Annotated in this window: 45 protein-coding genes (2 of these 45 running past the window's edge); 24 read left to right on the forward strand and 21 right to left on the reverse strand. The window is 68.0% G+C overall.

Annotation, left to right across the window (positions count from 1 at the left end):
• The 4 genes in view from DZG09_RS10155 to DZG09_RS10170 are tightly spaced (at most 10 nt apart) and all read right to left on the reverse strand, a layout consistent with a single transcriptional unit that may run on beyond the window.
• Window positions 1–144 carry the 5' portion of a D-apionate lactonase family protein gene (locus DZG09_RS10155; protein ID WP_119697630.1) on the reverse strand. It extends 1,680 nt beyond the left edge of the window, so the window shows 144 of its 1,824 coding nt (coding positions 1–144); its start codon is at window positions 142–144; its stop codon lies beyond the left edge, outside the window.
• 10 nt (window positions 145–154) lie between these two features.
• On the reverse strand, window positions 155–913 hold the full coding sequence (locus tag DZG09_RS10160) for an SDR family NAD(P)-dependent oxidoreductase (protein WP_119697631.1): 759 nt from the start codon (window positions 911–913) through the stop codon (window positions 155–157).
• A gap of 9 nt (window positions 914–922) precedes the next feature.
• A complete protein-coding gene (locus DZG09_RS10165; protein WP_119697632.1) occupies window positions 923–1,816 on the reverse strand; it encodes a phosphogluconate dehydrogenase C-terminal domain-containing protein in 894 nt (297 codons plus the stop codon).
• Window positions 1,774–2,568, reverse strand: coding sequence for a sugar phosphate isomerase/epimerase family protein (locus DZG09_RS10170; RefSeq protein WP_119697633.1), 795 nt, complete (start codon window positions 2,566–2,568; stop codon window positions 1,774–1,776). Before DZG09_RS10170 ends, DZG09_RS10165 begins: the two co-directional genes overlap by 43 nt.
• 234 nt (window positions 2,569–2,802) lie before the next feature.
• On the opposite strand from DZG09_RS10170, the gene DZG09_RS10175 reads away from it, so the two are divergent.
• The 7 genes from DZG09_RS10175 (at window position 2,803) to DZG09_RS10205 (ending at window position 11,378) form a co-directional block, all read left to right on the forward strand.
• On the forward strand, window positions 2,803–4,350 hold the full coding sequence (locus tag DZG09_RS10175) for an ABC transporter substrate-binding protein (protein WP_162893274.1): 1,548 nt from the start codon (window positions 2,803–2,805) through the stop codon (window positions 4,348–4,350).
• Window positions 4,351–4,406: 56 nt separating this feature from the next.
• Window positions 4,407–5,348, forward strand: a complete 942-nt coding sequence (locus DZG09_RS10180; protein WP_119697635.1) for an ABC transporter permease — start codon at window positions 4,407–4,409, stop codon at window positions 5,346–5,348.
• Window positions 5,345–7,093, forward strand: coding sequence for a dipeptide/oligopeptide/nickel ABC transporter permease/ATP-binding protein (locus DZG09_RS10185; RefSeq protein ID WP_119697636.1), 1,749 nt, complete (start codon window positions 5,345–5,347; stop codon window positions 7,091–7,093). Before DZG09_RS10180 ends, DZG09_RS10185 begins: the two co-directional genes overlap by 4 nt.
• Window positions 7,093–7,920: an ATP-binding cassette domain-containing protein gene (locus tag DZG09_RS10190; RefSeq protein ID WP_119697637.1), complete on the forward strand. Its 828-nt coding sequence runs from the start codon at window positions 7,093–7,095 to the stop codon at window positions 7,918–7,920. Before DZG09_RS10185 ends, DZG09_RS10190 begins: the two co-directional genes overlap by 1 nt.
• Window positions 7,921–7,932: 12 nt before the next feature.
• Window positions 7,933–9,066 carry a serine hydrolase domain-containing protein gene (locus DZG09_RS10195; RefSeq protein WP_119697638.1) on the forward strand — a complete coding sequence of 378 codons (1,134 nt, stop codon included), beginning with the start codon at window positions 7,933–7,935 and terminating at the stop codon, window positions 9,064–9,066.
• Window positions 9,063–10,490: a DUF1593 domain-containing protein gene (locus DZG09_RS10200; protein ID WP_240423921.1), complete on the forward strand. Its 1,428-nt coding sequence runs from the start codon at window positions 9,063–9,065 to the stop codon at window positions 10,488–10,490. Before DZG09_RS10195 ends, DZG09_RS10200 begins: the two co-directional genes overlap by 4 nt.
• 147 nt (window positions 10,491–10,637) lie before the next feature.
• Complete coding sequence (locus tag DZG09_RS10205) at window positions 10,638–11,378, forward strand: FadR/GntR family transcriptional regulator (RefSeq protein ID WP_119697639.1); 741 nt, start codon at window positions 10,638–10,640, stop codon at window positions 11,376–11,378.
• A gap of 66 nt (window positions 11,379–11,444) precedes the next feature.
• Here DZG09_RS10205 and DZG09_RS10210 read toward each other — a convergent pair whose 3' ends face one another.
• Window positions 11,445–12,191: a triose-phosphate isomerase family protein gene (locus DZG09_RS10210; protein WP_240423922.1), complete on the reverse strand. Its 747-nt coding sequence runs from the start codon at window positions 12,189–12,191 to the stop codon at window positions 11,445–11,447.
• 20 nt (window positions 12,192–12,211) lie between these two features.
• Entirely contained in the window at window positions 12,212–12,682 is a 471-nt protein-coding gene (locus DZG09_RS10215) for a ribose-5-phosphate isomerase (RefSeq protein ID WP_119697641.1), read from the reverse strand.
• A 223-nt stretch (window positions 12,683–12,905) separates the two neighbouring features.
• Between DZG09_RS10215 and DZG09_RS10220 the strand changes: the two genes are divergently transcribed.
• The 7 genes from DZG09_RS10220 (at window position 12,906) to DZG09_RS10250 (ending at window position 21,070) form a co-directional block, all read left to right on the forward strand.
• Window positions 12,906–13,937 carry a zinc-dependent alcohol dehydrogenase family protein gene (locus DZG09_RS10220; protein WP_119697976.1) on the forward strand — a complete coding sequence of 344 codons (1,032 nt, stop codon included), beginning with the start codon at window positions 12,906–12,908 and terminating at the stop codon, window positions 13,935–13,937.
• On the forward strand, window positions 13,934–14,593 hold the full coding sequence (locus tag DZG09_RS10225) for a DUF2291 domain-containing protein (protein ID WP_119697642.1): 660 nt from the start codon (window positions 13,934–13,936) through the stop codon (window positions 14,591–14,593). Before DZG09_RS10220 ends, DZG09_RS10225 begins: the two co-directional genes overlap by 4 nt.
• The gene (locus DZG09_RS10230; RefSeq protein WP_119697643.1) at window positions 14,593–16,116 is read left to right on the forward strand and encodes a sugar ABC transporter ATP-binding protein; all 1,524 of its coding nucleotides are present in this window, start codon (window positions 14,593–14,595) and stop codon (window positions 16,114–16,116) included. Before DZG09_RS10225 ends, DZG09_RS10230 begins: the two co-directional genes overlap by 1 nt.
• A 22-nt stretch (window positions 16,117–16,138) precedes the next feature.
• Window positions 16,139–17,275: an ABC transporter permease gene (locus DZG09_RS10235; RefSeq protein WP_119697644.1), complete on the forward strand. Its 1,137-nt coding sequence runs from the start codon at window positions 16,139–16,141 to the stop codon at window positions 17,273–17,275.
• 55 nt (window positions 17,276–17,330) lie between these two features.
• Window positions 17,331–18,329 (forward strand): D-ribose ABC transporter substrate-binding protein, encoded by a 999-nt coding sequence (locus tag DZG09_RS10240; RefSeq protein WP_205529142.1) that lies wholly within the window; start codon window positions 17,331–17,333, stop codon window positions 18,327–18,329.
• Between the two features lie 72 nt (window positions 18,330–18,401).
• Window positions 18,402–20,135, forward strand: a complete 1,734-nt coding sequence (locus DZG09_RS10245) for a dihydroxyacetone kinase family protein (RefSeq protein WP_119697645.1) — start codon at window positions 18,402–18,404, stop codon at window positions 20,133–20,135.
• A 101-nt stretch (window positions 20,136–20,236) separates the two neighbouring features.
• The gene (locus DZG09_RS10250) at window positions 20,237–21,070 is read left to right on the forward strand and encodes a DeoR/GlpR family DNA-binding transcription regulator (RefSeq protein ID WP_119697646.1); all 834 of its coding nucleotides are present in this window, start codon (window positions 20,237–20,239) and stop codon (window positions 21,068–21,070) included.
• Window positions 21,071–21,232: 162 nt separating this feature from the next.
• Here DZG09_RS10250 and glnA read toward each other — a convergent pair whose 3' ends face one another.
• The gene (gene glnA, locus DZG09_RS10255) at window positions 21,233–22,657 is read right to left on the reverse strand and encodes a type I glutamate--ammonia ligase (protein WP_119697647.1); all 1,425 of its coding nucleotides are present in this window, start codon (window positions 22,655–22,657) and stop codon (window positions 21,233–21,235) included.
• Between the two features lie 134 nt (window positions 22,658–22,791).
• Here glnA and DZG09_RS10260 point away from each other — a divergent pair, with 134 nt between their 5' ends.
• Window positions 22,792–23,193 carry an RDD family protein gene (locus DZG09_RS10260; protein ID WP_119697648.1) on the forward strand — a complete coding sequence of 134 codons (402 nt, stop codon included), beginning with the start codon at window positions 22,792–22,794 and terminating at the stop codon, window positions 23,191–23,193.
• A 105-nt stretch (window positions 23,194–23,298) separates the two neighbouring features.
• Here the strand turns inward: DZG09_RS10260 and DZG09_RS10265 are convergent, their stop codons facing one another.
• The gene (locus tag DZG09_RS10265; RefSeq protein ID WP_119697649.1) at window positions 23,299–24,006 is read right to left on the reverse strand and encodes a DUF4191 family protein; all 708 of its coding nucleotides are present in this window, start codon (window positions 24,004–24,006) and stop codon (window positions 23,299–23,301) included.
• A 108-nt stretch (window positions 24,007–24,114) separates the two neighbouring features.
• Between DZG09_RS10265 and DZG09_RS10270 the strand changes: the two genes are divergently transcribed.
• Window positions 24,115–25,533, forward strand: coding sequence for a hypothetical protein (locus tag DZG09_RS10270; protein WP_119697650.1), 1,419 nt, complete (start codon window positions 24,115–24,117; stop codon window positions 25,531–25,533).
• Between the two features lie 102 nt (window positions 25,534–25,635).
• On the opposite strand, the gene sucB is transcribed toward DZG09_RS10270, so the two are convergent.
• The 3 genes from sucB to DZG09_RS10285 all read right to left on the reverse strand — a co-directional run bounded on the left by sucB (window position 25,636) and on the right by DZG09_RS10285 (window position 30,345).
• Window positions 25,636–27,351, reverse strand: a complete 1,716-nt coding sequence (gene sucB / locus DZG09_RS10275; protein WP_119697651.1) for a 2-oxoglutarate dehydrogenase, E2 component, dihydrolipoamide succinyltransferase — start codon at window positions 27,349–27,351, stop codon at window positions 25,636–25,638.
• 97 nt (window positions 27,352–27,448) lie between these two features.
• Window positions 27,449–28,819: a dihydrolipoyl dehydrogenase gene (gene lpdA, locus DZG09_RS10280; protein ID WP_119697978.1), complete on the reverse strand. Its 1,371-nt coding sequence runs from the start codon at window positions 28,817–28,819 to the stop codon at window positions 27,449–27,451.
• A gap of 44 nt (window positions 28,820–28,863) precedes the next feature.
• Window positions 28,864–30,345 carry a leucyl aminopeptidase gene (locus DZG09_RS10285; protein WP_119697652.1) on the reverse strand — a complete coding sequence of 494 codons (1,482 nt, stop codon included), beginning with the start codon at window positions 30,343–30,345 and terminating at the stop codon, window positions 28,864–28,866.
• A 269-nt stretch (window positions 30,346–30,614) separates the two neighbouring features.
• Between DZG09_RS10285 and DZG09_RS10290 the strand changes: the two genes are divergently transcribed.
• From DZG09_RS10290 to DZG09_RS10305, 4 genes are all read left to right on the forward strand, one after another.
• Entirely contained in the window at window positions 30,615–31,544 is a 930-nt protein-coding gene (locus tag DZG09_RS10290) for a proteasome assembly chaperone family protein (protein ID WP_119697653.1), read from the forward strand.
• A 301-nt stretch (window positions 31,545–31,845) separates the two neighbouring features.
• Complete coding sequence (locus tag DZG09_RS10295; protein WP_420845904.1) at window positions 31,846–33,066, forward strand: RNA polymerase sigma factor; 1,221 nt, start codon at window positions 31,846–31,848, stop codon at window positions 33,064–33,066.
• The gene (locus DZG09_RS10300) at window positions 33,059–34,381 is read left to right on the forward strand and encodes a MurT ligase domain-containing protein (RefSeq protein WP_162893275.1); all 1,323 of its coding nucleotides are present in this window, start codon (window positions 33,059–33,061) and stop codon (window positions 34,379–34,381) included. Before DZG09_RS10295 ends, DZG09_RS10300 begins: the two co-directional genes overlap by 8 nt.
• Window positions 34,378–35,142, forward strand: coding sequence for a type 1 glutamine amidotransferase (locus DZG09_RS10305; protein ID WP_119697656.1), 765 nt, complete (start codon window positions 34,378–34,380; stop codon window positions 35,140–35,142). The genes DZG09_RS10300 and DZG09_RS10305 overlap by 4 nt, the downstream gene beginning before the upstream one ends.
• 104 nt (window positions 35,143–35,246) lie before the next feature.
• Here DZG09_RS10305 and DZG09_RS10310 read toward each other — a convergent pair whose 3' ends face one another.
• Genes DZG09_RS10310 through DZG09_RS10320 form a run of 3 tightly spaced genes read right to left on the reverse strand, consistent with a single transcriptional unit; the run spans window position 35,247 to window position 41,021 of the window.
• Window positions 35,247–38,699, reverse strand: a complete 3,453-nt coding sequence (locus DZG09_RS10310; RefSeq protein ID WP_119697657.1) for an error-prone DNA polymerase — start codon at window positions 38,697–38,699, stop codon at window positions 35,247–35,249.
• A 43-nt stretch (window positions 38,700–38,742) separates the two neighbouring features.
• A complete protein-coding gene (locus DZG09_RS10315) occupies window positions 38,743–40,308 on the reverse strand; it encodes a DNA polymerase Y family protein (protein WP_119697658.1) in 1,566 nt (521 codons plus the stop codon).
• Window positions 40,305–41,021, reverse strand: coding sequence for a hypothetical protein (locus tag DZG09_RS10320; protein WP_162893276.1), 717 nt, complete (start codon window positions 41,019–41,021; stop codon window positions 40,305–40,307). The genes DZG09_RS10315 and DZG09_RS10320 overlap by 4 nt, the downstream gene beginning before the upstream one ends.
• 147 nt (window positions 41,022–41,168) lie before the next feature.
• On the opposite strand from DZG09_RS10320, the gene DZG09_RS16770 reads away from it, so the two are divergent.
• Window positions 41,169–41,816 carry an alanine racemase C-terminal domain-containing protein gene (locus DZG09_RS16770; protein WP_240423923.1) on the forward strand — a complete coding sequence of 216 codons (648 nt, stop codon included), beginning with the start codon at window positions 41,169–41,171 and terminating at the stop codon, window positions 41,814–41,816.
• Window positions 41,813–42,856 carry an alanine racemase gene (locus DZG09_RS10330; protein ID WP_119697660.1) on the forward strand — a complete coding sequence of 348 codons (1,044 nt, stop codon included), beginning with the start codon at window positions 41,813–41,815 and terminating at the stop codon, window positions 42,854–42,856. Before DZG09_RS16770 ends, DZG09_RS10330 begins: the two co-directional genes overlap by 4 nt.
• Window positions 42,857–43,116: 260 nt before the next feature.
• On the opposite strand, the gene DZG09_RS10335 is transcribed toward DZG09_RS10330, so the two are convergent.
• Entirely contained in the window at window positions 43,117–43,335 is a 219-nt protein-coding gene (locus DZG09_RS10335; RefSeq protein WP_087054507.1) for a DUF7455 domain-containing protein, read from the reverse strand.
• Between the two features lie 186 nt (window positions 43,336–43,521).
• On the opposite strand from DZG09_RS10335, the gene DZG09_RS10340 reads away from it, so the two are divergent.
• Window positions 43,522–45,606, forward strand: a complete 2,085-nt coding sequence (locus DZG09_RS10340) for a DNA gyrase/topoisomerase IV subunit B (protein ID WP_119697661.1) — start codon at window positions 43,522–43,524, stop codon at window positions 45,604–45,606.
• Between the two features lie 67 nt (window positions 45,607–45,673).
• Here DZG09_RS10340 and DZG09_RS10345 read toward each other — a convergent pair whose 3' ends face one another.
• Complete coding sequence (locus tag DZG09_RS10345; RefSeq protein ID WP_240423925.1) at window positions 45,674–48,121, reverse strand: DNA gyrase/topoisomerase IV subunit A; 2,448 nt, start codon at window positions 48,119–48,121, stop codon at window positions 45,674–45,676.
• A 108-nt stretch (window positions 48,122–48,229) separates the two neighbouring features.
• Between DZG09_RS10345 and DZG09_RS10350 the strand changes: the two genes are divergently transcribed.
• Complete coding sequence (locus DZG09_RS10350) at window positions 48,230–49,363, forward strand: alkaline phosphatase family protein (protein ID WP_119697662.1); 1,134 nt, start codon at window positions 48,230–48,232, stop codon at window positions 49,361–49,363.
• 36 nt (window positions 49,364–49,399) lie between these two features.
• On the opposite strand, the gene glgX is transcribed toward DZG09_RS10350, so the two are convergent.
• The 5 genes in view from glgX to DZG09_RS10375 are tightly spaced (at most 47 nt apart) and all read right to left on the reverse strand, a layout consistent with a single transcriptional unit that may run on beyond the window.
• The gene (glgX, locus tag DZG09_RS10355) at window positions 49,400–51,499 is read right to left on the reverse strand and encodes a glycogen debranching protein GlgX (RefSeq protein ID WP_119697663.1); all 2,100 of its coding nucleotides are present in this window, start codon (window positions 51,497–51,499) and stop codon (window positions 49,400–49,402) included.
• The gene (gene glgA, locus DZG09_RS10360; RefSeq protein WP_119697664.1) at window positions 51,496–52,953 is read right to left on the reverse strand and encodes a glycogen synthase GlgA; all 1,458 of its coding nucleotides are present in this window, start codon (window positions 52,951–52,953) and stop codon (window positions 51,496–51,498) included. Before glgA ends, glgX begins: the two co-directional genes overlap by 4 nt.
• A gap of 15 nt (window positions 52,954–52,968) precedes the next feature.
• Entirely contained in the window at window positions 52,969–54,252 is a 1,284-nt protein-coding gene (gene glgC / locus DZG09_RS10365; protein WP_119697665.1) for a glucose-1-phosphate adenylyltransferase, read from the reverse strand.
• 2 nt (window positions 54,253–54,254) lie between these two features.
• Window positions 54,255–56,435, reverse strand: a complete 2,181-nt coding sequence (gene glgB / locus DZG09_RS10370) for a 1,4-alpha-glucan branching protein GlgB (RefSeq protein ID WP_119697666.1) — start codon at window positions 56,433–56,435, stop codon at window positions 54,255–54,257.
• Window positions 56,436–56,482: 47 nt separating this feature from the next.
• Window positions 56,483–57,671, reverse strand: the final stretch of a protein-coding gene (locus DZG09_RS10375) for a glycogen/starch/alpha-glucan phosphorylase (RefSeq protein ID WP_119697667.1). 1,250 nt of this gene lie beyond the right edge of the window; the window shows 1,189 of its 2,439 coding nt (coding positions 1,251–2,439); its start codon lies off the right edge, out of view; its stop codon occupies window positions 56,483–56,485.

Consider the following 57,671-nt stretch of genomic DNA (forward strand, 5'->3'; position numbering starts at 1 on the left):
CCAGTCGCTGTCGCGCGTCACCGCGCGCACGCCGCGCAGCACGTCGACGCCGCGATACCGGATGCGTGAGATCTCATCGTCGCGCAGTTCGAAGCGCCAGTCGCCGACGGCGAACTCCCGCACGCTCTCTGTGACCCAGGTCATCTCGGCTCCGCTACAGCGTGGTCATACCGCCGTCGACGGTGAACATCGCACCCGTGGCGAATGCGCTGTCGTCGCTGGCGAGGAAGGTCATCACACCGGTGATGTCGTCGGGGGTGGCCGGCCTGCCCAGTGGGATGCGGCTCGTGATCGCGGCACGCGCATCCGGATCCTCACGGATCGCGGAGACGAGCGACGTCTCGGTGTACGGCGGCACGACGGTGTTGACTCGTATTCCGTCGGTTGCATATGCCGCGGCGACGGTGCGGGCGAGGCCGTGGATACCTGCCTTGGTCGCACTGTAAGCGGTGAAGTCGCTGCCCTCGCCGTTGACGCCCGTCGGGCTGCCGGTGAGGATCACGGAGCCGCCGCCTGCGGCGAGCATCGAGCGGACCGCGTGCTTCACGGTGAGGAACGTGCCGGTCAGATTGATGTCGACCGTACGGCGCCACACGTCGAGGTCGAGGTCCGCAGCCTTCGCATCCTGCCCGAACAGCTGCACACCGGCGTTGGCGACGACGACGTTCGGTGCCCATCCCGCATGGTCGAGCTCACGGAACATCGTCGCGACCTGATCCTCCTGCGAGATATCGACGAGCGCGGCACGAGCACGCTCGCCGATGTCCGCCGCTGCGCGCTCCGCCGCGGACGCGTCGCGATCGGCGAGCACGACGCGCGCGCCCTCAGCGGCGAACCGCGCCGCCACGGCCAGACCGATGCCGCTGCCGGCTCCGGTGACGAGCGCGGTCTTTCCGTCGAGACGGGTGGTCATACAGGCTCCTCAGCGCGTGATCTTGTCGAGGTGGAGCATCCTGGCGAGGTTCTCGTCGAGCTCGTCGTCCTGGAAGATCTTCTTCCAGTCGTCCTTGATGATCATCTCGCGACCGTACTTCATCGCGATCAGACACGCATCGCTGAACGGGTTGTCGCCACGCAGCCCGTTGGCGAGCGCCACCTGGGTGTGACCGTACAGGATGCTCCGCGCGGCCGCCTCGGGAACGCCCATGGTGTGCACGGTCTCGTGCAGGGCCTCGTCGAGCAGCTCGCCGATCATGCAGGCGACGGTCTCGACCAGCGTGGGCTCGAGCTGGGCGAGCTGCTTGATCGTGACGAAGTGCACGTCGATGACCGGCGCGTAGATCGCGCGCACGGTCTCTTCGACGAGTGTCTTCGCGGCAGGATCGTCGCTCTCGACCGCGGCGATCGCATCCTGCGGAGCCGCGATACCGCCGAAGGTGTCCGCCCACTGCTCCGGAGTCTCCCGCTGCAGGAAGATCGAAGGGTGGCAGGGGTGTGCGACGGCCTGGATGACATCGTCGCGCTCGGTGAGCAGGCCAGCGTATGCGGCTGCCGGGTCGAGAGTCAGACAGACGGCGCCGGGCTTCATCTGCGGCACGAGCTCCGCGGTGACCGCGCTGAGCGCGAGGTCGGGAACGGCGAGCACGACGATGTCGGCATCGGCGACGGCGGTTGCGGCATCGGTGAGCTCGCGCCCCGCCTCATGGGTGCGCTCCTGTCCGGCCGGGGAGGTCTCGACGTAGCGGACGTCGTGATCGCTCCTGACGAGGTTGTTCGACACGCGCATGCCCATCTTGCCGCCGGCGCCGATGACGGCGATCGTGTACTTCTCGCTCACTGTGTTCTCCTCAGATAATCCAGGGCCGTGCGGGTCCATTCCCGCTCAGCCGCGATGGTGGTGGGTGCGTCCGACTGCCACGGCAGCCAATGCTCGACGATCTCGTTGATGCCTCGCTCGCGCGGCCGCACGGTCTGCAGCAGGTGCTCGTAGTCGTGCAGTCCCTGGCCCATGGGCGCACCGCTGTAGGTGAAGCCGACCCAGCCGTCCTGCCGTGCGAAGGCGAAGTCCTTCACATGCACGTTCTTCACATGCGGCGACGAGGCGGCGACGCACTCGGCGGGTCGCTCGAGGCGCGCTACGACGTTCGCCGGGTCGAGGCAGATGCCGAGCTCGTCGCTCCCGATCGCCTCGACGAGCCGGACGAGGTCAGCCGTGGCGATCTGCTCGTACGTCTCGAGCGCGAGCGTGACGCCGGCCGATTCGAAGCTCCGGATGGCGTCGTGCAGCCACGAGGACGCCTCGCCGAGTGTCGGATCCGAGCCGGGAGAGGAGACCATGCTGCGCACCAGTGAGGCGTCGAAGATCTCGGCGAGACGCAGGTACCGCTCCAGATGCTCCGGCGCGATCCCCTTCGTCCCCAGCTCGATCGTGAGGCCGTTGTCGCGTGCGGCGGATGCCGCCTCGCGCAGCTCGGCTCGGTTCATCCGCTCGAGCGGTGCGTAGTCGCAGATCTGGAAGAGCCCGACGTCGTGGGCACTGGCGTCCTCGAACTCGTCGATGAGCGTCAGCGGCCTCTCGACGCGATCGGAGCGCCGCCAGAAGTAGGCATAGGAGCCGAGGCCGATCATCGTGCCGTCCCGCTTCTGGCGATGATCGAGCGCGGTGGTGGGGGATCCGTGGAGCAGATGATGTCAGTTTCGCTGGTCGATGGAATTGGGTCTGAGCCCATTCTGGCGAATCCGTTGCAATTGGTCAACCGGTTTGCCATACTTGATCGCGGAAGTGCCCCGACACTTCCTGAGCCCGCCGCACCAAGACGCACATCTGTGTTCGGCATCGCTACAACGACGTAAGGGATGAAGATGAAACCACAGCACACACGAGGCGGAGTATGCCTCGTCATCGGCCTGGCCGGGGCGCTCGCCCTGGCGGGTTGTTCCGCCGACGCGGGATCCGAGACCGGGGGAGGCACCAGCACGTTGAGCATCGGCTCGACGGTCGTGCCGCAGTCCTGGGATCCTGCTGACATCGGAGACGCGAACTACAAGCCGTACGCGCAAGCCGCCTACGACACGCTGGTTCTGAGGGAACCTGACGGGGAGTACGTGCCGATGCTTGCTGAAGCCTGGTCGTTCAGTGACGACAACCGCACGCTCACGCTCGAGCTGAGGGACGACGTCACGTTCTCAGACGGCGAGGAGTTCGACGCGGATGCCGTTGTGGCCAACTTCGAGCACTTCGCGGAGGGGACGGGACCCCTCTCTACCCAGCTGGCGGGTCTTGAGAGTGCGGAGGCGGTGAGCGAGTTCACGGTCGAAGCCGAGTTCGCTCAGCCGATCCCCGATCTCGTGTACAACCTGTCGGACGCGGCCGGGCGCATGGCCAGCCCGGCAAGCCTCGGTGAGGACGGGCTCGAGACCGTCCCTGTCGGGACGGGGCCGTATGTGATGGACGAATCGAACACAGTGCAGGGGTCGACGTATGCGCTGACCGCGCGGGAAGACTATTGGAATTCTGACCTGCAGGAGTTCGAAACGATCGAGTTCCAGATCTTCGAGGACGAGTCCGCGCTCATCAATGCCCTTCGCAGCGGTCAGGTCGACGCAGGCAACCTGACGAATCCTGACAACGTAGAAAGTGCGAAAGCGGCAGGGATCAGCGTCCTGAAACCTGACGTGCACATCTCGTGGTTCGGGCTGATCGTGTTCGATCGGGAAGGAACGATGGTCCCCGAGCTCGCGGACCCCCGAGTACGCGAAGCGCTCGCGTGGGCGATCGATCGAGAGACTCTCGCAAAGGTGACGCTCGGGATCGACGATGGAACGATCGACGATCAGATGTTCAACGAAGGTTCGCCTGCGTGGGGCTCCGAGCTTGCCGAGCACTACTCCTATGACCCTGATCGGGCCCGCGAGCTCCTGGATGAAGCAGGCGTAGACGGTTTCACAATTCACATGCCGGTGAGCTCGCTGTTCCAGCAGGGCCTCCTGACCGGAGTCGAGGAGCAACTCGGAGCGGTCGGCATCGAGGTCGTATGGGATGACGTCCCTGGGCAGTCCTTCATCGACGAGATGCTCGGCGGCAACTATCCGGTCAGCCTCATGGTGCTCGGGTCGGTCCCGACGGACTGGTCGGTCGTGACCAACTATCTCGCTCCGGATTCAGCGTGGAATCCGCTCGGAACGAGTGATCCAGAGCTGCAGGCACTCATCGATGCGATCCCGGCCCAGAGCGATGACGAGCGAGGCGCCTCCTATCAGGCGATCAACGAGTTCGTGATCGAGAACAACTGGTTCCAGCCGTGGTTCTGGGCGGAGGAGAACTTCGCCGTGAACGAGGACGCCGTGCACGTCGAGCTGCAGCTGCAGCAGAACGTGCCGTCGATCTACAACTATTCGCCCGCATCCTGACACACGTCGCCGGGCGGTGAGAGCCGCCCGGCGACAGGAGGACATCGGATGAACACATGCTGATCTTTCTCGCAAAGCGCCTCGTCTCCGGTCTGGTGCTGGTTGCGCTCATCCCTTCGCTGGCGTTCCTGCTGATGCGCGCGGGTTCCGCCAACGTCGCTCGGCAGATCCTCGGCCAGACTGCGTCGGAAGAGCAGGTCGCCGAGAAGGCTGCCGAACTCGGTCTCGACCGTCCCCTCGTCGAGCAGTATCTCTCGTGGGCAAACGGCGCGCTCAAGGGGGACCTGGGCACGTCCTGGTTCACGAATGAGCCCGTGCTGCAGGCGATGCTCACCAGAGTCCCGGCGACGCTCAGCCTGGTCATCGTGACGACGGTCATCGCGGCTGTTCTCGCGGTTGCCCTCGGACTGGCGGCTGCCTATTACAAAGGTTGGCTCGACAGAGTGCTGCAAGTGCTGTCGATCGTCGGCTTCGCCCTGCCTGGGTTCTGGCTCGCGCTCATGCTGGTGGTGTGGTTCGCCATCGACGTGCCGCTGTTTCCCGCCACCGGGTACGTTCCGGCTGCCGAAAGCCTCGGAGGGTGGGCACGGTCCATCACGCTGCCCGTCACTTCGCTCGCAGTCGGGGCCGTGACGGCCACGGCACAGCAGGTGCGCGGTGCCGTGCGGGACATTCTTCAGCAGGACTGGGTGCGAACGCTGCGCGCTCGAGGCATCTCGCGCGGGTCTCTGATCTTCAGACATGTGCTGCGCAGCGCGGGCGTGGCCGGGCTCACGGTGCTCGGGCTCCAGTTCATCGGCCTGCTGGGCGGGGCAGTCCTCGTCGAACGCATCTTCGCGATTCCTGGGATCGGACAGGTGCTCGTGACGTCAACGGCCCAGGGAGACCTGCCGCTGGTGCTCGGCGTCGTGTTGGTGACGACCGTCGTCGTCGTCATCGTCAATCTCCTCATCGACCTCGGAGTCGGATTCTTCAACCCGAAGGCACGCTTGTCATGACGAACACCTACACTGCTGCACTCCCCTCGGGGGAGCCGGAGGTCAAGCGCAGTTCCGTCCTGCGTCGCGCGATGCGGAACCCGTTCGGCATGATTGCCGGCGTCATCATCGCTGTTGTGATGCTGGTCGGTCTTCTGGCCGATCTCATCGCTCCATACGGACCGAATGAGAGCGACCTCACTCGTCTGTTCGAACATGGGGGCGGCGGTCACCTGCTGGGAACGGACGGCGCCGGTCGCGATGTCGTCTCGCTGCTGATCTACGGCGCACGTTCCTCGCTCATCGGGGCTGCTATCGCGGTCTGTGTGTCTGCGGCGATCGGCGTGCCGACGGGACTCATCGCCGGCTACTTCGGTCGCTGGTTCGACACCGTGGGGATGTGGGTCTCGAGTGCCGTGCTCGCGCTGCCGGGGATCGTGATCCTGCTCGCTTTCCGCGCTTCGGTGAGCTCGTCGATGTGGGCTGCGATGCTCGTCTTCGGAGTGCTGCTCTCGCCGTCCTTCTTCGTGCTCGTTCGCGCTGCCGTCAGGTCCGTCAGGAACGAGCTCTACGTCGATGCGGCACGTGTATCCGGCGTTTCGGATGCGCGGATCATCGCGCGGCATGTCTTCACGGTTGTGCGTGCGCCGATCGTGATCCAGGCGGCCATGGTCGCGGCGTTGGGGCTCGTGATCCAAGCGGGACTCGAGTTCCTCGGTCTGGGTGATAGGAACACGCCCAGCTGGGGCCAGTCGCTCAATGAGGGCTTTCAGAACATCTTCCGAGCGGACCATCTGATCCTGTGGCCGGGACTCGCACTGGGAATCACCATCGCCGCGTTCGCGCTGTTCGCAAACGCTGTCCGAGATGTGCTGGACGCCGCTGAGGCGTCTCGTCCCTCAACAGGGCCGTCGCAGTCCGCACCGGCACACGAGTCGGCCGTGCCTGCGAAAGCAGGAGACCTGCTCAGCATCCGCGATCTGCGCGTCGCATTCGGAAAGGGAGACAGCTCGCCCGAAGTCGTGCGCGGTGTCGACGTCGACGTCGACTCAGGACGTGTCATCGGCCTCGTCGGTGAATCAGGATCAGGCAAGACACAGACGGCTCTGGCGGTGCTCGGTCTGCTGCCGGACGGCGGGAGGGTCAGCGCAGGGCATATATCCATCGACACTCAACGGATGACGATCGACGAACGGATTCGCTTGCTCGGCGGCAGCATCGGCTATATCCCGCAGGAGCCGATGAGCAACCTCGACCCGGCGTTCACAATCGGAAGCCAGCTGACAGAACCACTGCGCAGGCATCTTCGGCTGAGCCGCAGAGAGGCGCGTGAACGCGCGCTCGCTCTGCTGGAGCGCGTGGGCCTTCCTGACCCAGTGCGCGTGATGGGCGCGTATCCCCATCAGATCTCTGGTGGGATGGCTCAGCGCGTGCTGATCGCCGGCGCGGTGTCATGCGAGCCGCGTCTTCTCATCGCCGATGAGCCGACCACAGCACTCGACGTGACGATACAGGCGGAGATACTCGACCTTCTGCGCGATCTCCAGCAGGAGAAGGGGATGGGGCTGCTTATCGTGACGCACGACTTCGGCGTCGTGGCGGATATCTGCGATGAGGTCTACGTGATGCAAGCCGGGCGCATCGTGGAGCACCGCCCGTGCGATGTTCTGTTCTCGGATCCCCAGCACAACTACACGAAGGCACTGTTGGGCGCCTCGTTGGAAGGCGGCCCTTCCCGCCGGGAACGCCAGAAGGAAGGCAACTGATGGCCGAAGACCTGCTCACGGTCGAGGATCTCGTCGTGGAGTTTCCGCAGAGCGGGTGGCGCAAGCCCCCGTTTCGCGCCCTCAAAGGCGTGTCCCTATCCGTCGAACCCGGCGAGACGCTGGGCATCGTCGGCGAATCCGGCTCGGGGAAGTCGACGCTCGGCCGAGCGATACTCGGCCTTGCCCCGGTTGCCGGCGGATCGATCACATTCGACGGTCGCGATATCTCGCGATTGAGCCGTCGAGCGCGACGTGGCATGAGCCGTGACATCCAAGTGGTGTTCCAAGATCCATACACTTCGCTGAACCCGTCCCTGACCATCGGGGACACGCTGAGCGAACCGCTCAGGCAGGCGGGCATCGAGGGAAACGAAGCCGCCTCGCGGGTGAAGGATCTGTTGGACCGGGTCATGATGCCGTCTGACGCCGTACGGAGGCTGCCCAGGGAGTTCTCTGGCGGGCAGCGCCAGAGAATCGCCATTGCGCGAGCGCTGGCGCTCGAACCTCGGCTCATCGTGTGCGACGAACCCGTCTCAGCGCTCGACCTGACGACTCAGCAGCGCGTTCTCGATCTCTTCATCGAGATCCAGGAGCGAACCGGAGTCGCGTACCTCTTCGTGTCGCATGACCTCAGCGTGATCCGGCACATCAGCCACAGAGTCGCTGTGGTGCACGGAGGAGAGATCGTCGAACAGGGCGATGCCGATCGCGTCACCACGCGCCCTGAGAAGCAGTACACGCGGCGACTCCTGCTCGCATCTCCCATACCCGACCCAGCGGCGCAGGCTCGGCGCCGTGAGGAACGGCACGCGCTCGCGCGTGCCTGAGAAAGGAGCAACATGCTGAAGACATGCGGCGGAACGGTGCGAGGCGAGGCGGACGATCGACTGGGCTCCGTGATCGATCGGCTTGAGGGTCACCTCGCGGCGGACCCCGACTATTCGTTCCAGATGACGGCCTACGTCGGAGGGCAGCTCGTCCTGGACGTGCACGGCGGGCGGCACCTGGAGGCGGACTCGCTCATGGTGCCCGCCTCCGTATCGAAGAACGCGCTGGCGCTGTCCGTCGGGCTGCTCGTGCAACGAGGGCTTCTGGACCTCGATGCGCCGGTGCGCGAATGGTGGCCGGAGTTCGCAACGGCAGGCAAAGAACGCGTCACGACGCGGCAGCTTCTCTCACACCAGGCGGGCCTGCCGGAAGCGGATCCGATTCTCAGCTGGGACGAGATCCTCGATCATCATGCGGGCTCGGAGCGCTTGGCGCGCTCGCGCCCCTTCTGGCATCCGGGCTCAGCATTCGGCTATCACGCGCTGACGATCGGGAACCTGGTCGACACCCTCGTCCAGCGCATCGACGGACGCACCGTGCAGGGATTCTACGAGGATGAGTTGAGGAGCCGCGTCGGCGCCGACTTCTTCCTCGGCCTGCCTCCTGAACACGACAGTCGCTTGGTGACGCCGCTGGAACTGGTGCCTCCGTTGGGCGAACCACCTGCGCCTACCCGGCACAACCCGATGCTCGCCACCGCATTCGGCCCGCGTCCGGGCGAGCAGATCGACATGGTGCGCGATGAGCGTTCCTGGCGCTTCGGGCACCCGGCGGTATCGGCGGCGACGTCCGCGAGAGGCATCGCCACGCTGCTCGCGGCCGCGACAACCGGCATCGACGGCACCCCAGCGCTGCTCGACGCTGACACGGTCTCCATCATCGGCGAACAGCAGGTCCGCGGCTACGATGAGGTGCTCGGCCAGGATGACCGAGCACATGCGATCGTCTTCCAGAAGCCAAGCCAACAGCTGGCGTTCGGCGGCCCCCGGAGCTTCGGTCACGACGGCGCCATGGGGGCACTGGGATGTGCTGACCCCTCCTCCGGCGTCGCTTTCGGATACACCGTCGCTCGCGGCCCATGGCCGGGCGGCGGGGATCCGCGCGCGGTGCGAGCGGCGCGGGAGATCGGCGAGATGGCATGGTGAGCGAGTTCGACGCCCAGGCTCCGCCGCGCGTCATCGTCACAACGGACCCCGAGCTCGATGATCTCAACTCGATGCTGCGACTTCTTCTGTACAGCAACGAGATCGATATCGCGGCGCTCGTGTACTCGTCGAGCAGATTCCACTTCGCAGGTGATGAGGCACGAGGCATCGCTCCTCATAGGTGGCCTGCTCCTGGGCAGAAGCTGCACATCGACATCGCGATCGACGCCTATGAGAAGTCCCATGCGAACCTTGTCAGGCACGACCCTCGTTATCCGGATCCGGACGCACTGCGCGGGCTGGTTCGCGTAGGCAACATCAGAACCGAGGGCGACGTGCAGGAGCCCACAGACGGATCCGAACTCGTGCGCGAGGCGCTGCTGGGGAAAGCGCCCGGGAGAGTGTTCGCCCAAGCATGGGGCGGAACGAACACCATCGCCCGCGCGCTGATGTCGATCGAAGAGGCGTACCGCGACACCGCTGAATGGCGAGACGTCCACGAGCTCATCACGAGACGCACCGTGATCACGTCTTTCGCCGAGCAGGACAGCACTTTTCGTGAGTACATCCGACCGCACTGGCCCGAACTGGAGTTCCGCGACGTCGCAACTACCGCGTGGGGCTACTTCGCGTGGGACGTCGTGCCGGACGAAGCGAGCGCATACCTCTCTGCGGAATGGATGCGCGAGAACGTCACGCGGGTCGGTCCGATGGGTGCCGAATACCGTGTATGGGGTGACGGCAAGCAGCTGGCAGCGGGATTCGACGACGAGGACTACTTCGGCCTTGCGGATGCTTCCGATGACCAGCTTTCGGCACGCGGCTATCGCGTGTGGGCACCTGTGCGCCCCGCGGGGTCATGGATATCCGAAGGGGACAGCTCGAACTTCGCCCTCCATATCGACAACGGACTCCGGAACGCGGAGCACCCGACCTTCGGAGGATGGGGAGGACGCCAGGAGCCGGACCCCGACGATCCGCATCGCTGGCGCAGCGTGGGGTGGTCGAAGATGTTCGACGCGCCGATCACGGATGCCGGTGAAGTCGGACAATGGTACGGGGCCATTCAGCGCGACTTCGCTGCGCGCCTGAGATGGACGGTGACGTCTGACTTCGAGGACGCGAACCACGCGCCGCGCGTGAGCTCTCTCGGGCCGACCGATCGATCCGTCCGCCCCGGCGACAGCGTCGAGTTCGCATTCACAGCAGCGGACCCCGACGATGACTCCGTGCGGGTCATCGTGCGCTTGGATGCCCAGGCGAGCACGTGCCGGGCCGATGTCGCCGCGACGGACGCCGGGTGCCGTGTGGATGTTTCTTCCGACGCTCGACGCGGGGATACAGTGAGTGTGATCGTCGAGGCGATCGACGACGGTGATCCGCCTCTGACCGGATACGCGCGTTTCGCGCTGACGGTGACGTGAACGGCTCATACTGTGATGGAAACGTGTGGAGTGCGGGCGTCGGAAGGCGCAGCCCCTGACGGGACACCCGGATTGCGGGACACGCCGTCGCGCTGATGCCGTCCGTCGGTCGGGGTCGTGAGACTGAGGCAGAGAGACAGGTGATTGATGCCCAGTGAAAGCGATTCGTCTTCGGAGAAGATCGTCGGGGCCCTCGGCACGCTGTCCACCGGGACTCCGGTGAGCGAAGTCGCGCGACGTCTGCTGGATCTGTTCACAACCGGATCGATCGAGCCGGGCACGAGGCTTCCCTCTGAACGGCAGCTCGCCGCGTCACTTGCCGTCGGTCGTTCTGCGGTCCGTGAGGCGCTGGCAGCGCTGGAGGTGCTCGGCATCGTGGACGTGCGGCCGGGCTCTGGGACCTACTTGCGCGGCGAGGCCAGCGAACTGCTGCCGCAGACGCTTCGTTGGGGGCTGCTGATAGGGGAGAAGAACTCCTCGGAACTGATCGAACTGCGAGCCGGTCTGGAGATCTATGTCGCCCGTCTCGCCGCGACACGGGCGAGCGATGCGGCCCGTGCGGCGCTGCGTGCGCACGTGCAGGAGATGCGCGGCGCCGGTACCGACCTTGCGGCATTCGCACGGGCGGATCTGAACTTCCATCTCGATCTCGCAGAAGCAGCGGAGAACGCAACGCTGCACGACCTGCTCCACGTCGTCCGGTCACTGCTGCAGGTCTATGCGGATCGTGCCGTGCACTCCCGGGAGGAGGCGGAGGTCGCGGTGCGCGAGCACGAGGCCGTCACCGAAGCGCTTGACGCGCACGACCCTGACGCTGCGGCGTCCGCGATGGCCGCGCACATGGTCACCGCAGGGGAAAGGCTCGCTCGTTTCGTCGAAAGCGACTGACGGGCAGTTCGTCGGCGCTGTACCGCGCGTGGAGTGCATGCGTTGAACGGCACCTGCTCGATGACCTCAGGGCTTTCGCCTCCGCGACAGCCTCCCCGCCTCGTCGAGCACGTCGACGAGAGCGTCGGGGTCGTGCGCGAATCGGCCGAGGAACACACCGTCGACGGCGTCGCCGAGGGCAGTCAGGAGACCGGGCCCTGCCGCGCCGCCGTAGATCACGGATGAGCCGAACCGGTCGCGGTCGGAGTCGAGGTCGGCACGGAGCGCGGCCGCGACGACCGCGACGTGCTCCGTGCCCGCAGGCTCTGGAGCACCGATCGCCCAGACGGGCTCGTAGGCGACGATGATCGAACCGGCGCCGGAGCCGCGCAGAGCGCGACGCAGCTGCGCGATGGCGGCCGCTGCGGCGTCATCCGGTGCGAGACGCTCGCTCTCGCCGATGCAGACCAAAGGCGTGAGGCCGTTTCGCAGAGCCGCACGGGTCTTCGCCGCAACCACGTCATCCGTCTCACCATGCATCCGGCGCCGTTCGGCGTGGCCGATCTCTGCAATCGACGCCCCGATCTCGGCGAGCTCGACGGCGGAGACCTCACCGGTGAAGGCTCCTTCTTCGTGAGGTGAGACGTCCTGCGCACCGACGCGCACGCCCGTGTACCGGAACTCCTCGATCGCTCGCGGAATCTGCAGGTACGTCGGCGTGACGAACACCTCGACATCGCCGGACGACACCGCTTCGTGTCGGCGCAGGCGCACGGCGACCTCGGCGAACCAGGCGGCGGCACGCTCGTGCCCGAAGTACATCTTCAGGCTCACCCCGACCGTGAGCCGTCGCATCAGCAGGACCCGGTGGTCTCGTACCCGTCGATGGCCGCGACCTTCGACGCCGATGCGCTGGTCGGGTCGAAGGTGTAGCCGAGCCATTCTCTGGCGAGGCGGCGGGCGAGTTCGATGCCGACGACGCGTTGGCCCATGCAGAGGACCTGAGCGTCGTTGGAGAGCACGGAGCGTTCGACGGAGTAGGAGTCGTGTGCGGTGACGGCCCGGATGCCCTGAACCTTGTTGGCGGAGATGGCGACGCCGAGGCCGGTGCCGCAGATCAGAATCGCCCTGTCCGCTTCGCCGCGAGCGATTCGCTCCGCTGCTTCGATCGCGACTTTCGGGTACGGCGTGTGGCTATCGGAGTCGACGCCGACATCGATCACGTCCGCGACGTCCGCATTGCTCTCGAGATCCCGCTTCAGAATCTCCTTGTAGTCGAATCCGGCGTCGTCGCTGCCGACGACGATCCGCAGTGCATCCGTCATGTGTGTATCTCCCTCATCGTTCGACATGCCCTGTTGACACGGCATCTCACGGACTCTACGTTGAATCTAACGTGAAGTATGTTCTAAGCTACATGATATTCACACAGGGCAACGGAAGCCCAACATGTTCGGGGCGGTGAACTGCTCGAGCAGGTGGGCCGAGGAAGACCCGTACGAGGCGAGGCGATGGAAGCCCCGCGAAAAGATGCGAACAGGAGCAACGATGCGCGCAGTCGCTTTCACATCAGCAGGCGAGCTGGCTCTCGAGGAGCGGCAGATCCCGACTCCCGGGTACAAGGAGATCCTGATCGAGACGGCGGCGGTCGGCATCTGCGGCACCGATGCCCACGTGCTCGACGGGGAGTTCGAGGGGACGGTCTTCCCGCTCGTGCCGGGCCATGAGGCCACGGGGAAGATCGTCGCGCTCGGCGACGGCGTCAACGACGGCGTCTTCGACTTCCGCGTCGGCGATCACGTCGCGGTGAACCCCAGCACCACATGCGGCGAGTGCGAGTTCTGCCTCAACGGACACCAGAATCTCTGCCCTCGTTGGAACGGGCTCGGCGTCGTCGCCTCGGATGGCGCATCGCAGCAGTTCTTCACGGCGCCGGCGAGCAACGTGTACAGGCTCAGGCCCGACACCGATCTGTACGAAGCGGCGCTCATCGAGCCGCTCGCCTGTGCCATCCGCGGCTGGGACGTGCTTCCTCGGCGCCTCGGAGACCACGTCCTGGTGTTCGGAGCAGGCACGATGGGTCTGCTGATGGCGCAACTCGCCCATCGTGCCGGCGCAGCCACGGTCACCATCATCGATCTCAACGAGGAGCGTCTGAAGACGGCGGCCGAGTGCGGCATCGAGCAGCGCTTCACCAGCGCCGATGACGCCGACCGCGAGAAGTGGGACGTCGTCATCGACTGCACCGGCAACATCCGGGCCATCGAGGACGCGCTCACCCGTGTGAAGCCGGCGGGGTTCTTCCAGGACTTCGGGGTGGCTCCGGCCGACCAGACGGCGCGCTTCTCGCCGTTCCGCGTCTATCGCGATGAGATCTCGATCGTCGGCACCATGGCGGTCCTGAACTCATTCGGGCGCGCGGTCGAGCTGTTCGAAGGAGGCGCCGTCAACGCGAAGGCGATGATCAGCCACTCGTTCACGCTGGACGACTACACCACCGCGTTGGACATGTTCCGACGGGGCGAGGGGCGCAAGCTCCAGATCCGCCCCAACGACTCGGAATCGCGGGTGCTCCTGTGAGTGCGTCGACGGCTGCCCGCTCCGCACGGCGAGGCCTCGGAACAGGCGCGAAGCGCGGCATCCTCGCCGGCGTCATCGTGGTGCTGATCGTCTTCGTCGTCCTCGGCACGCGGGTCGTATCGAACGACGCGGCCGATGCGGGGGCAGATGAGGGATTCAACGCGGAGACCTTCGGGGCAGATCGGTTCCCCGGCGTTCAGGAGGCGATCGCCGAGAGGGCTGTCGCCGCGGACGAGCTCGCACAGGCGATCGCCGCGGACGCCGATGCCGCCGTGGAGGAGTACGCCGTACCGTCCTCAGGCGGCCCCGTGTTCAGCGTGACGTTCACCGGCACCGTAGGCGAAGGCCAGTCCGGCATCTACGACGTCGCCGTCGACGGGCTTCCCGACGACCTGCTCGTTCGGGTGCAGACGGGGCCGGCGATCAACGGCACGGAGCTGCGCGACGCCACCGGCGACATCGTGTTCGGTGAGTTCACCAACCAGATCGAGTTCCAGAACGCGGCAGCGGCGCTGAACGACGAGATGAAGGTGCAGGTGCTCGACAGCGTCGACACCGCGTCCCTCGAGGGAAGCACCGTTACCGTGACCGGAGCGTTCACGCTCATCAACGAAGCGGCGTGGCTCGTGACCCCGGTTCAGTTCGAGGTCGGCTGATGGTCGGGACAGCGGACGACGTCGTCCTCGAGGCGCGCAACATCGTCAAGACCTATGGCGGCACGCGCGCGCTGAAGGGCGTGAACTTCGAGATCCGCAGGGGAACGGTCACCACGCTGTTCGGCGAGAACGGTGCGGGGAAGTCCACCCTGATGAAGATCCTCTCGGGGGTCGAGCAGCCGACATCCGGCGAGATCGTGCTGGACGGGGAAGCGGTGGCGTTCGGCTCCACGACCGAGGCCACCGCGCGCGGCATCTCGATCATCCACCAGGAGCTGAGCCTCGCACCCAACATGACGGTGCGCGACAACATCTTCATGGGGCGCGAGATCACCGGGACCTTCGGTGGTGTCGACTACTCCGAGGAGAATCGCCAGACCCGCGAGCTGCTGCGCGACATGCAGCTGGACATCGATCCGGACACCTTCGTCTCGGATCTGCGCGTCGGTCAGCAGCAGATCGTCGAGATCGCCCGCGCGCTGTCGGTGAACTCGCGCATTCTGATCATGGACGAGCCGACATCCGCCCTGGCCGCCGCCGAGGTGGAGGTGCTGTTCGGCATCATCCGAGAACTGCTCTCTCGCGGCGTCGCGATCGTGTACATCTCGCACCACCTCGAGGAAGCGCTCGAGATCACCGACCACGCCGTCGTCCTCCGCGACGGCAGCATGACCGCGCGTGCCGAACGCACGGACATCGACCTCGCATGGATCGTGCATCACATGGTCGGCGAGCACTTCGACCTCGGCACTCCTCCCACGGGGTACGAGTTCGGCGACCCGGTGCTGGAGGTCTCGGGGCTGACCATCCTCGATCCCGAGAACTCGGAGCGAGTGATCGTGGACGACCTCGACCTCGAGGTGCGCGCGGGCGAGATCGTGTGCATCTACGGACTCATGGGTGCAGGGCGCACGGAGCTCCTCGAGGCGGTCGCGGGGCGCGACCCCGTCGCCACGGGCGACATCCGGCTCGAGGGCCGGTCGATCCTCGGCGATTCGATCGCCGACCGGATCGCCGACGGAGTCGGTCTCGTGCCGGAGGACCGCCAGCGGGACGGTCTGGTGCAGAGCTTCGACGTCGGCCGCAATCTGACGCTGGCGAGCCTCGACGCGAGCATGTCGCGGGGATCGATCTCCCGGACGAAGGAAGCGCAGCGCTCGAAGGAGCTCATCGAAGCGGTGACGGTGAAGACGCCGGGCCCCGACGTTCCGATCGGCTCACTCTCCGGCGGCAACCAGCAGAAGGTCGTGATCGGCAAGATCGTGGCGACCGATCCGAAGGTGATGCTGCTCGATGAGCCGAGCCGAGGAATCGACGTCGGGGCGAAGGGCGAGGTGTTCCGACTGCTCGCAGAACGGGCGAAGCGCGGGCTCGCGGTCGTGTACACGACGAGCGAGGTCGGTGAGTGCCTGAGCATCGCGCACCGCATCATCGTGCTCAGGCGCGGCAGGATCTCCGCCGAGTTCGCACCCGACGTGACCAAGGACATGATCATGGCCGCCTCCGGCGAGGCCGTGGCCTGAATCGATCGAGACGGACAGGACAATGACGACCACAACGACCGCCATCCTCGAGAACCGGAAGCGGTTCTCCATCACCAAGCTCCTGCTGGAGGGGCGAGCCTTCCTCGCCCTCATCCTGATCATCGCGGTGTTCTCGATCCTCTCGCCGAACTACCTGACGTGGAACAACATCCTGATCATGACCTCGCACGTCGCGATCTACGCGCTGCTGGGCCTGGGAATGCTGCTGGTCATCCTGAACGGCGGGATCGACCTCTCGGTCGGTTCGACGCTGGCGTTCTCCGCCGTGATCGGGGGTTTCCTGCTGAAGGGCGTGCCGCTGGAGATGTTCGGCGTCACGCTGTACCCGAGCGTTCCCGTGACCGTGCTGATCGCCTGCGGCGTCGGAGCGCTTGTCGGACTGGTGAACGGCATCCTGGTGGCGAAGTTCAAGATCGCGCCGTTCGTCGCCACGCTCGGCATGCTCTACGCCGTGCGCGGTCTCGCGCTGCTGATGACCGACGGTCTCACCATCAACAACCTGTCGGGAAGTGAGGAACTGGGCAACACGGGCTTCGACTGGCTCGGCTTCAACCGCATCCTCGGCATTCCGATCGGCGTGCTGATCATGATCGTCGTGGCGATCGTGCTCGGCGCTGCACTCGGCCGGGCGAAGTTCGGACGCTGGCTGTACGCCGCCGGCGGCAACGAGCGTGCGGCCGAACTGTCGGGCGTGCCGACGAAGAACGTGAAGATCTCGGTGTACGTGATCTCCGGCCTGTGCGCCGCGATCGCCGGCCTGGTGCTGGCCTCCACGCTGACCAGCGCCGACCCCAACGCCGGCGAGACGTACGAGCTGACTGCCATCGCGGCCGTCGTGATCGGGGGAGCGGCGCTCACGGGCGGTCGAGGCAATGTGCGAGGCACGCTGCTGGGCGCCTTCGTGATCGGCTTCCTCGCCGACGGGCTCGTGATCGTCGGAGTCTCCGCCTACTGGCAGATGGTGTTCATGGGCGCGGTCATCGTCGTCGCCGTGCTTCTCAACACACTGCAGTACGGTCGCCGCCGACCTGCGGCGAAGCCGAAGAAGAAGACCACGTCGACGGACGGGACGACGCCCGCTGCATCGGCAGGACCGTCTGGTGCGGGGACGTCCGAATCTTCGACGAAGGAACCCTGAACCGCACAACCGGCACCGACGAACGCTGCCGGCACCCTGAGAAAGGACACATCACATGTTCAGAATGAAGACGCTGGGCGCACTCGCCGCCGCTGGCGCACTGGTCGTGGGCCTGACCGCCTGCTCATCCGGATCCGATTCCCCCGAGGGTGAGGGCGATGGCGGCTCCGGCGGAGGCGACGAGGGCGGTCTGATCACCATCATCGTCAACGACCCTGCCAACCCCTACTGGAAGACAGAGGGCGACCTCGCACAGGCCAAGGCGGAGGAACTCGGCTACGAGGCCGTCGTCGGCTCTCACACCGGCGACACCAACACCGAGAACACGCTGATCGATACCGCCATCGCGAACCAGTCGGCAGCGATCATCCTCGACCCGGCCAACGCGGACGGCTCCATCGGGGCTGTGAAGAAGGCGGATGACGCGGGCATCCCCGTGTTCCTCGTGAACGCCGAGATCAACGAAGCGGGTCTGGCCAAGGCGCAGCTGGTGTCGAACAACGCCCAGGGCGCCGCGCTCGGTGCGCAGGAGTACGTGAACCAGATGGAGGAGGCGGGAACGTACGTCGAGCTGTTCGGTGCGCCGAGCGACAACAACGCGCAGACCCGTTCCAACGGCTTCAGCACCGTCATCTCGCAGTACCCCGATCTCGAGAAGGTCGGCGAAGAGGTGGCGAACTGGGATCGCACCGAGGGCCACGACAAGGCTCAGGCACTCATGCAGTCGAACCCCGACCTCGAGGGCGTGCTCGCTGGCAATGACGAGATGGCGCTCGGCGCGATCGCGGCGCTGAAGGAGGCCGGTGAGCTCGACGGCGTCGTCGTCGGAGGATTCGACGGGGCACCGGATGCAGTTGAGGCAGTGAAGGCGGGCGAGATGGCCTACACGGTGCTGCAGCCCGTCGCGGAGTTCTCGCAGACCGCCGTCGAACTGGCGGACGAGTACATCCGGACCGGCGAAGAGCCCGAGACGGAGAAGCAGGCGATCGACTGCATCCTGATCACCGAGGAAAATGTCGACAACATGGTGTCTCCCTTCGTCTACGAGGAGTGACACCGACCGCCACAGCGGCAGTGCGGGGGCGGGAATCAGGTTTCCGCCCCCGCACCCATGAAGAGAGGGACTATGAGCTACGTCGTCAATGAGGCGGAGAACTTCGCCGACGAATCCGCCGCGGGCTTCGTCGCCGCGCATCGCGACCTGGTCAGGCGCGTGCCGGGAGGCGTCGCACGCGCCACGGCCACACCGCAGGGGCAGGTCGCCGTCGTGATCGGCGGCGGCTCTGGGCACTACCCCGCCTTCGCCGGCCTGGTCGGTCCGGGGCTCGCCCACGGCGCGGCCATGGGGAACGTGTTCGCCTCGCCGAGCGCCCAACAGGTGCGCACCGTCGCGACCGCCGTCGACGCCGGCGCCGGCGTGCTGCTCAGCTACGGCAACTACGCCGGCGATGTGCTCAACTTCGACGCGGCACAGCAGCAGCTGCGCGACGCGGGCATTCCGTGCCGCACCGTGCGGGTCACCGACGACGTGGTCAGCGCATCGGTGTCCGAGCGGGAGAAGCGCCGCGGCATCGCCGGCGATCTCGCCGTGTTCCGCGCGGCAGGCTGGGCGGCCGAACGCGGGATGAGTCTGGACGAGGTGGCGGAGTTCGCCGATCGCGCGAATGAGCGCACGCGGTCGTTCGGGGTCGCGTTCTCCGGCTGCACGCTGCCGGGAGCCGAGAGCCCTCTGTTCACCGTGCCCGAGGGCAAGATGGCCGTCGGCATGGGCATCCACGGAGAGCCCGGCATCGAGGTGCGGGATCTTCCGACGGCCGACGAACTGGCCGACCTGCTCGTGGCGAAGCTTCTCGACGAGCGGCCGGACGATGTGCCATCTGCATCCGGCGCACGGGTCGCCATCATCCTGAACGGCCTCGGCTCGGTGAAGCACGAGGAGCTGTTCGTCGTGTACGGCTCCGTCGCCCGCCTGCTGGAAGAGCGCGGCATCACGATCGTGCAGCCCGAGGTCGGGGAGTACGCGACGAGCTTCGAGATGGCAGGCATGTCGCTGACGCTGCTCTGGCTGGACGACGAGCTGGAGCAGGCATGGGCCTCGCCCGCGCTCACCCCCGCATACCGCAAGGGCACCCTCGATCTCGGCGATGCCGTGCTCGCCGAGGCAGCGTCGGACGAAGCGGTCGACGCGATCGCCGCCGGGTCTGCCGAGTCGATCGCGGCCGCGGCCTGTGTGCGCGGCGTGCTCGGTGCCATCCGGGATCTCATCGATCGGGAAGCGGATGCGCTGGGACGTCTCGATGCGATCGCCGGCGACGGAGACCACGGCATCGGCATGAAGCGCGGCGTGCACGCCGCGTGCGACGAGGCGGAGCGCGCGGAGGGCGCCCGGGCCGGAGCCGGCACGGTGCTGGCTCTCGCGGGCGACGCATGGGCCGACCGCGCAGGAGGCACATCGGGGGCGCTGTGGGGTGCCGGACTGCGCTCTGCTGGCGAGATGCTCGGCGACAAGAACGCACCGGATGCCGCAACTGTCGCGGCCGCGGTGACCGCCGCATGCGAGACGGTCCAGCGCCAGGGGAAGGCGGAGCTGGGCGACAAGACGATGGTCGATGCGCTGGTGCCGTTCGCTCAGACGCTCTCGAGTCGGGTCGGAGCAGGTGCCGGGCTGCAGTCGGCATGGCGTGAGGCCGCGGAAGCAGCCCAGGCGGCGGCGCGCGCTACGGCCGAGCTGCTGCCTCGGATGGGGCGCGCGAGACCGCACGCCGAGGCCAGTGTCGGCACTCCCGACCCCGGTGCCGTGTCGTTCGCCCAGGCGATGGTCGCCGCGACCGACGTCATCGGCGGCGCGGCTCTGGACTGACGCTCACCGGCACCCCGTGCGCCGACCGGTCAGCCGTTCGGCGGCGCCGCGAGTCGCGGGCAGAATATAGGCAGCAGGTGTGTCGCGAGGAAGAGAGCAGCATGGCGGATCAGATCGAGCACGACGAGGCGAGCACCGAGGCGGAGTCCAGGCAGAGCCGCCAGGAGGCGAGGCAGAACGCCATCACTGACGCGGTCATGGCCGCGGGCACGATCCGCATCGCCGACCTCGCCGAACGGTTCGAGATCAGCACCATGACGGTGCATCGCGACCTCGACGAGTTGGAATCGCGGGGGCTGCTGCGCAAGCACCGCGGCGAGGCGTCCGCGCTGTCGACGGTGCTCGTCGAGTCGAGCGATGTGTACCGCGCGAGCCGGGAGCGCTCCGAGAAGGAGAGCCTCGCACTGGCGGCACTCGAGCTGATCGAGCCGGGATCGGCGATCATGCTCGACGACTCGACGACGGCGCTGCAGCTCGTGCCGCACCTTCAGACGAAGCGCCCGCTCACGGTGATCACGAACACGCTGACGGTGATGAACGAGCTGCGTTCGATGACCGGTGTCACTCTGCTCGGCCTCGGCGGGCAGTACTACAACTGGTGCAGCTCCTACATGGGGCGCATCACGACGGCAGCGATCTACGAACTGCGCGCCGACGTGCTCGTGATGTCGACATCAGCGATCACCGACGGCGTCGCCTTCCACCAGACGATGGAGACGGTCGACGTGAAACGGGCGATGTTCGATTCCGCGAGCCGCCGCATCCTGCTGGCCGATCACACGAAGTTCGACAAGCGCGCACTGCATGCCATGCAGCCGCTGGCGGACTTCGACGAGGTGATCGTCGACGCCGCCACGGCGTCGCACCACGTCGACGCCCTGCGCAACGCCGGCGTCAACGTCTCGATCGCTCCGCGTACTCGCACGCACCACTGACCCCGCGCCCAGCCGCCGAGATGCGCATTTCTCGTCGAGATGCGCCGCTGTGGACGCGTTCTCGTCGAAGAAATGCGCATCTCACGAGCCCCTCGCTCCGGATGAGGAAGGGCCCCGAATCCGCCGGAGCGAATTCGGGGCCCTTTCGGAGCTGTGGGCGGATCAGACGCCGTAGTAGAGCTCGAACTCGAACGGGTGCGGGCGCTGAGCCATCGGGAGCACCTCGGCCTCGAACTTGTACTCGATCCAGGTCTCGATGAGCTCCTCGGTGAACACGCCGCCCTCAAGCAGGAATGCGTGGTCCTCGCGCAGCGCATCGAGCACCTCGGGGAGGGTCGTCGGCACCTGCGGGATGCTCTTGGCCTCCTCCGGCGGGAGCTCGTAGAGGTCCTTGTCGATCGGCTCGTGCGGCTCGATGCGGTTCTTGATGCCGTCGATGCCGGCCATCAGCTGCGCCGCGAACGCGAAGTACGGGTTGCCGGACGCGTCAGGAGCGCGGAACTCGATGCGCTTGGCCTTCGGGTTCGAGCCCGTGATCGGGATGCGGATCGCAGCCGAGCGGTTGCCTGCCGAGTAGACGAGGTTGATCGGCGCCTCGAAGCCCTTGACCAGACGGTGGTACGAGTTGATGGTCGGGTTCGTGAACGCGAGCAGTGCGGGGGCGTGCTTCAGGATGCCGCCGATGTACCAGCGTGCGACGTCGGAGAGCTGCGCGTAGCCCTGCTCGTCGTAGAACAGCGGCGAGCCGTCCTTCCACAGCGACTGGTGCGTGTGCATGCCCGACCCGTTGTCGCCGAAGATCGGCTTCGGCATGAACGTTGCCGACTTGCCCCACTCCTCAGCGGTGTTCTTCACGATGTACTTGAACTTCAGCACGTCATCGGCCGCGTGGACCATCGTGTCGAACTTGTAGTTGATCTCGGCCTGGCCGGCGCCGCCCACCTCGTGGTGCGCGCGCTCGAGCTCGAGGCCGGCGTCGATCAGACGCGTCGAGATGTCGTCGCGCAGGTCTGCGTGCTTGTCGACGGGGGAGACGGGGAAGTAACCGCCCTTGTACGCCGTCTTGTTGCCGAGGTTCCCGCCCTCTTCCTTGCGACCGGTGTTCCACGCGGCCTCTTCGGCGTCGACCGAGTAAAAGCTCTTGCCCTGCGAGACCTCGTAGCGCACGTCGTCGAAGACGTAGAACTCCGCCTCGGGGGCGAAGAACGCGGTGTCGGCGATGCCGGTCGACGCGAGGTACTTCTCGGCCTTCTTCGCGACCTGGCGCGGGTCCTTCGAGTAGATCTCGCCGTTGCGCGGGTTGTAGATGTCGAACACCATCACGAGCGTCTTGTGCTCGCGGAACGGGTCGAGGTAGGCCGTGGTGACATCCGGGATGAGCTGGAGGTCGCTCTCATCGATGCTGGCGAAGCCGCGGATCGACGACCCGTCGAACATCTGACCTGTCGTGAAGAAGTCTTCGTCGACCGTCGATGCAGGGATGTTGAAGTGCTGCTGCACACCCGGAAGATCCGTGAAACGGATGTCGAGGAACTTGACGTCCTCATCCTTGATGAACGTGAGCACCTCGGAGGAATCGTTGAACATTGAGGCTCCAGAATCGCCGATTGCGTGAGTGCCGCCTTCGCAGACGGCACTATGAACCTAGCGATTCCACGTTGCTCTGTCATATCCTCAATGTTTCGAGCATGTTACGAGCGACGGTTTCGTAGGCTGTTCGGATGAGTGAAGCACGCGCGGATGCCGACTACCCAGGCGAACGACTCGGGCTGCCCCGGAGCGGACCGGGGAGCATCGCCACGTTCGGGCGCCGCGTCGCGGCGCTGGTCATCGATCTCGTATGCGCCGCGCTGATCGGGCTGGCGTTCTTCGACTACTCGCCTCTGGCGACGAACCTCATCTTCGCGGCCATGCAGATACTGTTCATACCGACGATCGGTGGGAGTCCCGGTCACCGCATCATGGGCATGTACCTGGTGCGCTCGGTCGGAGGATGGGCGGGCGTATGGCGCCCCGTCATCCGCACGGCGCTGCTGTTCCTCATCATCCCCGCCGTCGTGGCGGACGACGATCACCGAGGGCTGCATGACAAGGCTGCAGGAACGATGCTGCTCAGGAAGTGAGCGCGCACCTCGCGTCGTGGTCAGTCGCCTGGCTCTCGGCCCGACTTCCTTCCTCTGTCTGGGCGGTGCCCCGCACTCTCGGCGCGCTCAGGGCGCGTCGAGCGCTCAGCGGGGGCGGGGTGCCCTGGCCTTCAGCGGGTCGACACCTTTGGGGATCGGCAGCGAGCTGAGTGACTGAGACAGCGACTCGAGGCGCGAGACGACGGCGTTCAGCGTGGCCTTGTCGATCTTCTTCGGCAGCGCCTTGATCTGCTTGGCGAGGTGCTTGATCTCGATCTCGTCCTCGCCGTGGCCGATGTAGAACGTGTGCACGGGGACTCCGGCGGCGGCGCGCTTGGCCTTCATGTTCTCATCGCGCATCAGCTTCTTGAGCCGGCCGCGCGATCCCTCGCCGACCAGCACGATTCCACCGCGACCCACAGCGCGGTACACGGCCTCCTGGGTCTTGGGGTTGACGCCGACGGGCATCTCATCGGCGCGCCAGCTCCGGCCGAGCATGTTGGACACCACGTGTCCCGCGGCACCGGGTGTGCCGTCGATGCGGCGGTACATGACGATCGTCGCGAGCCGGTTCATCAGAAGCATCGCCGCGATCAGACCGAGCATCACGCCGAACAGCGGCCACATGACGAAGCCGAGGATGGTCGGCTGGAAGAGGAACGCGAGCAGCACGCCGAGCCCGGCACCCACGACGAGCCCGCCGATCTGGGCATACGGCAGCCAGGGATAGTCCTTGCGAGTGAAGGAGATGAGGTCCTTGATCTGCGAGAAGAAGCCTGGACGCTTCTCCGCTTTGCTGCCGCGTTCTGCCATGTCTTCCAGTTTACGTCGCTTCCCCCACAGGCGCGGAATCGAGCGTTCTCCGTCCACATCCGGCTGTGAGTTGTTCCGCACCGTGCGCAGAGCACCGAACGTGGAGACATGGATGCAGGAAGGGACGAAGCGGAGCAGGAACGGCGAGCTCCCGAATCGCCGCTGACGGGCGCGTACGGGGCCATCCGAGCGATCGAGGCGTCGGAGGGGCCGGTTCGCGGGGTGCTGGCACGGGGACCGGACGGGCCCGTCGCGCTGACGGACGCCGATCGGCTGGACGGCTGGGCGGGTTGGGCCATGCGTGGTCAGCACGTGTATGCGCCGATCGACGTCGTGCGCCGACCCGACGGTCACGACGTCGTGCTGCCGTGGTGCCCGCATCGTGTCGCGGAGGACTGGGCCGCACGGCGCCTGACAGGAGGGCAGGCGGTCACCCTCGCCGTGAGCCTGCTGCGAGGCGCGACCGAGGCGCGACAGGGCGAGAGAGGCGCCTCTCAGGGGCCGGTCGGCCGTTGGTGGGCGGATGTCGACGGTCGACCGGTGTTCGTCGCGTCGCTGCCCGGTGACGGTGAGCCGGCGAGGGGCGCGGCCGAAGGCGCTGCGGCCGTGCTGCGCACTGTGGCCGAGAAGGCAGCCGACCGAGTCGTGATTCGGCTGCTCGACCGTGCTGTGGCAGCCCTCCACGATCCCGCTCGGCTCGAAGGTGATCTGCGGGAGCTCGAGGCTGATCTGTTCGACGCGTGTGCCCCGCAGCCGCTGAGCTTCGAAGCCGGCACCGACGGCGACGCAGCCGCATCGCCGACGGCGGGCGACGTGCGCTCGGCGAACAGGGAGTGGTCTGTCGATCCGAGAGCACTCGCCGAGAGCGTATGGAACGGCAGGATCGCAGAGGCGGCCGCCGATGTGCTCGCTCAGGTGAAGGGCGCGGCGTCGCGGGCGCTCCGCGGCCGTCGCGCCGCGTACCTCGCGGGCGCTGCCGCCGCGCTCGCTGTGGTCCTCGTCGGTGTGCTGCTGCCGCAGGGAGAACCACCCGCGGCAGCGGATGGGGGAGCCGTGCGCTCCGACTCCGGCGTGCACGGCGACGAGATGGATGCTCAGGAGCAGGCAGAGGACGGACACGACGCTGCGGCGCCTCGGGATGGTCAGCGCTCAGGCGATGACGCGGAGCGCGAGGAGAGCGGGAACGAGACGGACGAGGCCGTGCCGGGAAGCGAGGACGGGAACGGCGAGGAGATCGCCGTGCAGGTGCAGGCGATGCCGGTCGACGCAGCAACGAGCCTGCTGCGCCGTGCGGCCAGCTGCGCGGAATCCGGAGACGCGACATGCGACGGCACGATCGAGCCCGGCTCGAATCTGACGGCGGACGGTGCGCCGTGGCACGAACTGGCGGAAGCGCAGATCTCACTCGTCGATGACTACGGCGGAGCGGCGCTGGTGCGCGCGGAGTCCGATGCGGATGCGCACTATCTCAGTCTCGCGCTTCGCGACGGACTTTGGATGCTGCGAGACGTGTACGCGGCGGGGTGACGTCGGCGGGCGAGCGTCTGATGGGCGGCAGTCGTGTTCGAAACGGTGACGCACGAGGGCGGGAGGACCGTTCGATCCTCCCGCCCTCGTGATCGTATCGGGTCAGATGCCGAGGTCGGCGGTGAACTCCGCAGCTTCCAGCCGAGCCTTCATGGCCGAAAGGAAGCGGGCTGCGTCCGCGCCGTCGATCGTGCGGTGGTCATAGGAGAGCGCAAGGTACACGTACGACCGGATGCCGATGGCCTCGCCAGCATCCGTGGACACGACGCCGGGGCGCTTGTACACGATCCCGGTGCCGAGGATCGCCGACTGCGGCAGGAACACGACGGGTGTGTCGAAGAGCGCGCCGCGCGAACCGGTGTTGGTCAGCGTGAACGTGCCGCCGGCGAGCTCGTCGGGCTTCAGCTTGTTGTCGCGTGTGCGTGCGGCGAGGTCGGCGATGTCGCCCGCGATCTGTGCGAGGTTCTTGTCACCGGCGTCGCGCAGGACGGGAGTGAGCAGGCCGCGCTCCGTGTCGACGGCGATGGAGAGGTTCTCGCTCGCGGGGTACACGATGTTCTCGCCGTCGAGCGTCGAGTTGATGATCGGGTATGCCTTGAGCGCCTCGGCAGCCGCCAGGGCGAAGAACGGCATGAACGACAGCTTGTTGCCGGTCTTGGTGAGGAACTCGTCCTTGACTCCTGAGCGGAGCGCGGCGACCGCAGTCACATCGACCTCGACGACCGTCGTCAGCTGCGCCGTTGAGGTCATGGATTCGACGGCGCGCTTGGCGAGCACCTTGCGCAGGCGCGTCATCGGCTGAGTCGTGCCGCGCAGCGGCGAGGCCTCGAGCTTCGCCGCTGTCGGTGCTGCGGCGGATGCTGAGGGGGCGGACGCCGCCTTGAGCACATCCTCCTTGCGGATGCGTCCGCCTACGCCCGAGCCCTGGACGGTCGTCAGATCGACGCCCTGCTGAGCGGCGAGTCGGCGGACCAGAGGCGTGACGTAGACCCTGTCATCGGCTGAAGGAGCCGACGGGGCGGGTGCTTCTGCCTCTGCTGCCGGTGCGGGGGCGACAGGGGTCTCGGATGCGGGAGCTTCGGCGGCAGGAGTGGGCGCCTCTGCTGCGGGGGCGGGCGCTTCTGCGGCAGGCGCGGAAGCTTCAGCCGCTGGGGCGGGCGCTTCGGCCGCTGGCGCAGCGGCCGCCGGGGCGCCGGAGCCGACGCGGGCGAGGACGGAGCCGACCTCGACGGTGTCGTCTTCGCCGGCGAGGAGTTCGAGCACGGTTCCGGCGACGGGCGAGGGGACCTCGGTGTCGACCTTGTCGGTGGAGATCTCGAGCAGAGGCTCGTCGACATCGACGGAGTCGCCGATGTTCTTCAGCCAGCGGGTGATGGTGCCTTCCGTGACGGACTCGCCGAGCTCAGGGAGCACGACGTCGGTCGCATCGTCGGATGCGGCGGGAGCCTCGTTCGCGGGTGCTTCTGCGGCGGGAGCCTCTGCCGCAGGCGCCGGAGCCTCCGCTGCTGGCGCCTCCGCTGCTGGCGCCTCGTCCTCCGCGGTCTCGGACGCGGGGGCTGCCGGCTCCGCAGGAGCGTCGCTGCCGTCGCCGATCTTCGCCAGCACGGCGCCCACCTCGACGGTGTCGTCCTCGCCGAACAGGAGTTCCTCGACGACGCCGGTCACGGGTGAGGGCACCTCGGTGTCCACCTTGTCGGTCGAGACCTCGAGCAGGGCCTCGTCCTCCTGCACCGTATCGCCGACGTTCTTCAGCCAGCGGGTGATGGTGCCCTCGGTGACGCTCTCGCCGAGAGCGGGGAGGACTACAGAAGTGCTCATGTCGAAGTCTCCTTCGTAAAAGTCGATGACGTGTCTAGCTTAGATCCCCGCGCCCGTTGCGGCGAACGCGAAGCGGGGCAGGGGAGTGGGAATTCGGTCAGAGCGAATGCAGGGGCTTCCCGGCGAGCGCCAGGAACGCCTCGCCGAGCGCTTCGCTCTGCGTCGGGTGGGCGTGCACGAGAGGGGCGATATCCTCCGGATGAGCGTCCCACGCCACGGCGAGCTGTCCCTCCGTGATCAGTTCGCCCACGCGGTCGCCGATCAGATGGACGCCGATGACGGGGCCGTCGACGCGGCGCACGACCTTCACGAATCCGCCGGTGCCGATGATCCCGCTTCTGGCGTTGCCTGCGAGGTCGAAGCGGTTCGTCGCGATTCCGGCCGAGCCGAACTCGGCGATCGCCTCCGCCTCGGTCACTCCGACGGACGCGACCTCCGGGTGCGAGTACGTCACGCGGGGGATGTGACGGTCGTCGATCGGGGTGACGGACTCCCCGGCGATCGCCTCGGCTGCGAGGATGCCCTGCTGGAATCCGCGGTGCGCGAGCTGCGGACCTCGCGTCACGTCGCCGACGGCCCAGACGTTCTGCGCCGAGGTGCGGCAGTGCTCGTCGACCACGACATGCCCGCCGTCGAGGGCGACGCCCGCATCTTCCAAGCCGATCCCGGATGTCGCAGGCCCCCGTCCGACCGCCACGAGCAGGATGTCGGCTTCGAGCGTTTCGTCACCGAGATGCACGGCGACGCCGTTCGCAGTCTCTTCGGCTCCGGAAACGGTCGTCGCGAGTCTGGAGACGATCCCGCGCTTGCGGAACGCGCGCTCGAGCGCCGTGCTGACCGCCTCGTCCTCGTTCGGGACGAGGCGGTCGAGACCCTCGACGATCGTGACCTCGGCGCCGAGCGAGCGCCACGCGCTGGCGAACTCCACGCCGATCACGCCGCCGCCGAGCACGATCGCCCGTGCAGGCACGGTCTCCTGCGCGAGCGCGCCCTCGCTGGTCACGATGCGGTCCCCGAGCTCGATGCCCGGCACGAGCCTGCTGCGGGATCCTGTCGCGACCACGACGTCGCCGCCGCGGTACGTGTCCTCGCCGACCCGCACCGAGCCGTCGGCCAGCAGCGTCCCGAATCCGTCGACGACGGTGATCCCGCGTGCCTTGATCAATCCGACCAGGCCGCGGTGCTTGCCCGCGACGATGCCATCTCGGTAATCCCGCATCGCTGGTCCGTCGACCCCTGACAGCTCCGCCCGCACGCCGGAGGTCCCGGCGCTGCGAACGACGTCGGCGACTTCTGCGGAGTGCAGCAGAGCCTTCGTCGGCACGCATCCGCGATGCAGGCAGGTGCCGCCGAGAAGGTCCCCCTCGATCAGCGCGACCGTCTTGCCGAGCTCTGCGGAACGCAGAGCGGTTGCGTAGCCTCCAGACCCGCCGCCGAGAACGACGACGTCGAACGCGTGCTCTGTCACGAGATCCCTCTTCCTGGTCGACCGTTCACCGGACACCCATTCGTTCAGGCGACCCGGCCGCCGGCGGCGACGAAGTCGATCAGAGCGCGCGTCGAGGCGCCTGTCGGTCCCTTGCCCGTGAAGCCGTAGGAACCGGATGCGCTCATCGCCGAGCCCGCGATGTCGAGGTGCAGCCACGGAATGCGCGGCGCATCGGACTCGCCTGCGCCGTTGCCGACGAAGCGGCGCAGGAACAGCCCGGCGAAGAGCGACCCGGCTGCACGGCTGCCGACGTTCGCGTTCTGCATGTCGGCGACGCGCGAGTCCAGCTCCTCCTCGATGTAGTCGGGGAGCGGGAGCGCCCAGGCGAGCTCGCCGGTGCGGTCGGCCGAGCGCAGGAACGCGTCAACGGGTTCGGCGTCGCCCATGATGCCCGTGAAGCGCGTGCCGAGTGCCACCATCATGGCTCCCGTGAGCGTCGCGACGTCGACCACGACATCCGGTGTCTCCCTCGTCGCCGCGACGAGACCGTCGGCGAGAACGAGGCGCCCCTCGGCATCGGTGTTGGTCACCTCGACAGTGGTGCCGTCGGCCATCGTGAGCACGTCGCCGGGGCGCGTGGCCCGGCCGGACGGCATGTTCTCGGCGATGCACATCCAGGCGGTCACGCGCACCGGCAGCTCCAGCTGCGCGGCCGCGCGCACGACGGCGAGCACCTCAGCCGCACCCGTCATGTCCTCCTGCATGCCCACCATCGATGCGGCGGGCTTCAGTGAGAGCCCTCCGGTGTCGAACGTGATGCCCTTGCCGACGAGCGCGACGTGACGATCAGCGCCATCCGGCGCGTAGTCGAGCCGGACGAGACGGGGCGGGTTGTCCGAACCGCGGCCGACGCCGAGGATGCCGCCGAAGCCGCCGGTCGCCAGCGCTTCCTCATCCCACACCGTCGCGGTGATGGGCAGGTCGGCAGTGAGCGTCTCAGCCGCCTCGGCCAACTGGGCAGGTGTCTGGTCGGCTGCCGGTGTGGAGACGAGATCCTTCACGAGCGTGACGGCCTCGCCGTAGGCGCGTGCCAGTGCCAGGTCGCTGTCTGCGACGTGAGCCGGAGCGTGCAGCAGGATCGACGAGGCGTGACGGGAGGCATCGTCAGCGTCGCGGCCGCTCTTGTACGCGGTGAAGTCGTACGAGCCGAGCAGGGCGCCCTCTGCGGCACCGCGCCATGCATCGTCGGCATCGGCGGCGACCGCGACGGCGATCCGGTCGAATCCGGTCAGCTGCCGTGCTCCTGCGCCGACTGCGTCGCGCACGGTGTCGACGGTGACGTCCGCGCCGAGGCCGACGACGGCGAGGGGCCTGTCGGTGACGGCCGGGGCGTGGACTCTGGCGTACGCGCCCTTCGATCCGGTGAAGCCGATCGCATCGAGCGCCGGCCGGAGCCCGTCGAGCTCGCCGTCGGCGTCTTTCAGGGAGGGAACGGCGAGAAGCAGGGCGTCCGCTTCGTGGGCGGAGAAGGGCACGTGGGTGACCGTGATTTCGGGAAGAGCCATGCGTCCATCCTAGGAGGTTGCGCCGGTAGGGCGCCGGTGAAGGGAGCAGGGCGCGGGTGTCGTGATGGCAAGGCCGAGGAGGAGTGCGCACTGTCGTGCGCCGACGACGAGAACGCCGCCAGCGCGGCGCCCACGGCTCGCGAGTCAGGCGAGCCTGCCGGCGCGGCTTCGAGGGAGTGTGACTTCGGCCGGGGCGAGCGACATGTTCACCGTCGGCGTATCTGCTGGTGTAGGGCCTCAGTGTCGGCGCGGCCTCGTACCATGGAGGTATGCCCGCTTTCGGTCCGTTGTACACGCGAGTCGCCAACTCCCCGGTCGTCCCGGGGCGTCTGCCGCTCGTCGTTCTGATGACCGGCTTCACCGACGCCGGCGGCACGGTGGCCGGCCTGGTCGACTTCGCGCGTGACGAGCTCGACCCGCATCCGCTCGTCACGTTCTCGAACGACTCGCTGCTCGACTACCGCGCGCGCCGCCCCGTGATCACGTTCGACCAGGATCACCTCACGGAGTACCGCCCGCCGCGGCTCGAGCTGTCGCTGGCGCACGATGCCCTCGGCCAGCCGTTCCTGGTCCTGTCCGGGTACGAACCCGACTTCGGGTGGGACGCGTTCGTAGAGGCCGTCGGCGGCTTCGTCGACGACTTCGAGATCGCGTCCGTGACGTGGGTGCACGCGATTCCCATGCCCGTTCCGCACACCAGGGCGATCGGGGCGACGGTGAGCGGCACGCGCGGCGATCTGGTCGAGGAGCACTCCGTGTGGCGTCCGCAGACGCAGGCGCCTGCGACGATCGGTCACCTGCTCGAACTCCGGATGATCGAGGCGGGCCACCCGACAACCGGGTTCGTGCTGCTCGTGCCGCACTACCTCTCCGACACCGAGTATCCGGGGGCGAGCGCGCTGGCGCTGGAGAAGATCATGGCTGCGACCGGGCTGGTGTTCGATCTGGCGGATCTGCGTGAGGAGAACGAAACCTACATCCAGAAGGTCGAGGAGCAGATCTCCGGGAACGAGGAGCTCCGGCAGATGATCCATCGTCTGGAGGAGCGGCACGACGCCTACATGGCCGGCGAGCTCTCGGAGGAGCACGCAGACGACGGCATCGATGAGTCGTCCCTGCCCAGCGCCGATGAACTCGCCGCGGAACTCGAGCGCTACCTGGCGTCGCGGCCTTCCGGAGACGACGACAAGTCGTCATAGGACAACGCACGACGGCCGCTGTTCTGCGGTGTGCGAGGGAATATCCGTACGCTCCCGAGCGTTCGTTCTGGTGAGGTTCAGTACAGGATTGTCGATCTTGCCGTGAGCTATGCGATACTAACAAGACAGGCCCGTTGTCAACCCGGCGCACAAGCGCGGCGACTTGACATGGGTCTTACTCCTGCCCAGAAACACCCGGGGGCGACGCGCATGCGCCGTCGGTGAAAGGCCAGACGTGACGACAGGAACGAAGACTCCGCGCTCGAACGCGAAGAAGAGCGCTTCGAACAAGTCCGCAGCGGTGGAAACCGCGGCGGAGGCAGCCGAGGAGACGGAAGGCATGCCCGCCGCAGAGAACAGCACCGCGACTGAGAAGCCAGCGGCCAAGAAGACCACAGCGAAGAAGACGGCGGCCAAGGGCAGCAAGACGCCCAAGGCCGACGTCGACGAGGCCGCGCCTGACACGTCGGCGATCGAGGTCGTCGAGGACGCGAGCGACGACGCGTCCAAGCCGAAGGAGAAGAGCGAGCCGCTGCCCACGGGGGCGATCGTCATCTCTCAGGCCGAGGAAGAAGAGATCCCGGTCTACTCCACCCAGATCACGGGTGCGACCGCCGATCCCGTCAAGGACTACCTCAAGCAGATCGGCAAGGTTCCGCTGCTGAACGCGGCGGAAGAGGTGGATCTCGCCATGCGCATCGAGGCGGGCCTGTTCGCCGAGGACAAGCTGGCCAAGCTGAGCGCCGCGGAGAAGACCGGCCAGCTCGGGCTCGACCTGCAGTGGGTCGTGCGAGACGGCCGTCGCGCGAAGAGCCACCTGCTGGGCGCGAACCTGCGCCTCGTGGTCTCGCTCGCCAAGCGCTACACGGGCCGCGGCATGCAGTTCCTCGACCTGATCCAGGAGGGCAACCTCGGCCTGATCCGCGCTGTCGAGAAGTTCGACTACACCAAGGGCTTCAAGTTCTCCACCTACGCGACGTGGTGGATCCGTCAGGCGATCACCCGCGCCATGGCCGATCAGGCGCGCACGATCCGCATTCCCGTGCACATGGTCGAGGTCATCAACAAGCTCGCACGCGTGCAGCGTCAGATGCTCCAGGACCTGGGTCGCGAGCCCACACCGGAGGAGCTGTCCAAGGAGCTGGACATGACCCCGGAGAAGGTCGTGGAGGTGCAGAAGTACGGCCGCGAGCCGATCTCCCTCTCGACGCCGCTGGGCGAGGACGGCGACAGCGAGTTCGGCGACCTCATCGAGGACACCGAGGCGGTCGTCCCGGCCGACGCGGTGGGCTTCACCATGCTGCAGCGCCAGCTGGAGAGCCTGCTCGACTCGCTCTCGGAGCGTGAGGCCGGCGTCATCCGGATGCGCTTCGGCCTCGGTGACGGACAGCCGAAGACGCTCGACCAGATCGGCGACACGTTCGGCGTCACACGCGAACGCATAAGGCAGATAGAGTCCAAGACGATGGCGAAGCTCCGGCACCCGAGCCGTTCGCAGTCGTTGCGTGACTACCTTGAGTGAGCCCAGGCCCGCGTCGGCGGCGCGCTCGGCGGGCCCGCGGTACATCTTCCCGGTGCTCGTCGGGAAGCTCGCGCGCTTCGCCACGCGTCTGCGCGGCGGAGGCGGGGCGCTTCCCGGGTACCTGACGAACAAGCTCGCACCGTCCCTGCTGTCGACGCTGGCGAACCAATTCGGCTACGGCGTCGTGTTCGTGCTCGGCTCGAACGGCAAGACCACGACGACGCACATGATCAGCGAGATCCTGCGCGCGCACGGGCTGAACGTGTTCACCAACCCGACCGGCGCGAATCTGCCGCAGGGCGTGACGAGCGCGCTGCTGGCCGATGCGACGCTGACCGGCAGGGTGCGCGCCGACGTCGCGGTGCTCGAAGTCGACGAGGGATATGCGGCCGAACTGGCCGACGTGCTCGCGCCGAGCGTGATTCTGTCGCTGAACGTGCAGGTCGATCAGCTCTACCGCTTCTATGAGACGGAGCGCGTGGCGGACATGATGCTCGAGGCGTCGAGCCGCGCATCCGGCCATGTCGTGATCAACCGCGACGACGCCTACCTGTCGAAGATCGACGAGGGCGCTATGAGGGCGCCGGTGTCGTACTTCGGCGTCGCCCCTGCGCTGGTCGAGGCGTCGGCGCACGGCCTCGCCAACGCTGAGGACACCCGCAGCGGCGAGAGCGCCGTCTTCCACGAGGCGTTCGCCGAGGTCACGGGCGCGGACGGTCGAGCGGTCACGGCGGTCGTCGACGGTGCCGAGGTGGGCTTCACGCTTCCGGCGCCCGGTATGCACTATGCGGCCGATGCGGCCGCGGCCCTCACCGTCGCCTCGCGCGTGCTCGGCGATGCGTTCCGCGGGGAGCGCGCCTCTTCCGGCTTCGCGACGATGGCACCGGCCTTCGGTCGCGGTGAGGTCATCCCGCTGCGGGAGGGCGCCGACGACGAGCAGGTCGAGTTCGTGATGTTCAAGAACGGTCCGAGCCTGCAGCTCAACATCGACGCTCTCAGCGGCTCGCCGGAGCGGATGCTGATGGCGATCGACGAGGGCACGCCTGATGTCTCGTGGCTGTACGACGTCGACCTCTCGTCGATCGAGCATGTCGATGTGGTCACGGGCGAGAAGGCGTTCCAGCTCGCGCTTCGGCTCGAACACGCCGGCATCCCGATCGACCTCGTCGAGCCGGACATGGAGAAGGCCGTCGCGCACATGCGTGCGCTGGATGCGACCTCGAGAGGGCGGCAGACCTGGTTCGTCAACTACGAGCTCATGATGATCGGTCGCAAGATCCTCGGCCACGGCGATCAGGAGGTGGCCCGTCGATGAGTGAGCAGAACCTGCGCATCGCGCAGCTGTACCCCGTCGAGCTCGGGGTCACCGGTGATCGCGGCAACGTCAGCGCGCTGCAGGCGCGCTGGGAGCGCTCCTCGGACGGGCGCACGACGGAGCACGTTGCAGTCGGACGCGGCGATGAGCTTCCGGACGACGCCGACATCATCGTGATCGGCAACGGTCCGCTGTCGGCGATGCGACTCGTCGCCGACGATCTGCGTGCTCGGTCGGCGCGGCTCGAGAGCCTCGTCGCCGGCGGCGCACCGCTGCTCGCGGTCGGCGGCGGTGCCGAGCTGCTCAGCGAGGGCGTCGCGCCGCTCGAGGGCGAACGGCTCCAGGGCCTTGGTCTGTTCCCGTTCCGGGTCAGCCGCACCCACGAGCGACGCGTCGGATACGTCGTGGCGGACGCGTCGCACGGCAGGCTGGTCGGCTTCGAGGACCACGCCTCGGAATGGACGCTCTCCGACGACGCCGAAGTCTATGGAACGGTCACCGCCGGCTCCGGAAGCTTCGCGCTCGGCTCGGGCCGGGGCGAGACGGTGCGACGCGGTGCGGCGTACGCGTCGAATGTGCAGGGTCCGGCCCTCCCGCTGAACCCCCAGCTGACGAACACGCTGCTGGCCGCGGCCGCGGAGCGGCGCGGGCTCGATTTCGCTCCGGGTGCCGGAGCGGCGGAGCTCGATCGTCTCGCGGACGGCGCCCGTGAGGCGATCATCTCCAGAGCGGGCAAGGTCTTCAACTCGATCGGTCTCTGACCGAAAGAGCACTGGTGAGGTGCCCCGGAGCTGTCCATTTGCGCGACCATCCTGGGGCGCCTCGACAACGTCCAGGCATCTCGCGAGTGGGGCGCGGGCGCTGGTCAGCGGAAGTCGCGTGAGCGGTGCGGGGTGCCGGTGCGGAGGGGCTCGAACGCGTCGGCGGTGAGGTTGATCACGCCCTCGGGGGAGCGCTCCAGGATGCCTCGGGCGATCAGCGCCGGGCTGTCGCGCACGACGGCACGGTATCTGGCCCATGCCCCGGCGGAGCAGATCACGTTCACGAGCCCGCACTCGTCCTCGAGGTTGAGGAACGTGATCCCGGATGCCGTTGCGGGCCGCTGCCTGTGCGTCACGAGGCCTGCGACCTCGACCCTCCTGCCCGTCTCGTGCGTGCGCAGCCCCGCAGAGGAGAGCACGCCGCGGGCGTCGAGCGCCGGCCGGAAGTGGGCGAGCGGATGGTCGTCGGTCGACACCCCCGTGGCCCATAAGTCGCCCACCAGCCGTTCGTAGCTGGTCGGGTCGGCGAACAGCGGGGGCTGCACGGACTGCACGGTGCCAGGCAGATACTCCGGGCGGTCCTGGGCGGCGGCGCCCGCCGCCCACAGCGACTCGCGCACGCCGTGCCCGATGGATGAGAAGGCACCAGCGGTGGCCAGGGATTCCAGTTGCTTCTCCGTCACCCCGGTGCGCCGCACCAGGTCGTGCTGCGAGGCGAAGGGGCCGCCGTCGTCGCGCGAGGCCACGATGCGTTGCGCCGTGCGCAGACCGACGCCCGCCACACCGGCGAGCCCGAGGCGCACAGCGAACCGCGCGTCACGGCGGTGTGCGGCCGAGTCGTCCGCGGCACGCGGGTCGAACGCCGTCGCGCCGTCGACCGCGTGGTCGGCGAGGCACGCGTCCCGCCCCGTCGGAGCATCGCCGACGCGCTGTTCCGCCTGCCCGACGGATGCTCGACCATCCTGAGGCGCGCCCTGCTCTGCCTGCGCGCCCTCGGCATCCGGACGGACGCGTTCGAGATCCTCCTGCGCGCCCGAGGCGTTGATGTCGGGGCGGAGCACCTCGACGCCGTGACGGCGCGCGTCTGCGGTGAGCGTCGCAGCAGAGTAGAACCCCATCGGCTGGGCGCGCAGCAGTCCGGCGAGGAAGGCAGCGGGATAGTGCAGCTTGAGCCAGCTGCTGGCATAGACCAGCAGCGCGAAGGACAGCGAGTGCGACTCGGCGAAGCCGAAGTTCGCGAACGCCTGGATCTGCGCGTAGATCGCATCGCTGGCCTCCTTGCTCAGGCCGTGCCGGGCCATCCCCGCATAGAGCGTGTCCCTGATCCGGTCGATGCGTTCGAGACCGCGCTTGGAGCCCATCGCGCGGCGCAGCAGGTCGGCGTCCTCTGCCGTGCAGTCGCCGATCACCATCGCCATCTGCATCAGCTGCTCCTGGAAGACGGGGATGCCGAGCGTGCGGCGCAGCACGGGCTCGAGGGCAGGGTGAGGGTAGGTCACCGGATCGCGCTTCATCTTGCGGCGCACGAACGGATGCACGGCGCCGCCCTGGATGGGGCCTGGCCTGATCAGTGCGATCTGGATCGCGAGGTCGTAGAAGCCGCGCGGCTGCAGCCGGGGGAGCAGCCCCATCTGTGCGCGGGATTCGACCTGGAACACCCCGATCGCATCGGCGCGGCAGAGCATGTCGTAGACGGCCGGCTCCTCACGGGGGATGCCGTCCAACCGCCACGTCTCGCCCGTGGCGCCCCGAATGAGATCGAACGAGTGCTGCAGGGCGGAGAGCATCCCCAGCCCGAGCAGATCGAACTTCACCAGCCCCATCCACGCGGCGTCATCCTTGTCCCATTGGATGACCGTGCGGTTCTCCATCCTGGCGTGCTCGACCGGCACCACCTCGCCGACGGGGCGATCGGTGAGCACCATGCCGCCGGAGTGGATCCCGAGATGGCGGGGTGCCTTCATCAGCTCTGAGGCGTACTCGACCACCTGCGGCGGAAGGTCGTCCCCCTCGGAGCCGAGATCGCCTGCGCGCTCCACCCTGCGAGAGAACGCGTCCTGCTGGCCGGGGGAGTAGCCCAGGGCGCGCGCGACGTCGCGCACGGCGTTCTTGGGACGGTACTGGATGACGTTCGCGACCTGAGCGGCACGATCGCGCCCGTATCGGTCGTATACCCACTGGATGATCTCCTCGCGGCGGTCGCTGTCGAAATCGACGTCGATGTCGGGCTCCTCCTCGCGCATCGCCGACAGGAACCGTTCGAACGGCAGCCCGTACGCGATCGCGTCGACCGCCGTGATCCCCAGCAGGTAGCAGACGGCGCTGGCTGCGGCAGAGCCGCGCCCCTGGCACAGGATGCCGCGGTGGCGCGCCTCTTCGACGATCTCGTGCACGATGAGGAAGTACCCGGGGAAGTCCTTGCTCTCGATGACGTCGAGCTCATGCCGGATGCGCGCCCGCTGATCATCGGTGAGATCCGGATAGCGGTGCGGCACAGCGCGCCACACCAGATCGCGCAGATGCGACATCGGGGTGCTTCCCTCAGGCACCTCCGTGCGGGGCAGGCGGGGCCGTCCCAGCCGCAGCGGGAAGGCGAGGTCGGCGGCGAGATCGACCGTGCGCTCGACGGCACCGGGGTAGCGGGCGAACAGGCGCGCCATCTCATCGCCGCTGCGCAGATGGGCCGCGTTGTGCGCAGGGAGCCAGCCGTCGAGATCGTCCATGCTGCGCGTGGCGCGGATGGCGGCGACGGCACGCGCGAGCCTCGCCTTCTCCGGCACGGCGTAGTGGACGTTGTTCGTGGCGAGCAGGGGGAGACGCGCACGGGCGGCGAGCGAGGCGAGGGCGTCGAGGCGGCGGTCGTCGAGCGGATCGCCGTGCCTGGTCAGCTCGACGAACACGTCGTCGCGCCCGAATCGGTCGACGAGCTCGCCCAGCGCGCGCTCGGCGGCCGTGAGGTCGTCGTCGCCGCGCGAGACGGGGCCGGCGAGCGCACGGCCGACAGCGCCTTTGCGGCATCCGGTGAGCACGGCCCAGTGGCCGCGACCGAGCCGGGCCAGTTCGTCGAGATCGTAACGAGGGCGCCCCTTCTCTCCGCCGCGGAGCTGGGCACTGGTGATCGCCTCCGCAAGGCGGTGGTACCCCTCGGTGCCGCGAGCGAGGACCAGCAGATGCTCGCTCTCGGGGTCGGCGGCACCCTTCTGATCGGCAGTGAGCGACAGCGACAGCTCCGCGCCGAACACGGTGCCGACGCTCGTGCCCTCCGCGGCCTCCGCGAAGCGCACGAGCCCGTAGAAGCCGTCGTGATCGGTGATCGCGAGCGCCTCCAGCTCCTGCCGCTGGGCCTCCGCAACGAGTGATTCGGGCGAGCTCGCGCCGTCGAGGAACGAGTACGACGAGTGCGCATGCAGCTCCGCGTATCTGGTGCGGTTCGGGCGCGGCGCCTGCGGCGCTGCCCGCTCCGGTTCGCGGGCCGCGCTCTCCGACGGCGCGGTGGGACGCCCGCTGAGTGTGCGTTCGATCTCGTGCCACGGCATCGGCGGATTAGCCCAGCCCATGATCGTCTCCCTTCTGAATCGCTCCTGCGGAGGGCAGCGTCCATCAGCCGTATCTGCCCTCGAGCCACCAGCCGTTCTCTGCACGCACGGCCAGCCATGCCGCTCCCGTCTCGTCGACGAGCTGGAAGCGGTGCGCGCTGCGGCGGCGTGCACTGTCCCAGTCGCGTTCGATCAGCGGCCACGGACCGGCCCATGACACGACGCGGCGGCCGTCGATGGTCGCCGGCTCCGCGGTGAGCAGGCCGCGTCCGTCGACGGCGCAGTCCGCACCGGCCGCGCCGCGGACCTCGGCGGGGCGCGGAGCGCGGAAGACCTCGGAGGGCAGCGGAGCAGGAAGCACCCCAGGCCACGGGCGGTCACGCGCGGAGCGCGGCGAGGATGCGTCGTCCCACGGTCGCAGCACCTCGCGCTCGGCGAGTGCGCGCCCTCCGGCGATCTCCGGGCTGAGCACGCCGCGATGGCCGAGCACCGCCTGCACGCGCGTCATGGCATGGTGGGCGCGTTCATCCGGGCCCTGCCCGATGAGAGTCGGCTGATGGGCTGTGCCGTGATCGACGGCCTCCGGCTCCAGCCTCACGGATGTCACAGAGCCGCTGAGTCGCTGCTGCCCCGGCGCACCGGCGTCTGAGACGTCCTGCAGCTGCCAGCGGATGCGATCGACGATGCTCGCGGCATCGAACGACACGGGGTGCTGCCAGACGCGTTCGGACCGGCGGCCGTCGTCGTCGACGACAGTGATCCGCACGGCGGTGCACACGAGCCCCGCACGGCTGATCGCTCCGTGGAAGTCCTCGACCGTGCGCCGGGCGGCGAAGGCGACCTGTTCCGCGAGTTCCAGAGGAGCCTCGAAGGAGATCTCGCTGGTGAGTTCGGGCGGCGGGACTCGCGGGACGATCTCGCGGGGGTCGGCACCGCTGGCGCAGGCATGCAGGCGCAGGCCGTGCTCACCGAGGCGGTCGGCGACGAGGGAGGCATCGAGGCCGGCGAAGCCCCCCAGAGTGCGCACCCCGAGCCGGTTGAGGAACAGCGCGACCTCTTCGTCGCCCAGTGCTCGCACGGGAAAGGGCGCGAGGAACTCGGAGGAACCACCGGCGGCGACGATGCGCACGGGCGCAGAGCCCTCTGCCTCGTGTGCGGCGTGCTCCGCGGTGAACACCCCGTCGGCGATGCCTGCGCGCATGTCGGCGAACCCCGCATCGTGCAGCGGTCCGAGCAGGGCGAGCGCTGCCTGCTCCTCGCCGCCGTAGAACCTGGAGGGACCTCTGGCGCGCAGTACGGCGAGACCGGAGCGCAGCGCCTGCACGCCGGGGGAGAGCTCTTCCACGATGCGCATGGCGTCGTGGAAGGCCCGTGCGTCGCGCGCGTCGTCTGCCTGCACCAGGCGCAGCCGCGGGCAGGCGGACTGCGCGTCTCTGCGGCGCTGGCCGCGGCGGACGCCGGCCGCACGAGCCGCGGCCGAGCACGCGACGACGCCTCCCGCGTGCACGAGCGCGATCGGGGCATCCGGATCGACCTCGGCGACGCCCAGCTCGCGCGCCTGCGTGCGCAGGAACGCCGTCACGGGCCAATCGGGGAACCACAGCGCGATCACGCGCTCGGCGACGTTCACGACCCCACCGCTCGCAGCGTCGCGCCGCCGCTCTCGAGCGGCCGCGCCTGGGCGGCGGCGACCGCCTCGACCCCGCCGCTCGGGCCAGGCAGCATCACCCGCACCGACCGAGGGTGAGGCGTGCGTCTGCCGTGCATCGATACGGTCATGGCTCGCCCAGAGATGAGGCCGTGCCCGCGACCGATGCCGACCCACTCGTCTTCCCCCGCGGAGACGGTGCCCTCCGCGCCCGGCCACTCACCGAGCGCGAGCAGCGAGCTGCCGCGGTCGCGCATCTTCGCCTCGAGCCGCTGCGCGTCTGCCTGCGTGGGGCGGCGCCCCGGTCGCAGCGCCACGAGCGGGAACACCTCGCACGCCGCGGCGGCAGCCTGCATCCAGCGCTCCTGCGGGGTCGGGATCAGCACGAGCCGCGAGAGATCGATGCCGTGCCCCTCTGCGGCTCCGACCGAGAGCTCGGGAACGCCGATGACGCAGCACCACGAGCCGGCGGCGGAGGCCTCGGCGAGCAGCGCCAGCATCAGCCCTGTCTCGCCGCGGGCGAGCGAGTACGCCGCGCCGGTGCGCAGCCCGCCGTCGGGGAAGACGGGGGAGAGCGGACCGGGCACAGGCAGCGTCTCCGGCGTCGCCCGCCGTCGCTGCATCGCGCTGATCCGCTCGCGCAGCAGCGTGACCTGCGCGAGGTTCTCAGCCGTGCTGTTCGCCGTCATCCCCACACATCGATTCTAGAAAGGATGTACGACAATCAACAGAGAGCAGGCTGGGAGATATGTTCTATTCGGGTGCGATGCGCGCCGTTCGAGAGCCGACGACACCGGCCCACTTCGACGGGAGAGGCCCGTCGCGCGGCTACGCTGGTGCGGATGAACGTGGAACCGATCAGAAGCGAAGCCATGGTGCGCGTCTCGCGCGGCGCGCTGCGTGAGAACATCGCCTCGATCCTCCGCGGAGCCACCGACATCGCGATCGACGTGCGCCGCGACGCATGCGGTCACGGCGCCGATCTCGTCGCAGGTGTCGCGCACGAGCTGGGCATCCGGATCTTCGCAGAGGGTGACGACCCGCAGGGGGCGCGCTCGCTCGCCCCGCTCGACGCCGTGTACGGCCTCACCGGACGCGGCACCCCGGCGATGACGCTCATCGCCCCGGTGCTGTCGACCAAGCCGCTGCTGCAGGGCGAGGGCGTCTCATACGGCTATCGGTTCACGGCGGAGCGGGACACGACGATCGCCCTCGTATCGGGCGGCTACGCGCAGGGACTCGTGCGCGCGATCGGCGGAACGGCCGATGTCCTCCTGAACGGGGCGAGGCGCCGTATCGTCGGCCGCGTCGCCATGGACGTGCACGTCATCGATCTCGAAGGCGCAGCGGCCGCCGCGGGTGACGAAGCCACTCTTTTCGGCGCGGCGGACCCGCAGCTGCTGGCCGCGTGGGCGCGAGCGACCGGGATGACCGAGCTGGAGCTCGCCGCATGCGTCGGCCTCGGCGTGGAACGGGAGGTGGTCGCATGATCGGCGGGGCGCAGCTGAGGATCGATCTCGGACGCTTCCAACGGAACGTGCGTGCCGTGCGCGAGCGCATGGCGCCGGCCGATGTGCTCGTCGTCGTGAAGGACGACGCGTACGGCCACGGCGTCGAACAGATCGTGCGCGCCGCCTGTGAAGTCGGCGCCGAATGGTTCGGTGCGATCGACCCGGCCAGCGCTGTGCGCGCGAAGGCCGCCGCGGGCGACGATGCCCGTGTGTTCTCCTGGTTGACCACGACCCAGGCAGCGGCAGGCGAGCTGCTGCGCGCAGGCATCGAGCTCGGTGTCGGCGACATCGGCTATCTCGAGCGCGTCGCGGCAGCGGCACGCGCGACAGGCGCGCCGGCGTGCGTGCACCTGAAGATCGACACGGGCCTGCACCGCAACGGCATCAGGCCAGAGGCGTGGAGCGAGGCGTGTGCGCGCGCCTCCGAGCTGGAGCACGCCGGCGACATCACCGTTGTCGGCATCTGGAGCCATATCGCCGAGGCCAGCGACGCATCGGACGACGCATCGCGCGCGGTCTTCGACGACGCCGTGGCTGCGGCCCGCTCCGCCGGCCTCGACCCGCAGATACGCCATCTCGCCGCGAGCGCCGCGGCATGGCATCGGGCCGAGTTCCGCTACGACCTCGTGCGAATCGGCGCTTTCTGCTACGGCGTGCGCTCTCAGGACGGGCCGGAGCTGGAGGGCATCGACGCCGTCGCCGCGCTGGTCGCCCCGGTGACCGAGGTCGGCTCAGGCACCGCGACGATCGACGTCGGCTCGGCCGACGGCGTCTTCTCCTCGTGGGCAGGACGGATCGAGGTGTCCACGCCCGCAGGACGCCGCCGCCTGCTCGACGTCGCACCGTTCAGCTCGCGCATCGAGGCGTGGCCGGGTGCTGCACCGGGCGACGAGGTCACGATCTTCGGCGCCCGCGCCGACGGCGCCCCCACATCGACCGACCAGGCCGAGCTCATCGACACGGTAGGAGAAGAGCCCCTCCTGCGCCTGTCACCCCTCATCCCGCGGGTCTACGTCTGACCGACCACCAAGCCCTGCGCCGGGTGCCGCAGAGTTGTCTCTGAAAGAGGCGCAGGCCATGGTCATCCGGAGGCTGGCATCGGGTTTGGCGGGAGCGCGCGAAGCGCGCGGGGGAATGTCCTCCGGATGACCATGGCCGGAGCCGGAGACCTGCACCCGACACGAACTCCCTGCGGCGATGCAACATCCCCACACCATCCGCCGCAGACCGAAAGACGCCCGCCCGGATCATCCGGACGGGCGTCTTTCGTGAACGTCTGTCAGACCGTCGACACCTTCTCGAGGCGGTCGGTCTCGTCGTGCCAGTCGGTGGCGACGGCGCGGAGCTTCTCCTCGAACTTGCGGCCGTGGTGGGCGCAGTAGAGCAGCTCGCTGTCACCGACCTGGGCGGCGATGTACGCCCGCGCGCCACAGGCGTCGCAGCGGTCGAGCGCCGTGAGGCGGTGGGTGACGGGGGCTTCGGCGGTTGCGGTAGTCATGGGCGCTGCCTCCTCGTGGTGTGCCTCAATCGGTGATCCGTGTCCCCACATGTAATCACGTCATGCTGGGTGGGAGGGTCGTGCGCCGCGCCGTTTCGCTCACCGCGAAGAAGGGAATGCGCGGTCGGCCGGTCGACGCGTGTGTCCGCCGCGGAATCGTGCGGTTCCCGGATAGGCTCGAACACTGTGACTGCTGAGTATTCCGCCCACCACCTCCAGGTGCTCGAGGGGCTCGAGGCCGTGCGCAAGCGTCCGGGCATGTACATCGGCTCGAACGGGTCGCCGGGGCTGATGCACTGCATGTGGGAGATCATCGACAACTCCGTCGATGAAGCCGTCGCGGGCAACGGCGATCTGATCAGCATCATCCTGCGGTCCGACGGAAGCGTCGAGGTGCAGGACCGCGGGCGAGGGGTGCCGGTCGACGTCGAACCGCGCACGGGCCTGTCCGGCGTCGAGGTCGTGTTCACGAAGCTGCATGCTGGCGGAAAGTTCGGCGGCGGCTCGTATGCGGCATCCGGCGGCCTGCACGGCGTCGGCGCGTCCGTGGTGAACGCGCTCAGCGAGCGGCTCGACGTCGAGGTCGACCGCGGCGGCAAGGTCTACGCGATGAGCTTCCATCGCGGCGAGCCCGGCGTGTTCGCCGATTCGGGTGAGAAGACCCCGGATGCGCAGTTCTCTCCGTTCGAGCAGTCGAGCGAGCTGCAGGTGATCGGCAAGGCCAAGAAGGGTGTGACCGGTACGAGGGTGCGCTACTGGGCGGATCGGCAGATCTTCACCAAGGACGCGGCGTTCCAGCTCGAAGAGCTGATGACCCGTGCGCGCCAGACTGCCTTCCTCGTTCCAGGTCTTGAGATCTTCATCCGCGACGAGCGCGATCCGGATGCGGAGCCGATCGAGACCTCGTACCGATTCGACGGCGGCATCTCCGAGTTCGTCGACCACCTCGCTGCGGACGCGCCCGTCACCGACACATGGCGGTTCGAGGGCACGGGATCGTTCACCGAGACGGTGCCGACGCTGCAGCACGACGGCTCGATGCGCTCGACCGAAGTGCAGCGCGAATGCCGTGTCGACATCGCGCTGCGGTGGGGGACGGGCTACGACACGACGGTGCGCTCGTTCGTGAACATCATCGCCACGCCGAAGGGCGGAACGCATCAGCAGGGCTTCGAGCAGGAGCTGCTCAAGCAGCTGCGCAGCGAGGTCGAGAAGAACGCGCGTCGGCTCAAAGCAGGCAACGACAAGCTCGACAAGGACGACGTGCTGGCCGGGCTGACCGCCGTGCTGATGGTCGAGCTGCCCGAACCGCAGTTCGAGGGGCAGACCAAGGAGGTCCTCGGCACGCCCGCTGCGAAGCAGATCGTGGCGAAGGTCGTGCGCGAACGGATGAAGGAGCTGTTCGGCTCGACCAAGCGCGATGACAAGAGCCAGGTCTCCATGCTGCTCGACAAGGTCGTCGCCGAGATGAAGGCCCGGATCTCGGCGCGCACCCACAAGGAGACACAGCGGCGCAAGAACGCGTTGGAGAGCTCGACGCTGCCGACGAAGCTGGTCGACTGCCGCACCAAGGAGACCGACTCGTCCGAGCTGTTCATCGTCGAGGGGGACTCGGCGCTCGGTACGGCCAAGCTGGCACGCGACAGCGAGTTCCAGGCGCTGCTGCCGATCCGGGGCAAGATCCTGAACGTGCAGAAGGCATCGATCAGCGACATGCTCTCGAACGCGGAATGCGCGTCGATCATCCAGGTGATCGGAGCGGGATCGGGGCGCAGCTTCGACGCCGGCGCCGCCCGCTACGGCAAGGTCATCATGATGAGCGACGCCGATGTCGACGGCGCCCACATCCGGACCCTGCTGCTGACGCTGTTCTACCGGTACATGCGTCCGTTGATCGAGGAGGGCCGGGTGTTCTCGGCGGTGCCTCCGCTGCACCGCGTCGTGGTGGTCAATCCGGGGTCCAAGCCGAACGAGACGATCTACACCTACAGTGAGGCCGAGCTGCACGCGCTGATGACGAAGCTGCGCAAGGCGGGCAAGCGCTGGCAGGAGCCGGTGCAGCGCTACAAGGGCCTCGGCGAGATGGACGCCGACCAGCTTGCGGAGACCACGATGCAGCGCAGCGGTCGCCTGCTGCGCCGGGTGCGCCTTGAGGACGCAGAGGCCGCAGGCCGCGTCTTCGAGATGCTGATGGGCAACGAGGTCGCCCCCCGTCGCGAGTTCATCATCGAGTCAGCCGAGCACCTGGACCGCGCCACCATCGACGCGTAACTCTTCATTTCTGGCACATTTCTGGTGCGACGCACCACCGGAGATGTGCCAGAAATGAAGAGATAGGTCAGGTCAGGGCGCGGCCGATCGAGGTGATGACGGCGTTGAGGGGGTGGCCGGAGGCATCGCGGCGGGAGAGCGTGTCGGGGAGCTTGCGGACGGAGCCGGTGGCGTCGACGGCGTGAGCCGGGTCGGGGCCGACCCAGGCGAGCGTGAGGGCCGTCTCGCCCTTCAGCAGTGAGTGGGCGCGCACACCGGCGGTGGCACGGCCCTTCGCGGGGAACTCCGAGAAGTCGGTGATCTTCGCCCTGCCCGCTTCGGTGCCCGCGATCGCGGTGCCGTCGCCCGAGAGCGTCACGACGACCGCGTCCGGCCCGGTCGTGGCACCGAAGAAGATCACCTCGGCGCCTGCTGGCAGCTTCATACCGGCCATTCCGCTCGCCGGTGCGCCCTGCGGTCGCACGTTCGAAGCGTCGAAGCGCAGCAGCTGCGCATGATCCGTCACGAAGACGACCTCGGAGTCGTCCGCGGCCTCCGCCGCGCCCACCACGCGGTCGCCCGGCTTCAGCGAGATCACGTCGAGCTCCGGCTTCACCGCGAGCGTGTCGGGGACGATGCGCTTGACCACGCCCTGCGCAGTGCCGAGGGCGATGGGAACGTCGGTGTCGAACCGGATGATCGTGAGAACGGTCTCCGACTTGTCGACCAGACCGATGTAGTCGCGCAGCTTCTGCCCCGCCCCCAGCTGCACCGAGGTCGGCGGCACCGACGGCAGATCGACGGGGGAGAACCGGATGAGGCGCCCGCGCGAGGTGATCGCGCCCAGCTCGCCCCTGACGGTGCCGGCGACGGTCGTGAGGATCGCATCGTGCTTGCTGCGTCTGGTCGGAACGGTGATCTGCTGCCCATCGGCGAGATCGACGCGCACCGCGCGGCCCGTGGTCGAGAGCACCACGATGGTCGGCGCGTCGGCGATCTGCAGATCGACCTCCTGGCCCTTGCGCGCCTTGGGGACAGCGGGTCTGGCGTTCAGCAGCAGCGTGCGCCGCGGCGTGCCGTACTTTTCCGCGACGGCTTCCAGCTCGGTTGCGACCTGGCGGCGCAGCAGCACGTCCGATCCGAGCAGCTCCTCGAGCTGCGCGATCTCGGCGAGCAGGTTGTCGCGCTCCGACTCGAGTTCGATGCGCGAGAATTTGGTCAATCGCCGCAGGCGCAGTTCGAGGATGTACTCCGCCTGCACCTCGTCGAGATCGAACACCTGGCACAGCTTGGTGCGGGCCTGGTCCGCCGTCTCGGACGACCGGATGACCTCGATCACCTCATCGATGTCGAGGATCGCGACCAGCAGGCCGTTGACGAGGTGCAGTCGCTCCTGCTTGCGGTTCAGGCGGTAGCGGCTGCGGCGCGTGACGACTTCGATGCGGTGGTCGAGGTAGACGCGCAGCATCTCCTTCAGACCGAGAGTGCGCGGCTGTCCGCCGACGAGGGCGACGTTGTTGAAGGAGAACGAGTCCTCCATCGGGGTGAGCTGGTACAGACGCTCGAGCACCGCCTGCGGGTCGAAGCCGGTCTTCACGCCGATGACCAGGCGCATGCCCTTCGTTCGGTCGGTGAAATCGTTGACATCGCTGACGCCCTGCAGCTTCTTCGACTGCACGGCGACCTTCATGCGCTCGATGACACGTTCCGGACCGACCATGTACGGCAGCTCGGTCACGACGATGCCGGTGCGGCGGGGGCCGACCTGTTCGATCGATGCTTTGGCGCGCACCTTGATCGCGCCTCGGCCCGTCTCATAGGCGTCAGTGATGCCGTCCAGTCCCATCACGATGCCGCCGGAGGGGAAATCGGGCCCTGGCACGAACTCCATCAGCTCGGCCGTCGTCGCCTCGGGGTTGTCGAGCAGGTGCGTGGCGGCGTTCACCGTCTCGATGAGGTTGTGCGGCGCCATGTTGGTGGCCATGCCGACGGCGATGCCGCTGGCGCCGTTGACGAGCAGGTTCGGGTACGCGGCTGGCAGCACGTCCGGCTGTTGGAACTGCCCGTCGTAGTTCGGCACGAAGTCGACGACGTCCTCGTCGAGGTTCTCCGTCAGCGCCAGTGCCGGAGGCGCCATCCGGGCCTCGGTGTAGCGCGCCGCGGCCGGGCCGTCGTCGAGGGAGCCGAAGTTGCCGTGGCCGTCGACCAGCGGAACCCGCAGCGCGAAGTCCTGCGCCAGCCGCACGAGCGCATCATAGATGGCGCTGTCGCCATGCGGGTGCAGCTTTCCCATCACATCGCCGACGACGCGGGCGCTCTTGACGTGCCCGCGGTCGGGACGCAGCCCCATCTCCGCCATCTGGAAGAGAATGCGCCGCTGCACCGGCTTGAGGCCGTCTCGCGCGTCGGGAAGCGCCCGTGAGTAGATCACGGAGTATGCGTACTCGAGGTACGACCCCTGCATCTCGCTCTCGAGATCGATGTCCTCGATGCGCTCCGGTGCCTGCTCGGCGGACGGTGCCTGCTTCCGCGCCATATGGCCGTGACCTCTCTTCGCATGCGACTGCGCCGCGTCGTGGCGGCCGCCGTGTTCGGCGATCCGGGCGTCTCCGGCCGGGAAGGGTGCTGTGGGAGACTGATCCGGATGTCATCGATCGTAGCGGCGGCGCCTGCTCATGCCCGGATCCTCACCGGGGTGGCGCCGGAGATGGTTCGTTCTCTGACGGACTCCGGCGATTGGCTGCCCGCCGCGCGGAGCGCCGTGCTGTTCGTGATCGACGGCCTCGGAGCGATCCAGCTGCGCCAGCACGGGGGGCACGCGCGTCGGCTCGCGCAGGCGATGGCGAAGCGGGATTCGGCGCGCACCGTGTTTCCGTCGACGACGGCTGCGGCGCTGACGAGCCTGCTCACAGGAGCCGATCCCGGGGCGCACGGGCTGGCCGGTTACCGGTTGATGGATCCTGAGCGCGGCATCGTCGTCGGGCAGATCGACGGCTACGAGAAGCACGGCGTCGACCCCGTGGCGTGGCAGCGGGAGCCGACCGTGTTCGAGCGGGCGGCGGCGAAGGGACTGACGCCGTTCGCAGTGAGCATGCGCAAGTATTCCGACAAAGGACTCACGCAGGCGATCATGCGGGGCGCGGAGTTCGTCGGCGAGGACGACATGGCTCAGCGAGTGCGTGTGGCGCTCACCCTCGCGGAGCAGAATGAGGGCGCGCTGGTGTACTGCTACATCCCCGAGCTCGATCAGACGGGCCACCGGCACGGTGTCGATTCGGCGCAATGGCGAGGCGCGCTCGAGCAGATCGATGCGGCGCTGGCGCCGGCGGTGCGGGCATCGGCGACGGTCGGCGCGATAGTGACATCCGACCACGGCATGATCGACGTGCCGAAGCACCGGCATGTGCTGCTGCGCGCCGGGGATCCTCGCCTGACAGGCGTGGCGGCGCTCGGCGGCGAACCGCGCCTGCTGCACGTCTACGCCGAGGACGGCGTCGACCCGGCGCAGCTCGCCGAGGTGTGGCGGCGCGAATCGGGAGCAGCGGCCGATGTCGCCACGCGGGACGAGGCGATCGACGCGGGACTCTTCGGCGAGGTCGCCGAACACGTGCGCGCCCGCATCGGCGACGTGCTGGTCGCCGCGCGCGGGCTGTGGGCGTTCTACGACGATCGGCTCGCGAACAAGCAGGCGCAGAACATGATCGGCCAGCACGGCTCCGTGACACCGGAGGAGATGACGGTTCCTCTCATCCGCCTCGGCGCGTACGCGCGCCGCTGAGCCAGCGACACGGGAGGCGCTCCGTGCCCGGCGATCTCAGCCGCAGGAGAGCAGGACCACCGACTGCGCCATCGCGGGATAGGGGGCGGCAGAGGGATCGTGGGTGGTGGCTTCGGCGCCGACGGCGAAGGTGTCGGGGCGGGCCGAGTCGAACTCGACGCGCCACGCTCGGCCCGAATCCGGCTCGGGCAGGTGCACGTCCGCATCGCCGCCGGTGCTGATCACGATGGCGACCGCTCCGGCGAGGCACGTGCCCCGCGGATCGTCTGCAGCGCCGCGCAGGACGACGGTCACAGTGCGGAAGCCCTCGTCCTCCCAATCCGCGCTCCGGGCCGGGTCCCCATCCGGTCGCAGCCACTCCACGTCGCGACGACCGTCGTCGCGCGTGCGCCCGTGCAGGAACGTCTCCTGGCGCAGCAAGGGCAGGCGGTGCCGCGCGGCAACGGCATGCCTGACGAACCCGAGCAGCTCGTCATGGGCCGACCAATCGACCCAGCCCGTGGGGTTGTCCTGCGCGTAGGCGTTGTTGTTGCCCTGCTGGCTGTTGCCGAGTTCGTCTCCGGCGAGCAGCATCGGCACGCCCTGCGCCGTCAGCAGTGTGGCGAGCATGGCGCGCACCCGCCGCGCTCGTGCGCCGAGGATCTCGGTGTCGTCCGTCGCCCCTTCTGCGCCGAGGTCGTCCGAGAAGTTCTCGTTGTGCCCGTCCCGCCCGTGCTCCCGGTTCGCCTCGTTGTGCTTGTGCGCGAAGGAGACGATATCGGCGAGGGTGAAGCCGTCGTGCGCCGTGAGGAAGTTCACGCTCGCAGTCGCGGCGCGGCGACCGTGGTCGAAGGTGTCGGCCGAGCCGAGCATGCGCTTGCCGAGGAGGGCGAAGGCGAGCGGGTCGCCTCGCCATGCGCGGCGGACGTCGTCGCGGAACCGATCGTTCCACTCCGACCACGGGTGCCCGAAGGCGCCCAGCTGGTATCCACCCGGCCCGAGGTCCCATGGTTCGGCGATCAGGCGCAGGCCGGCGAGAGTCGGATCCTGGCGGACCGCCTGGAAGAACGCGGATGCCGGGTCGAACCCGTCATCGCGCCGTCCGACCGCCGCGGCGAGGTCGAACCGGAAGCCGTCGATGCCGTAGCGCGTCGCCCAGTGGCGCATGCTGTCGAGGATGAGGCGCAGCACCATGGGTCGCTCTGCCGCGATGGTGTTGCCCGTTCCCGTGTCGTCGACGTGCACGCCGTCGTGCATGCGGAAGTAGCCCGTCTCGTGCAGCCCGCGCAGGCTGAGAGTCGCGCCGCCCTCCCCGCCTTCCCCATTGTGGTTGTAGACGACGTCGACGAACACTTCGATGCCCGCTTCGTGCAGCCTGTGCACCAGGTTCCGCAGCTCGGCATCGGCGTCGGAGAACGCGTAGCGCGGCTCGGGCGCGTGCCATGCGATCGGCTGGTATCCCCAATAGTTGGTCAGTCCGCGCTCGACGACGGCGCGGTCGTCGAAGAACGCCTGCAGCGGCAGGAACTCCACGGCGTTCACTCCGAGTGAGACGAGATGATCGACCACGGCCGGGTGCGCTGCCCCCGAGTAGGTGCCTCGCAGCTCTTCGGGAACATCCGGATGGGCGGCGCTGAGTCCCTTGAGATGGGCCTCGTAGATCACCAGATCCGCTGTGGCGTGGTGCGGGCGGTTCGCTGCCGGGTCCGGGCCCGGTGCGTCCGTCAGAACGATCCCCTTCGGCACGACGTCTGCGCTGTCCCGATCGTCCCGCGCGCGGGTGGTGTCGTGTCCGACGGGTGTCACGGCGACGCCGTCCATTCGCGCGTTCCATCGCGCGTGTGCGTCGAGGGCGCGGGCGTACGGATCGATCAGCAGCTTGTGCTCGTTGAAGGATGTCGGCCGGTGCGAGGGTGGGCCTGCCGCTCTGATCCCGTAGCGCGTCCCGCGGCCGATTCCCCGGACACGGGCGTGCCAGATGCCGCCGTCGTTGTAGGGCAGCACGATCCTGGTCTCGTGCCCCGACTCGTCGAACAGGCACAGTTCCACGCGTTCGGCCTCCGGCGCCCACACGGCGACGTTCGCGCCGTCGCCGTCCGGTGTGACACCGAGCGGCCACGAGCGGCCAGGGGAGACCTCGTGCGATCGCGGCGTCATCGCAGCAGATCCTCGAACAGATCGGCGTACTGCCGCGCCGATGCCGTCCAGTCGACGCGCTCTCTCATCGCACGATCACGCACCAGAGCCCACGCCTCCCGATCGGCGTACAGTCTCGTCGCGCGTTCGAACGCGTCGGCCAGGCCGCGCGTGCTGATGTCGGAGAACACGAAACCCGTCGCGGTTCCGTTCGCAGTCGCCTCGGGCAACGCGTCGACGACGGTGTCTCGCAGCCCGCCCGTGGAGGCCACGAGCGGCAGCGATCCGTAGCGCAGGCCGTACAGCTGGGTCAGCCCGCACGGCTCGAATCTCGAGGGAACGACGACGAGATCCGCACCCGCGTACATCCGGTGGCTCAACGGCTCGTCGTACCCGATCCGCACTCCGACCGAACGGGGGAAGCGCGCCGACAGCTCGCCCAGCCGGTGTTCGTAGTCCGGCTCTCCGGAGCCGAGCACGGCGACGGCGCCGCCCGCCGAGATGAAGTGCGGCAGCGCCTCCAACAGCAGGTCGATGCCCTTCTGATGGGTGAGTCTCGTCACCACGACGGCCAGCGGCCCATCAGGGGCGTCGAGGTCGAACTCCCGCAGCAGGGCGTCGCGGTTGTCCGCCTTGTGCGCGGGAGAGTCGGCGTCGTAGGCGACGACGTGCGGATCCGTGCTCGGGTCCCACACCGCCGTGTCGATGCCGTTCACGATGCCGGTCATCTCACCCCTGGCGGTCCTGGCGGCGACGACTCCTTCGAGACCGAAGCCGAACTCCGCGGTCGCCAGCTGTTCGGCGTACGTGCGGCTGACCGTGGTCACGTGCGAGGCGTGAACCATACCTGCCTTCAGCGTGCTGACGAGCCCGTGGTATTCGAGGGCATCCGGATGATGGTCCCAGGTCGGCAGCCGCAGCCGGTCGAGGTCGTCCGGTCCGAAGATGCCCTGGAACGCGATGTTGTGGATCGTCATCACCGTCGGGATGTCGGCTCCGGCGTACGTCAGATAGGAGGGGACGAGTCCGGCCTGCCAGTCGTGGGCGTGTACGAGATCGGGGCGCCACCGGTCGCTCAGCCCGTCGACGGCGATCCGTGCCGCCGCCCAGCTCAGCGCGGCGAATCTCAGGTGATTGTCCGGATGATCCTGGCCATCGACGCCGTACGGCCCGCCCGGCCGATCGAACAGGTGAGGCGCGTCGAGCAGCAGCAGATCGAGCCCTTCGACGGAGCACGACCTGACAGCAGCGGGGCCGCCGAACAGGTCGTCCGTGTGCCACACCCGTCTGGAGCGCCCGGCGCGAGCGCGCACGCTCGGATAGACGGGAATCAGCACGCGGGAGCGCCAGCCGAACTCGGCGAGTGCAGCCGGCAGCGCACCGACGACGTCAGCGAGCCCTCCGGTCTTGACCAGGGGCGCGCACTCCGATGCGACGGACAGCACGCGGTGACGGCGAATGGGCGGCGGGGCCATGATCGTCTCCTCTTGTCACCCCAGCTCGGCCGCGCGTCGGTCGAGCATGTCCTGGGTGATCAGCGTGATACCGGCATCGGTGCGCCGGAACCAGCGGGCGTCGTCCACCGCGTCTTCCCCCACGACGAGGTCCTCCGGAATGTGCACGCGGCTGTCGACGACGCACCTGGTGAGGCGTGCGTTGCGGCCCACGTCGACGTAGGGGAGGGCGACGACGTGATCGAGCGACGAGTACGAGTGCACACGGTTGCCGGTGAACAGCAGCGAGTTGCGCACGTCGGAGCCCGAGATGATCGTGTCGCCCGAGATGAGCGATTGGATCGCCTGACCGCGCCGTCCCTCGTCGTCGTGGATGAACTTCGCCGGCGGGAGCTGCTCGGCGTACGTCCAGATCGGCCAGTCGTTCTCATACAGGTCGAGCGGCGGCACGAACTCGGTGAGGTCGATGTTCGCGCGCCAGAACGCGTCGATTGTTCCGACATCGCGCCAGTACGGCTCCGTCTCGAGACCGGTCATCACACACGACTCGCTGAACCTGTGCGCGTGCGCGCTGCCCTGCTCGACCAGGGCGGGAATGATGTCGTGTCCGAAGTCATGGCCGGATTCGGGGTCATCGGCATCGGCGATGAGCCGGTCGCGCAGAAACGCCCAGTCGAACACATAGATGCCCATCGACGCCAGCGCGACGCTCGGATCGTCGTGCGTGCCAGGAGGATCTGCCGGCTTCTCCAGGAAATCGACGATGCGGCCGCCTGCGTCGGTGTGCATGACGCCGAAGGCGCTCGCCTCCTCCCGGGGGACGGTGAGACACCCGACGGTGACGTCGGCGCCCGTTTCGACATGCTGGCGCAGCATCACCTCGTAGTCCATCTTGTACACGTGGTCGCCGGCGAGCACGATGACGTACTTCACGCCGTAGTCGTCGACGATGTCGATGTTCTGCGTGACGGCGTCTGCCGTGCCGAGATACCACTTGTGCTCAGCGACGCGCTGGCTGGCAGGCAGGATATCGAGGTATTCGTTGCGCTCGGCTCGCAGGAAGCCCCAGCCGCGCTGCATGTGCCGGATGAGGGAATGCGCCTTGTACTGCGTGGCGACGGCCATCTTGCGGATGCCCGAATTGAGCGCGTTGGACAGCGGGAAGTCGATGATTCGCATGTTCCCGCCGATGTGGACCGCGGGTTTCGCGCGTCTGTCGGTGAGCTCCTTGAGCCTGCTGCCTCGACCGCCGGCGAGCACGAATGCCATCGTCTGGTTCGTCAGCCTGGTCGGTGCTCCGGGCTGCGCAGTCTTGGACATGATCATTCCTCCAGGAAGTAGATGGCAGACAGAGGCGGGAGCGTGAGCAGCGCGGAGTGCTGCTCCGTGCCTACGGGAACAGACTCGGTCTCGATCGCGCCGCCGTGCCCGCGATCCGCCCCGCCGTACAGACGGGAATCCGTGTTCAGCGCCTCGCGCCAGCGCCCCGGCAGGGGGAACCCGACGCGGAAGCCGCTGCGTTCGACCGGCGTGAGATTCAGCACGACCACGACGTGCTTGTCGCCGGGAGCACCGCGGCGCAGCCAGGCGAACACCTGTTCGTCGACCGCATCGACCAGCAGCCACTGGAACCCTCGGCCGTCGGCGTCGAAGCGATGCAGCGCTGGCTCCGAACGGTACAGGCCGTTCAGATCGCGTATCAGCTGCTGCACACCGGCGTGCCCTGGGTCATGCAGCACGCCCCAGTCGAGCTGGCCCGCATGGTTCCATTCCGCCGGCTGGCCGAACTCCTGCCCCATGAAGAGCAGCTTCTTGCCCGGGTGCGCCCACATGAAGGCATAGAAGGCCTTGAGGTTGCCGAGCCGGTCGGCGTGGTCACCCGGCATCCGCGAGTACATCGATCCCTTGCCGTGCACGACCTCGTCGTGGCTGATCGGGAGCAGGAAGCTCTCGCTGAAGGCATACGTGATGCTGAAGGTGAGATGATCTTGGTGGTGCCTTCGGTGAACGGGATCCTTGCCGAAGTAGTCGAGCGAATCGTTCATCCATCCGAGGTTCCACTTGAAGTCGAACCCCAGACCGTCGTCGTCGATCGCTCGCGTCACACCGGGGAAGGTCGTCGACTCCTCCGCGATCATCGCGGTGCCAGCGTGAGCGTCGCCGATCGCCCGGTTGACCTCCCTGACGAAGCCGATGGCCTCGTAGTTCTCGCGCCCGCCGTCGCGATTGGGCACCCATTGCCCCTGCTCTCGCGAGTAGTCGCGGTACAGCATCGAGGCGACGGCATCCACGCGCAGCCCGTCGAGACGGTACTCGTCGATCCAGTACAGCGCGTTCGCGACGAGGTAGGCGCGCACCTCGGGGCGGCCGAAATTGTAGATCAGAGTGTTCCAATCGGGATGGAAGCCCTCTCGCGGATCGAGGTGCTCGTACAGCGCCGTCCCGTCGAACCTGCCGAGGCCGTGCGCGTCGGTGGGGAAGTGGGCTGGGACCCAGTCGGCGATCACGCCCAGGCCCCTCGCATGCGCCGCATCGACGAATGCGGCGAACTCCGACGGCGTGCCGTACCGGATCGTCGGCGCGAACAGACCGACCGGCTGGTATCCCCACGACCCGTCGAACGGGTGCTCGGTCACGGGCATCACCTCGATGTGGGTGAACCCGAGGTCGGCGGCGTAGTCGACGAGTTCCGCGGCCAGTTCGACGTACGAAAGCGAACGTCCATCCGGTCTGCGGCGCCAGGAGCCGAGGTGCACCTCGTACACGCTGATCGGCGCGTCCGCACTGTTGATCTCGGCGCGCCGCGCATCCCATTCGGCGGCGACCCAGTCGTGACGGCTCAGTCGGCGCACGACGGACGCCGTCGCGGGAGGATGCTCGCTGCCGAAGCCGACCGGATCGGCTTTCTGCGGCAGCGGTTGGCCGTGCTGGTCGAGCAGGTCGTATTTGTACGCGGAGCCCTCGTCGAGACCGGGTGCGAACAGCTCCCACACTCCCGTGGAACCGCGGGCCCTCATCGGGAGCGCTGTGGGATCCCACGAGCAGAAATCGCCCACGACCGATACTCGGGAGGCGTTCGGCGCCCATACGGCGAAGTGCACGCCGTCGACGCCCTCGTGCGTGATCACGTGAGAACCGAGTACGTCCCACAGTCGGCGATGCGTGCCCTCGCCGATCAGGTACTCGTCCAGCTCGCCGATCACGGGGCCGAATCGGTACGGATCCTCTCGCTCCACCGTGACGCCGCCGGGCCACTGCACCCGCAGCCGATAGAACGGCAGCGACGATCCGGCGAACACGGATGGCGCCTCAGGATGCCGCGCGAGCTCGACGGCGTCTGTGTCGTTCACCGCCCAGATGCGTTCGGCACCCGGCACGTGCGCGACGACTCCGCAGCCATCGTGCGTCGGGCCGAGCACTGAGAAGGGATCCGGATGAGCACCGCGGGCTATCAGGGACGCGGTGATCGCGTCCGGCAGCTCGGCCGGTTCTTCAAGAGCCATAGGGATCCTTCGTCTGGGCCGTCTCCGTCGCATCCGGATGCGGCCGGTCACAGCACGGGAGTCACATTCCAGATCTCGCTCATGTACTCCCTGATGGCACGATCGGAGCTGAAGTAGCCGATGCGCGCCACGTTGATCGCGGCCATGCGCTGCCAGCGCTGTGAGTCCCGATACGCATCGTCGACGGCGGTCTGCGCCGTGTCGTACGCGTCGAAGTCGCTGGCGACGAGGAACCAGTCCTCATTCCACAGCCGATCGATGAGGCCGCCGTAGCGCCCGGTCTCGTCCGGGCTGAACGTGCCGTCGGCGACCGCCTGCAGCACGCCCTGCAGCGTCTCGCTCCGCTCGATCGCCGCGCGTGCATGTCCCGGCTGCTCCCGCCGTGCGGCGACCTCGTCGGCCGTGAGCCCGAACAGGAAGAAGTTGTCCGCCCCGACCCGATCGCGGATCTCGACGTTCGCACCGTCCAGCGTGCCGATCGTGAGAGCTCCGTTCAGCGCGAACTTCATGTTGCCCGTTCCCGACGCCTCCATACCGGCCGTCGAGATCTGCTCGGACAGGTCGGCGGCGGGGATCAGCCGCTCGGCCATGGAGACGTTGTAGTTCGGCGGGTACACGATGCGCAGCGCGTCTCTGGTCTCGGGGTCGTCGTTGATGGTCTCGCCGACATCGTTGATCAACCGGATGATGTCCTTCGCCACCGCGTAGCTCGGCGCGGCCTTCCCGCCGAACACCTTCACGCGCGGCACCCAGCCGGCATCCGGTTCGGCTTTGATCCGCTGCCAGCGCGCGATCGTCCACAGCACGTTGAGAAGCTGGCGCTTGTACTCGTGGATGCGCTTGACCTGCACGTCGAACAGCGCGTGCAGCGGGACGTCGATGCCGTGCTCGTCGGACAGCCAGGAAACCAGACGCTGCTTGGCGCGTAGCTTGGTGCCGCCGAACGCCTCGAGGAACGCCGGATCGGATGCATGTCCCTCGAGATCGCCGAGACGATCGAGGTCGACCTCCCACCCCTCGCCGATCGACTCGGTGACGAGGGCGGCCAGCGGCCGGTTGGCGAGTTTCAGCCAGCGCCTCGGCGTGATGCCGTTGGTGACGTTGACGATGCGGCCCGGCGAGAGCGCCTCCCTGGCCGGGAACAGATCCTTGCGGACCAGGTCGGTGTGCAGTGCCGATACGCCGTTGACGCGGTGGCTGGTCGCGAACGCCAGATCGCCCATCTTGACATGGTCG

Source organism: Microbacterium halotolerans, from assembly GCF_003569805.1.
GTDB lineage: Bacteria > Actinomycetota > Actinomycetes > Actinomycetales > Microbacteriaceae > Microbacterium > Microbacterium halotolerans.

What these genes read in the sequence shown, in the direction of transcription:
- DZG09_RS10285 (WP_119697652.1), bottom strand. Translation starts at nt 30,345, where the DNA reads ATGGCTCTTCCCGAAATCACGGTCACCCACGTGCCCTTCTCCGCCCAC.
- DZG09_RS10185 (WP_119697636.1), top strand. Translation starts at nt 5,345, where the DNA reads ATGACGAACACCTACACTGCTGCACTCCCCTCGGGGGAGCCGGAGGTC.
- DZG09_RS10165 (WP_119697632.1), bottom strand. Translation starts at nt 1,816, where the DNA reads ATGGACCCGCACGGCCCTGGATTATCTGAGGAGAACACAGTGAGCGAG.
- DZG09_RS10220 (WP_119697976.1), top strand. Translation starts at nt 12,906, where the DNA reads ATGCGCGCAGTCGCTTTCACATCAGCAGGCGAGCTGGCTCTCGAGGAG.
- DZG09_RS10345 (WP_240423925.1), bottom strand. Translation starts at nt 48,121, where the DNA reads ATGGCGCGGAAGCAGGCACCGTCCGCCGAGCAGGCACCGGAGCGCATC.
- glnA (WP_119697647.1), bottom strand. Translation starts at nt 22,657, where the DNA reads ATGTTCAACGATTCCTCCGAGGTGCTCACGTTCATCAAGGATGAGGAC.
- glgB (WP_119697666.1), bottom strand. Translation starts at nt 56,435, where the DNA reads ATGGCTCTTGAAGAACCGGCCGAGCTGCCGGACGCGATCACCGCGTCC.
- DZG09_RS10240 (WP_205529142.1), top strand. Translation starts at nt 17,331, where the DNA reads ATGTTCAGAATGAAGACGCTGGGCGCACTCGCCGCCGCTGGCGCACTG.
- DZG09_RS10265 (WP_119697649.1), bottom strand. Translation starts at nt 24,006, where the DNA reads ATGGCAGAACGCGGCAGCAAAGCGGAGAAGCGTCCAGGCTTCTTCTCG.
- DZG09_RS10180 (WP_119697635.1), top strand. Translation starts at nt 4,407, where the DNA reads ATGCTGATCTTTCTCGCAAAGCGCCTCGTCTCCGGTCTGGTGCTGGTT.
- sucB (WP_119697651.1), bottom strand. Translation starts at nt 27,351, where the DNA reads ATGAGCACTTCTGTAGTCCTCCCCGCTCTCGGCGAGAGCGTCACCGAG.
- DZG09_RS10190 (WP_119697637.1), top strand. Translation starts at nt 7,093, where the DNA reads ATGGCCGAAGACCTGCTCACGGTCGAGGATCTCGTCGTGGAGTTTCCG.
- DZG09_RS10235 (WP_119697644.1), top strand. Translation starts at nt 16,139, where the DNA reads ATGACGACCACAACGACCGCCATCCTCGAGAACCGGAAGCGGTTCTCC.
- DZG09_RS10335 (WP_087054507.1), bottom strand. Translation starts at nt 43,335, where the DNA reads ATGACTACCGCAACCGCCGAAGCCCCCGTCACCCACCGCCTCACGGCG.
- DZG09_RS10245 (WP_119697645.1), top strand. Translation starts at nt 18,402, where the DNA reads ATGAGCTACGTCGTCAATGAGGCGGAGAACTTCGCCGACGAATCCGCC.
- DZG09_RS10290 (WP_119697653.1), top strand. Translation starts at nt 30,615, where the DNA reads ATGCCCGCTTTCGGTCCGTTGTACACGCGAGTCGCCAACTCCCCGGTC.
- DZG09_RS10160 (WP_119697631.1), bottom strand. Translation starts at nt 913, where the DNA reads ATGACCACCCGTCTCGACGGAAAGACCGCGCTCGTCACCGGAGCCGGC.
- DZG09_RS10350 (WP_119697662.1), top strand. Translation starts at nt 48,230, where the DNA reads ATGTCATCGATCGTAGCGGCGGCGCCTGCTCATGCCCGGATCCTCACC.
- DZG09_RS10270 (WP_119697650.1), top strand. Translation starts at nt 24,115, where the DNA reads ATGGATGCAGGAAGGGACGAAGCGGAGCAGGAACGGCGAGCTCCCGAA.
- glgA (WP_119697664.1), bottom strand. Translation starts at nt 52,953, where the DNA reads ATGGCCCCGCCGCCCATTCGCCGTCACCGCGTGCTGTCCGTCGCATCG.
- DZG09_RS10260 (WP_119697648.1), top strand. Translation starts at nt 22,792, where the DNA reads ATGAGTGAAGCACGCGCGGATGCCGACTACCCAGGCGAACGACTCGGG.
- DZG09_RS16770 (WP_240423923.1), top strand. Translation starts at nt 41,169, where the DNA reads ATGAACGTGGAACCGATCAGAAGCGAAGCCATGGTGCGCGTCTCGCGC.
- DZG09_RS10330 (WP_119697660.1), top strand. Translation starts at nt 41,813, where the DNA reads ATGATCGGCGGGGCGCAGCTGAGGATCGATCTCGGACGCTTCCAACGG.
- DZG09_RS10230 (WP_119697643.1), top strand. Translation starts at nt 14,593, where the DNA reads ATGGTCGGGACAGCGGACGACGTCGTCCTCGAGGCGCGCAACATCGTC.
- DZG09_RS10215 (WP_119697641.1), bottom strand. Translation starts at nt 12,682, where the DNA reads ATGACGGATGCACTGCGGATCGTCGTCGGCAGCGACGACGCCGGATTC.
- DZG09_RS10310 (WP_119697657.1), bottom strand. Translation starts at nt 38,699, where the DNA reads ATGGGCTGGGCTAATCCGCCGATGCCGTGGCACGAGATCGAACGCACA.
- glgX (WP_119697663.1), bottom strand. Translation starts at nt 51,499, where the DNA reads ATGACGCCGCGATCGCACGAGGTCTCCCCTGGCCGCTCGTGGCCGCTC.
- DZG09_RS10250 (WP_119697646.1), top strand. Translation starts at nt 20,237, where the DNA reads ATGGCGGATCAGATCGAGCACGACGAGGCGAGCACCGAGGCGGAGTCC.
- glgC (WP_119697665.1), bottom strand. Translation starts at nt 54,252, where the DNA reads ATGTCCAAGACTGCGCAGCCCGGAGCACCGACCAGGCTGACGAACCAG.
- DZG09_RS10305 (WP_119697656.1), top strand. Translation starts at nt 34,378, where the DNA reads ATGAGTGAGCAGAACCTGCGCATCGCGCAGCTGTACCCCGTCGAGCTC.
- DZG09_RS10175 (WP_162893274.1), top strand. Translation starts at nt 2,803, where the DNA reads ATGAAACCACAGCACACACGAGGCGGAGTATGCCTCGTCATCGGCCTG.
- DZG09_RS10170 (WP_119697633.1), bottom strand. Translation starts at nt 2,568, where the DNA reads ATGATCGGCCTCGGCTCCTATGCCTACTTCTGGCGGCGCTCCGATCGC.
- DZG09_RS10195 (WP_119697638.1), top strand. Translation starts at nt 7,933, where the DNA reads ATGCTGAAGACATGCGGCGGAACGGTGCGAGGCGAGGCGGACGATCGA.
- DZG09_RS10205 (WP_119697639.1), top strand. Translation starts at nt 10,638, where the DNA reads ATGCCCAGTGAAAGCGATTCGTCTTCGGAGAAGATCGTCGGGGCCCTC.